The sequence below is a fragment of the Paracidovorax konjaci genome (genome assembly GCF_900112675.1).
Lineage (GTDB): Bacteria > Pseudomonadota > Gammaproteobacteria > Burkholderiales > Burkholderiaceae_C > Paracidovorax > Paracidovorax konjaci.
On sequence record NZ_FOMQ01000015.1, the window covers coordinates 1 to 57,367 of the forward strand.

A 57,367-nucleotide genomic window follows, 5' to 3' on the forward strand; every position below is an offset into this window, starting at 1 on the left:
TCGCCCACCTGCGTGGTGTTCGCCGTGCCGCCCAGGTCCGGCGTGCGCGGGCCGCTCCGGATCACCTCCTCGATGGCCGCCACGATCGCGTCGTGCGCCTGCCGCCCGGCCCCCTGGCCCTGCGTGAGGAAGTCCAGCATCAGCGCCCCCGACCACACCATCGCGATCGGGTTGGCGATGTTCTTGCCGTAGATGTCCGGCGCCGAGCCGTGCACCGGCTCGAACAGGCTCGGGAACGTGCGCTCCGGGTTCAGGTTCGCCGAAGGCGCCAGCCCGATGGTGCCCGTCGTCGCCGGGCCCAGGTCCGAGAGGATGTCTCCGAACAGGTTCGTCGCCGCCACCACGTCGAAGCGCCCGGGCTGCAGCACGAAGCGCGCCGTCAGGATGTCGATGTGCTGCTTGTCCAGCGTGATCTCCGGGTAGCCCTTCGCCACGTCTTCGGCGCGCTGGTCCCACCAGGGCATGCTGATCGCGATGCCGTTGCTCTTGGTGGCCAGCGTCACGTGCTTCTTCGGGCGGCTCTGCGCCAGGTCGAACGCGAACTTCAGCAGCCGCTCGGCGCCCTTGCGCGAGTAGACCGATTCCTGGATCACGATCTCGCGGTCCGTGCCCTCGTACATGATGCCGCCCAGCGAGGTGTACTCGCCCTCGGTGTTCTCGCGCACCACGTAGTAGTCGATGTCGCCGGGCTTCCTGCCCGCCAGCGGGCACGGCACGCCCTCGAAGAGGCGCACGGGGCGCAGGTTGATGTACTGGTCGAACTCGCGGCGGAACTTCAGCAGCGAGCCCCACAGCGAGACGTGGTCGGGCACGGTGGCCGGCCAGCCGACGGCGCCGAAGAAGAGCGCGTCCATGCCCTTGAGCTGCTCCTTCCAGCCGGCCGGCATCATCTGGCCGTGGGCCTGGTAGTAGTCGCAGCTCGCCCACTCGAAGGTGTGCAGCTCCAGCGCGAAGCCGAAGCGCTCGGCCGCCGCCTGGATGGCCCGCAGGCCCTCGGGCATGACTTCCTTGCCGATGCCGTCTCCCGGCAGCACGGCGATCTTGAAGGTGTTGGTGGTGGTGGCGTTGGGCATGGGCGTCTCCTGCGGAATGGAAGGGTCTGAACGGAACGAGCGCGCATCGGCGCTCGCGGATGGGGGGATTCTTCGGCAACACGCACCGCAATACAATCCGCCGCCCGTGGTTCCATTGTTCACACATCGTGCATAAAACGCCTGCCTCCGACGATCTGCGTGTTTTCGTGGCCGTGGTGCGCAAGGCCAGCTTCGCGGAGGCCGCCGTCGAGCTGGGCGCCTCGCCCGCCTACGTGAGCAAGCGCATCCGCCTGCTGGAGCAGGACCTGGCCGTGAAGCTGCTGCACCGCACGACCCGCCGCGTGGTGGTGACGGAGGAGGGCGAGCGCGTCTTCCATTGGGCGCAGCGCATCCTGGACGACTGGGACCAGCTCCTGCAGGAAGTGGCTGTCACGCGCCGGGAGCCGCGCGGCCTGCTGCGCGTGAGCTGCAGCTTCGGCTTCGGGCGGCAGATCGTGGCGCCGGCGCTGTCGCGGCTGGTGGAGCGGCACCCGGGTCTGCAGGTGCGGCTCGAGGTGTTCGACCGGCTCGTGGACGTGGCCGGCGAGGGATTCGACCTTGATGTGCGCGTGGGCGACGACATCGCCCCGCACCTGATCGCGCGGAGGCTGGCGGACAACCACCGCGTGCTGTGCGCCGCGCCCGCCTACCTGGCGCGCAAGGGCACGCCGCGCACGGTGGCCGATCTGGCGGGCCACGATTGCTTGGTGATCAAGGAGCGCGACCACCCGTTCGGCGTCTGGCGGCTGCGCAGCGGCGCGGTGGACGAGACGGTGAAGGTGCGCGGCCCGCTCTCGGCCAACAACGGGGAGATGGCGGTGCAGTGGGCGGCGGATGGGCGCGGCATCGTGCTGCGCTCTCTCTGGGACGTGGCGCCGGAGCTGGAGGCCGGCCGGCTGGTGCGGCTGCTGCCCGAATGGCAGCAGGAGGCCAACATCTGGGCCGTGTACCCCACGCGGCTGGACCGTTCCGCCAAGGTACGGGTGTGCGTGGAATTCCTGGAAGAGCATTTCCGCCAGGGCGGCGCGCGCCCGGGCGGAGCGGCGCCGGGATGAGCCCGGCGCCGGCCTGGATCAGCCGGCGAGTGCCGCCTTCACCGCGGCGGACACCTGGCCCATTTCGGCCTTGCCCGCCAGCTGGCTCTTCGCGGCGGCCATCACCTTGCCCATGTCGCCGGGGCCCGAAGCGCCCAGCTCGGCCACGATGGCCTTGACCGCCACGGCCACTTCTTCAGCGGACAGGCGCTGCGGCAGGTAGGCCTGCAGCACGGTGATCTCCGACTTTTCCTTGTCGGCCAGATCCTGGCGGCCCGCGCCTTCGAAGGCGGTGATCGAATCCTTGCGCTGCTTGATGAGCTTGTCGAGGATGGTCACGATGCCCGCGTCGTCGATATCGAGCGACTCGTCCGCCTTCTTCGTCGGGCGGTCGTCCACTTCCTTCTGTTTGATCGCGGCCTGCAGCAGACGGATGGTGCCCACGCGCTCGGCGTCCTTGGCGCGCATGGCGGCTTTCATGTCTGCGGTGATCTGGTCCTTGAGGCTCATGGTTTTTTCTCTCCGGGAGGAACGACAACAAAAAAGGGGGGTCGGGGGCAGGGCTCGGGGCTGGCGGCAGCCATCCGGCACCGCCGGGCAGCCGCGCCAGATCGCCGCCGAAAGCAAAAAACAAAAAAGCAAAAACCCGCGCTCGGCGTCCCTAGCGCGGGTTTTTTATGCAGTGACGCCGGCCTTGTCGGCCAGGCCGATCAGTACAGCTTCTTGGGCAGCTGCATGCTGCGAACGCGCTTGTAGTGGCGCTTGACGGCTGCTGCCTTCTTGCGCTTGCGTTCGGAGGTCGGCTTTTCGTAGAACTCACGGGCGCGCAGGTCGGTCAGCAGGCCCAGCTTTTCGATGGTGCGCTTGAAACGGCGCAGTGCCACGTCAAAGGGTTCGTTCTCTTTTACACGGATGGTGGTCATTCAGTGATGTTTCCAATATGTGCTGCCAGCGGGTTGCGAGGGAGATCGGGCCCTGCAGCCATTCGCAGCGGTTTTCCCCGTCTGTAACTAGTATTGGCCGACGGGGGTTTGCCAGCAAAGCCCGAGATTGTAGCGTCTTATCGCAGGATGTCGATCCCGTGGGTGCACGGAGGTGCCTGCCGCGCCTGTGCGCCGCGGTCCATGGCTTGGAAATTGCTATGAATCCGGGGCGAATCCGTTCGGGTTCCATCCGGCTTTTTCCTCACGCAGCAAGGGCAGCGGGCGCCCGTCCGCCGCAGCACACCATGGCATTCATGCACCGCATCTCGGGCCGGCTCGGCCGCTGGCTGGGACGGCTCAGCGTGGGCCGCAAGCTCATGCTCATCTATCTGCTGGACCTCACGGCCGTGATCTACGTCTCGGGGATCCTGATCCACGAGAAGTTCCTGGCCATCGACTTCGCGCGCAAGGAGATCGTGGGCACCGCCTACGCGGCCGTGGTGCGCGACGGGCTGATGGGCTCCTTCATGGCCGACGACCCGGTGGCGCGCGCCCGGCTGCTCGACCGGCTGGCCGCAGCGCGGTCCGCGCACGATGCCGCGCTGCGCACGGACGAGATGGCGGGGCGTTTCGCGTCGTTCCTGGAGGGCGGGCGCGAGGCACCTGCCAGCGCCCGCGCGGTGCCGCCCCAGAGTCCGGCCGAGCGCGGTGCGCTGCTGCGCGAGGGCCGGGAGCTGCTCACCACCGTGGCGAACCAGTCCAACCTGATCCTCGACCCCGACCTCGACAGCTACTACGTGATGTCGCTCACCATGCTGCGCTACCCGGAGCTGCTGCAGGTGGTGCACGACACGATGGGTTTCCTGGACGCCCGGCCGGTGCCCCGGCCGCAGGCGGTGCCCGGATCGCACCGGGCGACCGAGCTGATGACGCTGGTGGGGCGGCTGGATGCCGTGCTCGTGGGCATCGAATCGGATTTCACGCAGGCCTTCATCGCGGGGCAGCCGGCCCTGCGCGAGCGCCTGGACGGCACGCGCGGCGCGCTGCTGGCCTCGGGCCAGGCGCTGCAATCGCTGCTGCAGCAGGTGGCCCAGGGCGAGGCGGCGCCGGACACCGCCGCGTCCGAGCTGCGCGGGCGGCAACAGGCGCTGCTGGCGGCGCTGGGCGGCGCCTGGGTGGTCGGCACCGAGGCGATGGACGGCCTGCTGCAGGCGCGCGTGCACGATCTCTTTTCCCGCATGTGGCTGCACCTGGGCACGGCCGTGCTGCTGCTGGGCTGCATCCTGAGCCTGGTCACGCTGGTGGCGCGGCAGATCGCCAAGCCGCTGCAGCAGCTCGCGCGCGTGGCCGACGACGTGCGCCGCAGCGGCGACCACACGCTGCGCGCGCACTGGACCAGCGGCGACGAGATCGGCCGGCTGGTGACGGCCTTCAACGGCATGCTGGCGCAGCTCGACCGCGAGCGCGTGCTGCAGCAGGAACTGGCGGCGAGCGCACGCGCGGCCGAGGCCCAGCGCGAGCTGGTCGAGGCACTGCCGATCCCGATGGTGGTGACCTCGGTGCCCGAGCACGAGGTGCTGCACTCCAACGCGCCCGCGAGCCCCTGGCTGGGCGGCGTCACCCACGACCCGTGGCGCGCGGGGCTGGAGCCCGGCGTGCGTGCGCGCTTCTTCCAGCGGCTGGCCGACCACGGCGTGGTGGACGAATTCGAGGTGCGCTGGAAGGGCGGGGCCGAGCCGTCGTGGGCCGTGCTCTCGGCGCGGCGCCTGCGCTTCCAGGGGCGCGACGCGATGCTCACGGCCTTCGCGCCCATCAACGTGCTCAAGGTGATGGAGCAGCGGCTGGAGCTGTGGGCCAAGGTGTTCGAGGCGTCGTCCGAGGGCATCATCATCATGAATGCCGCGCAGCGCATCCTGAGCGTGAACCAGGCGTTCTGCCGCAGCACGCACTACGACTTCTACGAGGTGATCGGCGAGCAGTTGGGCCTGCTGCTCGATGCGCCCGACGAGCCCACGCCGGGTGCCGCCATCGCCCGCACGCTGGCCGAGAAGGAATCGTGGCAGGGCGAGGTGCGCTTTCGCCGGCGCTCGGGCGAGACCTACCCGGCCTGGCTCATGGTGTCGGCCGTGCGCGAGGGCGGCAAGGCCGGCGCGGTGACCAACCACATCGGCATCGCCATCGACATCACCGACCGCAAGCGCAACGAGGAACGCATCCGCTTCCTCGCGCACCACGACGTGCTCACCGAGCTGCCGAACCGCTCGCTGTGCGTGCAGCGCCTGCAGGCCGCGCTCGCGCAGGCGGCGCAGACCGGCGAGCGCGTGGCCGTGCTCTTCATCGACCTGGACCGCTTCAAGGCCATCAACGACACGCTGGGCCACCACATCGGCGACGGCCTGCTGCGCTCGGTGGCGGGCCGGCTGGTGCAGTCCGTGCGCCCGCAGGACACCGTGAGCCGCCTGGGCGGCGACGAGTTCGTGATCGTGATGCGCCACGTGGACGGCGCGCAGGAGGTGCTGCGCACGGTGGAGCAGCGGCTGATCCCGCTCATCCGCCAGAGCCACCCCGTGGAAGGCCACGAGCTGAACGTGTCGTGCAGCGTCGGCATCGCCGTGCACCCCGAGGACGGCGCCGACCTGGACGAGCTGATGCGCCGCGCCGATGCCGCCATGTACGAGGCCAAGACCGCCGGGCGCGACATGGCGCGCATCTATTCGCTGGAGACAGATCGGCGCGTGCAGGCGCGCCAGGCGCTGGAGCAGTCGCTGCGGCGCGCGCTGGAGCGCCAGGAGTTCACCTTGCACTACCAGCCGCGCGTGGCCGCGCGCAGCGGCCGGACCACGGGCGTGGAGGCGCTGCTGCGCTGGCGGCATCCCACGCTGGGCGAAGTGCTGCCGGGCGAGTTCATTCCCATCGCCGAAGAGGCGGGGCTGATCCGGCCGATCGGCGCCTGGGTGCTGGAGCAGGCCTGCGCGCAGTGGGCGCTCTGGCAGGCGGCCCCGCCGCTGCAAGGGCTGCCGGGGCTGCCGGTGTCGGTCAACCTCTCGGCCGCGCAGCTCGCCGATCCGGCGCTCGTGCCCGACATCCGCGCGCTGCTCGCGCGGCACGGCATGCCGGCCGGCAGCCTGGAGCTGGAGATCACCGAATCGCAGCTCATGGACAACGCCGGCGCCGCGCAGCGGCAGCTCGCGGCCCTGAAAGAGCTGGGCGTGCAGCTCTCCATCGACGATTTCGGCACCGGTTATTCGAGCCTGGCCTACCTCAAGCGCTTCGCGATCGACAAGCTCAAGGTGGACAAATCGTTCATCCGCGACATGCGCACGAGCCCGGCCGACATGGCGATCACGCGCGCCATCATCGCGCTGGGCCACACGCTGGGCCTGCAGGTGGTGGCCGAAGGCGTGGAAGACGCGGCCACGCTGCAGGTGCTGGACACCCTGGGCTGCGACGAGGTCCAGGGCTACCACTTCAGCCGTGCATTGCCGCCGCAGGCGCTGCAGCGCTGGGCGGTGGCGCGGGCGGGGCACGCCCCCCGGGAGGACGCCGCTCCGGCGCTGGAATGACGTGGCGTGGCGCGGCGTGGCGTGGCGTGGCGTGGCGGGCCGTCCGCCGCGGGTGCGTCAGGCCGCCGGGGGGCGGGTCGGCGCTTCGGCCCGGTCGTGCAGGCCGTAGTCGCGCAGCACCCGGGCCACGCGCAGCCGGTAGTCCGCGAACACGCCGCCGCGGCCGGCGTCCTGGGCGCTGCGGTGGCCTGGGTGGCGGCGCCACTGCGCCACGGCGTCCTCGTCGCGCCAGAACGAGAGCGACAGCAGCTTGCCGGGCGACGTGAGGCTCTCGAAGCGCTCTATGCCCAGGAAGCCGTCGATGTGCTGCAGCTCGGCGTGCAGCGCCGCCGCGCGCTCCAGGTATTCGGCGCGGCCGGCCGCTGAGGGCCGCGCCTCGAAGATCACGGCGATCATGGCGCGGCCTTTCCCTGCGCGGCCAGCGGCAGCGCAGGCTGCCCGAAGGTGCCGGGCACGGCGAGCGTGAAGCTTCGCTCCTCGCGCAGGATGAAGCGCTGGCGCTGCGCCCAGTCGAAATTGGCGCGGCCTTCCGCGTCGGCCCGCAGCCGCGCGCGGTAGGCCTCGTAGGCCGCGAGGCTGTCGAAGGCGATCAGGCCCCACGCCTCGTGGTTGCTGCCCTCGTGCGGCAGGAAGTAGCCCACGAGGTGGCCGCCGCAGCGCGGGATGATGCGGCCCCAGTTCTCGGCATAGGTGCGGAAGGCTTCGGCCTGGAAGGGGTCGATCTCGTAGCGGATGAAGCAGGTGACGGTGGCGGCCATGGTGTCCTCGGCGGGTGGGGAATGGAAGTGGATGCGATGGCTGCATTGGGCCGCGCCTGCGGGGCGCGATGCTTCGCCCGGGAGCGAAGCATCGGCGTGCCGGGCTCGTGCACACTCGCCGCCATGCACACCAACCAGGTCGCCCACGTCGCCGCGCTGATCGGCGAGCCCGCGCGCACCGGCATGCTGCTGGCGCTCATGGATGGCCGCGCGCTCACCGCGCGCGAACTGGCCGATGCCGCGCGCATCGCGCCGGCCACGGCCAGCCGGCACCTGGGCCTGCTGCTGGAAGCCGGCCTGCTCGCCATGGAGCGCCAGGGCCGCCACCGCTACCACCGGCTCGCGTCCCCCGACGTGGCGCGCCTGATCGAAGGCCTGATGCAGTTCGCCGTGGCGCAGCCCCGGGCCACGCCGGCCCGTTCCGTCGCCACCGGGCCGCGCGATGCGGCGCTGCGCTGGGCGCGCACCTGCTACGACCACCTGGCGGGCCGGCTCGCCGTGGAGATGGCCGATCACCTGCTGGCCGAGGGCGCCATCGTGTTCGAGGGCCTGGGCGCAGAAGGTGCCGGCCGCATCGAGCCCGCCCGCGCGGACGCCGTGCTCTCGCCCCTGGGCATCGATGCCGGCGCCGCACTGGCCGCGCCGCCCGGCCGCCGCGCGCTCTGCCGGCCGTGCCTCGATTGGAGCGAACGCCGGCCCCATGTCGGCGGGCGCCTCGGAGCGCTGCTGTGCGCGCATTGCCTGGAGCGCGGCTGGCTGCTGCGCGGCAGCGGCACGCGCGCCCTGGCGGTGACGCCCGCGGGCGCGCGGGCGCTGCGGGACTGGCTGGGCGTGGAGCGCTGGGCGCGGGTGGCCGGCGTCAGTGGAGGGTGACGGTGGGGGCAGGCTGCCGGCTCAGCCGCCCGCCGGCAGCGCCTGCGCGCAGGCATGCGCGCTGGCCCAGGCCCACTGGAAGTTGTAGCCGCCCAGCCAGCCCGTGATGTCCACCACCTCGCCGATGAAGTAGAGGCCGGGCCGGGCCTTGGCTTCCATGGTCTGCTGCGAGAGGGCGCGGGTGTCGATGCCGCCCAGGGTGACCTCGGCCTTTTTGTAGCCTTCGGTGCCGGTGGGCACCAGTTCCCAGCGCGAGAGCTGCTCGGCCAGGCGGGCCAGCGCCTTGTCGGGCGCTTCGTTGATGGGCCGCTGCAGTTCGGGCTGCCGCTCCACCCAGGCGTCCGCCAGCCGCGTGGGCACGAGCGTGGCGAGTTCGTTGGCCACGCGCTTCTTCGAGCGGGCCTTGGCCAGGGTGAAGGCCGCGGCCAGGTCAGTGCCGGGGGCCAGGTCGAGCGCGAGCGGCGTGCCCGGCGCCCAATAGCTGGAGATCTGCAGCACCGCCGGGCCCGAGAGGCCGCGGTGCGTGAAGAGCAGGTCCTCGTGGAAGGCCATGCGCGCTTTCTTTCTGCCGCTGGGCCGCCCCGATGCAGAAACGGCCCCCTCGGGGGGCCGCGACCCGCGTAGCGGCGGAGCGTGGGGGTGGTCGGGGACGCCGGTGGAGATTTCCACGGGCAGGGCGAGGCCCGCGAGCCCAGCATACGGCGCCCAGCCGTCGCCGTCGAAGGTGAGCGGCACGAGGCCCGGCCGGCGCTCCACGAGCGGAATGCCGAACTGCTGGGCCACGCGGTAGCCGAAGTCGGTGGCGCCGATCTTGGGGATCGAGAGCCCGCCCGTGGCGATCACGAGGCTGCGGCAGTGCACGGCCCCGCGATCGCTATTGATTTGATAGCAATCGAAGTCCATTTCACGGCGACATGGAGCAGGAAACGCCACGGACTGCACTTTGCAGGGCTGCCAGCGCTCCACGCGCCCGGCCTCGCACTCGGCGAGCAGCATGGCGATGAGGTCCTCGGCCGAGCGGTCGGCGAAGAGCTGGCCCTTGTGCTTTTCATGGAAGGCGATGCCGTGCTTCTGCACGAGGGCGATGAAGTCGGCAGGCGTGTAGCGCGAGAGCGCGGAGCGGCTGAACTGCGGGTTCTGGCCCACGAAGTGGCGGTGCGGTGCGGCGGGGTCGAGCTCGCGGTTGGTGAAGTTGCAGCGACCGCCGCCCGAGATGCGGATCTTCTCGGCCACCTTCCCGGCATGGTCGATGAGCAGCACGCGCAGCCCGCGCTGGCCCGCCTGCGCGGCGCAGAAGAGGCCGGCCGCGCCGGCGCCGATGACGACCGCGTCGTAGAACGGGGCGCTGTCCATCAGCCCTTCCAGGTGAACGGGAACTTCAGCTGCTTGATGAAGCCGCCCGGCACGTAGTCGCCCAGCACGCCGTATTTCTCGGGCCAGAGGCGGTCGCTCTTCACGGCGGTGCCGAACAGGTGGTCGAGGAAGGCGAAGTGCGCGGCATAGTTCCTGTCGAGCGCTTCCTGGTCCTGGCTGTGGTGCCAGTGGTGGAAGTTGGGCGTGACCAGCACGTAGCGCAGCGGCCCCAGGCGCACGCTCACGTTCGCATGGTTGAACACCGCCTGGAAGCCGACGATGACGATATAGGCATCGATCACTTCCTTCGAGAAACCCAGCACGTAGATGGGCGCCAGCACCAGCGTGCGGGTGATGAGCAGCTCCAGGATGTGCTGGCGCGAGCCGGCCATCCAGTCCATGCTCTTCACGCTGTGGTGCACGGCGTGCAGGCGCCAGAGCACCGGCACCTCGTGGTAGGCGCGGTGCGTCCAGTACTGCACGAGGTCGGCCACCAGGATGATGAGGAAGAGCGCCACCCAGAAGTTCAGGCCCTGCACCCAGCCGCGCACGCCGTCGCTCGCGGCCCAGCCGAAGAACTTGTGCACCATCAGGTTGGTGGCCAGCAGCACGAAGCCCACCACCATGTGGTTCACGATGAAGTGGTGGAAGTCGCACTGCCACTCGGCGCGGAAGATGGGCTGGTCGCGGCGCAGCGCGAAGAGCTTCTCGATGAAGATGAAGATCAGCGCGCTGCCCAGCAGGTCGAGGATGAACCAGTCCAGGCCGATGTAGGGCGTGTTGTCCGCGAAGTCGTTGACCGGCACCTTGTGCCCGCCCAGCAGCGCGGCCGAGGTCACCAGCAGGAACGCCGCGGAAGAAAGCCAGCGCGAGCGGTTGAAGAGGATGTTGACCAGCGAGAGCCCGCCGGCCACCAGCAGCGCCCCGAACATGACCATGCGGATCACGTCCACGTTGTAGGCCTTGCGCAGCTGCGGCGTGGTGAGGTACTGGGGGAAGTGGAAGGCCAGCACGCCCAGCAGGCACAGGATGCCGAGCGAGAGCGCGATGACGCCGGAGATGTGGCCGCGGCCCGGGCGCAGTTCGCCGTGGCTGGCCGTGAAGTCATTGAGTTTGTCGAGCATGGGGAGCGTCGCGCCGGGGCGGCCGGTGCGCGCCCGGGGGAGGCGGCGCACCGGCGGAGGGCGCGGTGTCTGTGGAGCGAGGCGCGAGTGTATCGAAGCCTGCCCGCCGGGCCAGCCCCCCCGCGGTGGGGAGGCGGGCCGGCCCTCCCGCTGCCCTCAGCGCGCCGCTGCCGCTGCCGCTGCCCGCGCGCGGGGGCGCAGCAGGGCCACGAGGCCCGACACGCCCACCGCGCCGGAGAGCCCCGAGTCGGGCGTGGCCCCCGGCATCGAGCGGCGCTCCACCTGCACGCCGCGTTCGCCGGCATGCGCGATGAAGTCCTCCAGCGTCTCGCGGATGTCGCGGTCCAGGAAGCGGCAGTCGCTGCCGTCGATCACCAGCGCATCGCCTTCCTGCACGCGGGCCAGGTAGCCGCGCAGCGTGGCGCGGCTGAAGAAGGAGACGTCCTTGTTGAGCCGCAGCAGGTGCACGGAACCCTCCGACACCATCGAGAGCGCGCCGCGCGTGTTCGACTCGATCACGAACAGCATGCTGCTGGCCAGCCCGATCAGGATGCCGATGAGCAGGTCGGTGGCCAGGATCGCCGCCACCGTCACCGCGAACGGGATGAACACGCCCCAGCCCTGCCGCCAGGTGTCTGCCACCAGCGACGGCTTGGCGAGCTTGTAGCCCGTGTGCAGCAGCACGGCGGCCAGCGCGGCGAGCGGGATCCATTCCAGGAACTGCGCGAGGAACAGCACGCTGGCGAGCAGCAGCAGGCCGTGCAGGATGGCCGAGAGGCGGGTGCGCGCCCCCGCCTGCACGTTGGCCGAGCTGCGCACGATCACCGCCGTGATCGGCAGCCCGCCCAGCAGGCCGGCCACCATGTTGCCCACGCCCTGCGCGCGCAGTTCTCGGTTGGGCGGGGCCACGCGCTTGAGCGGGTCGAGCCGGTCGGTCGCCTCCAGGCTCAGCAGCGTCTCCAGGCTGGCGACGAAGGCGAGCGTCACCGCGACGGTGTAGACCTCGGGGTTGGAGAGCGCCGACCAGTCGGGCGTGGCGAACTGCGACCACAGGCCGGCCAGGCTGTCCACCTGCGGCAGGGCCACGCGCTGCTCGTCGGCGAGCGCGGCCGAGGGTTCGGTGGCCAGCGCGGCGGCGTGGTAGGCCACGCCCCAGAGCACGGCGACCAGCGGCCCGGGCAGCCGGCCGATGACCGGCAGGCGCTTGACGAAGGCCGTGTCCCACGCGAAGAGGATCGCGAGCGCGCCGGCCGCCGTCACGGCCGCGCTCACGGTGACCGCGCCCGAGAGGTGGCGCACGGCGTCGAACCCGTCCGCCGCCGAGGGCAGCAGGCGCAGCGCGTGCTCGGTGGACTGGAAGCCGAAAGCCACGGGCAGCTGCTTGATGATCAGCAGCAGGCCGATGGCCGCCAGCATGCCCTTGATGACCGGCGTGGGAAAGCACGCACCGATGTTGCCCGCGCCCAGGCGGCCGAACAGCCACTGCAGCGCGCCGGCCATCACCACCGCCGCCAGGAAGGCCTCGTAGCCGCCCAGCGTGGCGATGGAGGTGACCACGATCACCACGAGGCCGGCGGCCGGGCCGCTCACGCTCAGGTGCGATCCCGAGAGCGCGCCCACCACCAGGCCGCCCACGATGCCCGACACGAGGCCGGCCAGGAGCGGCGCGCCGCTCGCGAGGGCGATGCCCAGGCACAGCGGCAGCGCGACGAGGAACACCACCAGGCTGGCCGGCAGGTCCTGCCGCAGGTGGCTGAAGAGCCCGCCGCGCGCGGGGCGCTGTGCGGGGGCGGCAGGGCCCGGGCCCGCAGGCGCGGGCGCGCCGTGCGGAGGATGCTGAGGAGCGGTCTTCATGGCTGGTCTCCTTCCGTTCAGGCCGCTTGGGCCCATTCGCGGCTGCCGGCGTCCAGCGACAGCACCTGCCGCAGGCGCCCGTCGCGCAGCGCATACACCCAGCCCAGCAACGCCAACGGCTGGCCGCGGTCCCAGGCCTGGCGCACGGTGGCCGTGGCGGCCAGGGTGTTCACCTGCTCGGCCACGTTGAGCGCCACGAAGCGGTCCACGCGCGCGTTGAGGTCCTGGTCGTCGTCGGGCAGGCGGTCGCCGGCCTCGATCTCCTGCACGCGGCGGCGGTAGAGCGCGCGCAGCGGACGGATGTGCTGCCCCAGGTAGTCGCCGTCCTCCGGATCGCCCACCCGCTCGCGGGACTGCAGCAGCGCCGCCCGCACGCCGCCGCAGGCCTCATGGCCGCAGACGATCACGGCCGGCACGCGCAGCACGTCGATGGCGTACTGCAGGGCGCTCATGATGTTGCTGTCGTCGGGCCGCACCAGGTTGGCGACGCTGCGGTGCACGAACAGCTCGCCCGGCAGGGCGTTGGTGATGCGCTCGGCCGGCACGCGGCTGTCGGCGCAGCCGATCCAGAAGGCGCGGGGCTGCTGGCCTCCGACGAGGTTCTCGAAGAATGCCGGGTTGCGCGACGTCATCTCGTCGGCCCAGGCGCGGTTCTGGAGCAGAAGCCGGGTACTCAGGTCCATGGGGGTCCTCCTTCTCTGTGTGTGTCTGAAAAATGCTGCGATGCAACATTTCTAGGCTACCGGCCTCGAAGATTCCTGTGTGCGGAATTTGAACCGTGTTACATGCCCGTCATGCATGCAGCACGGTTTGCAGGGGGTTACAAACCTGTCGTCGGTATTCCTGGGGAAGCTGTCGGTAAAACCTGCCCGCTGCAGGGTTTACCGATCGCCGTTACGCGGCGGCGGTTGCAGGGGCTGCGCGGCGTGGCGCGCACGGCCTGCGCGCGCCATGGAATCAGGCCCTAGAATGCCGCCGCATATGACGCCCCTCCCCGCGCACCAGCTCAGCATGACCGTGCTCATGTCCCCGGACATGGCCAACTTCTCCGGCAATGTGCACGGGGGCGCGATCCTCAAGCTGCTCGACCAGGTGGCGTATTCGTGCGCCGCCCGCTATTCGGGCAGCTACGTGGTCACGCTGAGCGTGGACCAGGTCACCTTCCTGCAGCCCATCCACGTGGGCGAGCTGGTCACCTTCCTTGCCAGCGTGAACCACACCGGCACTTCGTCGATGGAAGTCGGCATCAAGGTGGTGGCCGAGGAGATCCGCACGCAGATCGTGCGCCACGTGAACAGTTGCTTCTTCTCGATGGTGGCGGTGGACGAGGCCCGCAAGCCCACGCCCGTGCCGACGCTGTCTCCCTCCACGCCCGACGAGCGCCGCCGCTGGGAGGCCGCGCTGCTGCGCAAGAGCCTGCGCAAGGAGCAGGCCGAGCGCTTCGCGCAGATCCAGCGCGAGGCGGCGCTGGTGCACGGCTGACCCGGCGCCGCCGGGCTTCGGGTTTCGGCCCTGCGGGCACGTTGCTCTCGGCCTGCACGCGGAGCCGGAAGGGCTCGACCCCGGCAGCGGCAAATCCCGCCGCCTGGGCCCCCCGAGCCTGCTGGAGGGCGCGCTGAAGGATGCCGGGGCCGGCGCGTGGCCGGGCAAGGAAGCCCGCATTTCCGGCGAACTGGGCTGGGACGCCGCGATCGAGCGCGGTGAGCCGGCCTCGCCTGCACCGCGAATGGCTTTGGCGCCTCGCGGCAGCCGGCCGTCACCGATAATGCGCGGCGTGCTCCGGCCGTACGATGCGCCAGGCTTTCCGGCCGCGCCCGGCCGCACGCATCCCACCCCGTTCGCAAAGGCCCGCCCCGACGCCATGACTGCACGCTCCTCCCTCCAGCAGGCCATGGACCAAGCCATCGACTTCGCGGCGATCGCCACCGATCCGCACGGTACCGTCACCCGCTGGAATGCCGGGGCCGAAAGGCTCCTGGCCTGGCGCAGCGAAGAGATCGTGGGCGCCTCGGTCGAAAGCCTCTTCACGCCCGATGACCGTGCCGCGGGGCGCCCCCACGAGGACGTGCGCGCGGCGCTGGCCCACGGGAGCCTGCGCGGCGACCGCACATTGCTGCGCAGGGATGGCAGCCTGCTGCAGGCCTCGGTGGACCTGATGCCGCTGCGCGATGACGGCGGCGCGTACCTGGGTGACCTGCGGATCGTGCGCGAGCGGGCGCCCCAGGCGGAGGCCGGCCCGCGCTTTCGCGAAAGCCAGGACCGCTTCAAGACGCTGCTGGAAACCGTGGAGACAGCCTTTGCCATCGTCGAAGTGAAGTTCGACGCCGCCGACCGCCCGGTGGACTACCGTTTCATCGAGGCCAACCCGGCCTTCGAGCGCCAGGCCGGCGTGGACCTGCAGGGCAAGTGGGTGACCGAGTTCGCGCCGGACCTGGAGCAGTTCTGGTTCGACACCTACGGGCACGTGGCCTGGACCGGCGAGCCCGCCGTCTTCGAGAGCTATGCGAAGGCGTTCGAGCGCTGGTTCGACGTGCGCGCGATCCGTGTCGGCGAGCCGCACGAGCGGCAGATCGCCATCTTCTTCAACGACGTCACCGCGCGCCGCAACGCGCAGGAGCGCCTGCGCGCGAGCGAGGCGATCGCCCGCGAGAACGTGGAGCGCGTGCAACTGGCGCTGGCGGCCGGCGCGATCATCGGCACCTGGCACTGGCACCTGCCCACCGACCGGTTCACGGTGGATCAGGGTTTCGCCAACGCGTTCGGGCTCGACCCGGCGCTGGGCCGCGAGGGCCTGAGCCTGGAGCAGGTGATCGCGACGGTGCACCCGGACGACCGGGCCGGGCTGCTGGCCGCGATCAACGAGGTCGTCGGACGCGGTGGGCCCTATGCCCACCAGTACCGCGTGCGCCGTGCCGATGGCCGCTATTACTGGATCGAGGCCAACGGACGCGTGGACCATGCCGAGGACGGCACGCCCACGCGGTTCCCGGGGGTGCTGATCGACGTGGAGGAGCGGCGCGCCGTGGCCGAGGAACGCGACCGCAACGCTGCCGAACTGCGCGCCCTCAACGAGACGCTGGAGCTGCGCGTGGCCGAGCGCACGGCCGAGCTGATGCGCGCCGAGGAGCAATTGCGCCAGTCGCAGAAGATGGAAGCGGTGGGGCAGTTGACGGGCGGACTCGCGCACGACTTCAACAACCTGCTGGCCGGCATTTCCGGATCGCTGCAGCTCATGCAGGTCAAGATGAAGCGGGGCCAGTTCGGCGAGCTGGAGCGCTACATGGGCGTGGCCCAGGGCGCGACGCGGCGCGCCGCCGCGCTCACGCACCGCCTGCTGGCGTTCTCCCGCCGGCAGACGCTCACGCCACGGCCCACCGACGTGAACCGGCTGATCGTGGGCATGGAAGAGCTGATCCGGCGCTCCATCGGGCCGGCAATCGCGTTCGAGGTGGCCGGCTCCGACGGGCTCTGGCCGGCGCTGATCGATGCCAGCCAGCTGGAGAACGCGCTGCTGAACCTCTGCCTCAACGCGCGCGACGCCATGCCGGACGGAGGCCGCATCACCATCGCCACGTCCAACGAATGGCTGGACCGGCTGGCGGCCAGCGGCCTGGGCATTCCGCACGGCCCGTACCTCGCCCTGTGCGTGACCGATACCGGCACGGGCATGCCGCCCGACGTGATCGCGCGCGTGTTCGAGCCTTTCTTCACCACCAAGCCCATCGGGCAGGGCACGGGGCTGGGGCTGTCGATGATCCACGGCTTCGTGCAGCAGTCGGGCGGCCAGGTGCGCATCGAATCGGAAGTGGGCCGGGGCACCACTGTCTGGCTCTACCTGCCGCGCCACGATGGCGAGGCCGACCGCGATCTCGCTACCGCGGACTCCGCCGCGGCGCAGCGCGCCGCTCCGGGCGAGACGGTGCTGGTCGTGGACGACGAGCCCTCCGTGCGCATGCTGGTGGTCGAGGTGCTGGAAGACCTGGGCTACACCGCGATCGAGGCGGCGGACAGCATGGAGGGCCTGAAGGTTCTGCAGTCGGGCGTGCGCATCGACCTGCTCGTCACCGACGTGGGACTGCCCGGGGGCATGAACGGCCGGCAGATGGCGGATGCCGGCAGGCACCTGCGCCCGGGCCTGAAGGTGCTCTTCATCACGGGCTATGCCGAGGGCAGCGTGATGGGCGACGGCCACCTGGAGCCGGGCATGGAGGTGCTGACCAAGCCCTTCGCGATGGACATGCTGGCCGCCCGCATCCAGGGCCTGATCGGCGCCCGCTGAGCCTTCGCCGCGGCGGGCGCGGGGCTGCACCCCTGCATGCCCCGCCCGGCGGGCGCGCTCAGCGCACGCCGCAGAAGCCGAACTCCGCCGTGCCACCGGGCGCGAGCGTGCGGTTCCAGTCCACGCCGCTCGCCTGCAGCGTGCTGGCCGATTGTGTCCACACCGCATTCCAGAGGTTGTTGATGGTGCCTTCCACGGCCAGCGACACCGACCAGTTCCCGCTGCTGCCGCCGCCGTTGGTGACCTGCACGCGCTGGCAGTAGCCCGCGCCCCAGTCGCTGTCGGTGATGCGGTTCACGCTGAAGCTCGCGCCGGGCGTGGGCGTGGGCGTGGGCGTGGGAGTCGGAGTCGGAGTCGGAGTGGGGGTTGGCGTGGGAGTGGGTGTCGGCGTGGTGCCGCCGCTGCCCCACAGCTGGTTCAGCAACTGCACCTTGTCGGTGCGCACGGTGTTCCAGTCGTCTTCCAGGATGCCGCCGGTGTCGCCGCTGTTGGGGTTCCACGACCAGTAGAAGCCGCTGCGGATGCCCTTGCCGACGAGGTAGTTCACGAGCGCGTTCTGCCATTGCACGTCGCGTGCGTCGCCGCGGCCGTACTTGCCGCCGAATTCGCCCAGCAGCACAGCGTAGCCTTCCTGCACGAAGCGGCCGAAGTGCTGCTCCCAGATGGCCGGCATGTTGGCCGGGAAGTCGGCCGCGTTGAAGTACGACTGCACGAACACGTCGGGCCCGTAGGTGTGCGGGGCCAGCAGCAGGCGGTTGGCGGGGATGTTCAGCGGCGTGCAGGCCATCGGCTCCAGGTTGCTGCCCCAGAAGTGCCCGCCGCTGCTGGAGCAGCCCGGGTTCTCGCCGATGCCCTCCACCGCGACGATCCACTGCGGCGCGGCCTGCAGCACGGCGGCGGCGGCGCGCTCGGCCGCGCGGTTCCAGTCGGTGGCGTTGTTGCCGGTGCCCCAGGTGGCGGCGCCGTGGGGCTCGTTCTTGAGGTCGATGCCGATCACGCCGGGCACGCCCTTGTAACGGTCGGCCGCGAACACCAGATCGGCGATCCACTGCTGTTCGCTGTAGCTCTGCGTGTACCAGAGTTCGCTGATGCTCTGGCAGTCGGGCGTGTGGTGGTCCAGCAGCACGTACATGCCGCGGTCGCTGATCTCCTGCACCACCTTGTCGAGGATCTGCTGCGAGCCCAGGCCCTGCAGGTCGGGGTTGCGCCCGTAGTCGATGCTGTTCGGGGCGGTGCCGCGCAGGCTCTGCGGGCAGAAGGGCAGGCGCACGGCGTTGAAGCCCTGCTGCTGCATCTGGCCGATCATGTCCTTCCAGTTGCGGGCCCAGAGGCCGTGCACCACGTGGTTGCCGGTCTCGAAGCCGAACCAGTTCACGCCGCGCAGTTGCACCGGCTGGCCGGCGCCGTTCACCACCTGGCCGTTGTCGATGCCATAGCTCCAGGCCATGTTGCCGGATGCGAGCAGGCAGCCTGCGAGCGCGAGTTTTCTCCATACGGATCGGATGTTTGCCATGGTCCGTCTCCCTCCTTGGGTTCGCTGTGTCAATGCAATGACAAAGCATGGGTGGATACCGCGCAGGCACGGGCGCCCCCGCGGCGCGAGGCCGTGCCTTCCCTGCGCACGGCCGAGCGGATCATAGGTTTCCGAAGGTGGGGCGCGGTGTATCGATTCCGCGCGGTTGTAAACGCATGTTCGGAGGCCGAGGCCGGCAGGCGTGGCCCACCGGGCAACCGCTCCGCGGCGCGTGCATTCCTGCCGTGCCGCATCCGTACCGGGGCGGTTCTCCGCGTTTTTGCCTAGGCGGCCTGCCGCCCGCGCCCGGCGAGCGAGACGGCCTGCAGCGAGAGCCGGTCGATCTCGGTCGTGATGCCCGAGAGCACGTTCGCCACCACCGCGAATTCGCGGCCGTGCGCGGCGGCGCGCGCGGCCATGACCTGGGCGTTGAAGCTCACCACCTTGGCCTCGCGCGCGACCGTCTGGATGGATTCGACGATGCCCGACAGCTCGCGCATCATCGCGTCGGACTGCTGCCGATGGATCTGGTCGAAGACAGTGGTGGCGGCGTTGAGCGCCTCCAACACGCCATCGGTGGCGGCCACGAGCGGGACCAGCGCATCGGCGGCGCGGGCGCTGCCCTGGTCGGCCGCATCGAGCGCCGCGCGGGCCTGCCGCGCGAAGGCGTCGATGGTGGCGCCCACGCCGCGCGGGCCCTGGTAGACGGCCTGCACGGCGCGTGCCGGGCCCGCGTCGAGGTGCTGCGGCGTCTGCACCAGGCGCGCCTGGCTGGCCTCGAAGAGCTGCAGGGTCTTGCGCGCGGCCTGCGCCTGGCCGGCTTGGCCCTGCACGGCCAGCACCGTCTGCAGCACGATGCGCTGCGAGAGCATGCGCTGGCGTGCCGCGAGGTTCACGAGCGAGATGTCTTCGCCGCCGGCACCGGCGCCGCCGGTCCGGGGCGCGGTGCCCGGCAGCGGCGCGTGCCGTGCCGGCGCTGTGTGCGGCGAGGGGATCGGAAGGGCGGCCATGGGCACCTCGTGGGGCAGCGTGGAGAAAGCGTTGCGCGGGCCGCGGCCTCCCGGTCAGCCGGCGTGCCGCAGCGGCGGGGGCACGAGCGGCACGGGCTGGCCCAGGCCGTTGCCGGCCGCGGCTTCCACGCCGGCGGCCACGTCGCCCACGACGATGACCGAAGGGCTGCCGAGCTGCTCGCGCTCGATGGTGGCGTGCAGCTCGCCCAGCGTGGTGAGCGCATGGCGCTGGCAGGGCAGGCTCACGTGCTGGATCACCACCACGGGCGTGCAGGCGGGCAGGCCGGTGAGCAGCTCCTGCTGGATGTGCGCGGCGCTGCTCACGCCCATGTAGATCACCAGGGTGAGGCGCGCGGCGCGCGCCGTGGCGGCGAGCTGGCGCCAGTCCACGCCGCCGTCGCCGGGCTTGGCATGGCCGGTGACGAAGACCACGCCGTGCGCGTGCTCGCGGTGCGTGAGCGGCGTGCCCAGCAGCGTCATGCCGGCCAGGCCCGCGGTGATGCCGTTGACCACGGTGACGGCGATGCCAGCGGCGCGCAGGTGCTCGACCTCTTCGCCGCCACGCCCGAAGATGAACGGGTCGCCGCCCTTCAGGCGCACCACGTTCTCGCCCTCGTTCACGGCCATCACCATGAGCTTTTCGATGAAGGCCTGCGGCGTGCTCTTGCAGCCGCCGCGCTTGCCCACGTGAACCACGCGCGCGCCGGGCGCGGCCAGGGCCACGATCTCGTCGCTCACGAGGTCGTCCACCAGCAGCACCGTGGCCGACTGGATGGCCTTCAGCGCCTTGATGGTGAGCAGCTCCGGATCGCCGGGGCCGGCACCCACGAGCGTGCAGGTGCCGCGCGGCAGGGCGGGGGCATCGGTGGGCGGCGGGGTCGTGGGAATGCGGGTCATGGGGTTGTCTCCATTGGGATCTGGCCGGCGAGACGCAAGATGTGTTCCACCTGACGGGAGAGCGGCGCGGGCACGGGCAGCTCGCCCGCGAGCACGCGCTGCGTGTAGCGCGCGGTGGCCTCGATATCGATCTCGGCCGGCAGGCCGGGCACTTCGCTGGCGGTGCCGGGCTGCTGCTCGTCCCACACATGGTGCGCGCCCTGCACGAAGGCGTCGTAACGGGGCGTGCGGCGCGGGTCGGCGGCTACCTCGCCCTCAAGCCCGCGCGAGAGCAGCACGTCCATGCCGCGCGCGGCGAAGGTGGCGTGCAGCATCTCCACGTATTCGGGGTGGGTGTAGGCGGTGACCAGCAGCGAGGGGCCGCGCACCGGGTTCATGAGCTTGACCACGCTGTGGCCCGGGTTGCGCAGGCCCACCACCTCGCGCACGGCCAGCAGGCGGGCGAGGCCCGGGCACAGCAGGCCCGTGTGGATGTGCGCCACGCTGCCGGGCGCGATGGGGTCGGGGGAGAACGCGGGCGCGATGCCCAGCGCCTGCAGCACGTCGCTCGCCAGGACGCGGCGCGCCTCGGTGCGCATGCCGTGCAGCAGCACGGGCAGGCCCTCGCGCGCCAACAGCAGCGCGAGCAGCGGCGTGAGCACGGGCAGCTTGCGCGCGCCGTTGTAGCTGGGCAGCACGACCGTGGGGCGCGTGCCGGGCGCGATGGGCATCAGGCGCGCGTGGGTGGCGTCCAGGAAGCCGCACATCTCGTCGGCGGTCTCGCCCTTGATGCGCATGGCGATGCAGAAGGCGCCCACTTCGTAGTCGGTGACCTGGCCGTCGAGCACCTGGCCGAAGAGGTCGGCGGCCTGTTCGCGGCCGATGGCCCGCGCGCCGCGCGCGCCGCGGCCGAGGTCCTTGAGGTAATGGCTGATGCTGCCCATGGGAGCGGAGAAGAGGTCGGATCGTGGGGGAAAAAAGGGGGGCGTGCGCCCCGCGGGGACGCGCATTCTCCCGTACTTCAGAGAACTTTGGGTTATATGGCGGCCTCTGCGGGCACGGTAGCGCCAGGGGCGGTGGCGCGCACCATGCGGCGGAGTTCGGGCACGCACGATCCGCACTGCGTGCCGCAGCCCAGGGCCGCCTGGAGCTGCCCGAGCCGGTCGGCCTCGGCGCCATGGCAGCGCCCGAGCTGTGCGCGGATGGCGGCATCGGTCACGTTCATGCAGGTGCACACCGGCTTGCCGCGCGACTGCACGGCCAGCGCGCCGGACGGGGCCTGGGCGCCGGGCAGCAGCAGCAGGCGCCCGTAGCCCTGGGCGGACTGCTCTTCCTGCAGCAGGGTGCGCAGCCAGGCCTCGGCGCGGGTGTCGCCGCCCAGCAGCAGCGCGCCCAGGCGCAGGTCGCCCGCGGGGTGGGCGGCGGTGGCCGCCGTGCGCTCCAGCCGCAGCGCGCGGAGCTGGCCGCGGCGGCGGTCGGCATAGCGCAGCGTCTCGGCGCCGGCCAGGCCCAGCAGCGCCTCGATGCGCGCGAGCAGCGCGTCGGGCGGGGCTTCGTGGCCCGCGGCGCGCAGCAGCACGCCGTGGCGCTCGCGCCCGGGCTCAGAGAGCGGCGCGTTGTTGCTGAACGGCACGCAGGCCGCGAACGGGAATTCGCCCATCAGCGCGGCCAGCCCCTCGCGCGCGGCGAGCGCCTCGCCGGCCGGCAGCCACGCCATGCCCAGCAGGCGCCAGGGCAGCTCGGCCTTCAGGATCTTGACGGGCGTGTGCTTCAGCTCGGGCTGTTTCGATGTGGGGCAGAAGGCCGGCGTGGTGAGCGCGTTCACGCCCAGCGCCGCGCCGCCCGTGCTGCTGCGCCCGCCCAGCGTCTCGCTGCCCCAGTGCATGGCCATGAAGGCCTGGGCGAGGCCCACGTCGGCGCTGGCCTGCACCGGCACGATCACCGAGCCGCGCGGGCTGGTCACGTGCACGAGGTCGCCCTCGGCGAGCTGGCGGCGCTCCATGTCCTGCGGGTGCAACTGCACGCAGGGCTCCGGCGCGTGGGCGGACAGGCGCCCCAGCGTGCCCGTGCGGCTCATGCCGTGCCACTGGTCGCGCAGCCGGCCCGTGGTGAGGCTGAACGGGTAGCGCGCGCTGCGCGGCTCGGCCACCGGCCGCCAGGGCGCGGCGGTGAAGCGCGCGCGGCCGTCGGGCGTGGGGAAGACGCCGTCCTCGTACAGGCGCGCGCGCCCCTCGGCCGCGCCTTCGGGAAAGGGCCAGTGCTGCGGCCCCTGCGCGTCGATCAGCGCCCACGAGAGGCCGGTGATGTCCAGGTCGCGCCCGCGCGTGCTTTCGCGGTGCTCGTTCCAGAGCGCCTCGGCGCCGGCCTCGGGCCGGTCGGTGTCGTAGGGGAAGAGGGTGGGGCGGCCGGGGCGCAGCAGCGCTTCGAGCCGCCGGGCGAACTGCGTGGCGATGGCCCAGTCGTGCCGCGCCTCGCCGGGCGCGGGCACGGCCGGGCGCACGCGCGAGATGCGGCGTTCGCTGTTGGTGACGGTGCCGGTCTTCTCGCCCCAGGTGGTGGCGGGCAGCAGCAGGTCGGCATACGCGCAGGTGGCCGTGGTGGCGAAGGCCTCCTGCACCACGACGAACTCGGCACGCTCCAGCGCCCGGCGCACGGTGGCCTGGTCGGGCAGGCTCTGCGCGGGGTTGGTGCAGGCGATCCAGAGCGCGCGGATCTCGCCGTCGGCCGCGGCCTGAAACATCTCCACGGCCGTCTTGCCGGGGGTGGCCGGCACCTCGGGCACGCCCCAGAGCGCGGCCACCTCGGCGCGGTGCGCGGGGTTGGCGAGGTCGCGGTGCGCGGAGAGCAGGTTGGCCAGCCCGCCCACCTCGCGCCCGCCCATCGCGTTGGGCTGCCCGGTGAGCGAGAACGGCCCCGCGCCCGGCCGCCCGATCTGCCCGCAGGCCAGGTGCAGGTGGATGAGCGCGGCGTTCTTGTCGGTGCCGCTCGTGCTCTGGTTGAGGCCCTGGCAGTACAGGCTCAGCGTGGGGGCACGCCGCGCGGGCGTGCTGCCGCTGTCCCCGCCCAGTGCGAACCAGCGCGCGGCTGTGGCGAGCTGTGCCTCGGTGATGCCGCAGGTCTGCGCCACGCGCGCGGGCGTGCAGTCGCGCACCAGCGCCTTGAGCGCCTCGAAGCCCGTGGTGTGCGCGGCGATGTAGGCCGCATCCACCCAGCCCTCCCACAGCATCAGGTGGAGCATGCCGTGGCAGAGCATCACGTCGGTGCCCGGCAGGATCGGCATGTGCAGATCGGCCATCGCGGCCGTCTCGGTCCGGCGCGGGTCGGCCACGATGATCTTCAGGTGCGGGTTGGCCGCGCGCGCGTCCTCGATGCGGCGGAACAGGATCGGGTGCGCCCAGGCCGTGTTGCTGCCCGTGATGAACAGGCACTGCGCCAGCGCCAGGTCTTCGTAGCACGCGGGGGGCGCATCGGCGCCCAGCGTGGCCTTGTAGCCCGCCACCGCGCTGCTCATGCACAGGCGCGAGTTGGTGTCGATGTTGTTGGTGCCCAGCAGGCCCTTGGCGAGCTTGTTGAAGGCGTAGTAGTCCTCGGTGAGGAGCTGGCCGGAGACGTAGAAGCCGACGGCGTCGGGGCCGTGCTCCCGGACGATGGCGGCGAACTTCCGCGCGGCCGTGTCCAGCGCGGCGTCCCAGCCGATGGGCTGGGGGGCGGCCCCGCGCTCGGGGCGGTGCCGGGGAGCGAGGAGGCGGGTCTGCAGGGTGACGGGCTGGGCGGCCGTGAGGTGGAGGGTGGAGCCCTTGGTGCAGAGGCGGCCGAAGTTGGCGGGGTGGGTGGGGTCGCCGCGCACGCCGGTGATCTGGCCGGCGGTGGATTCGATGATGACGCCGCAGCCGGTGCCGCAGTAGGGGCAGGTGGATTTTGTTTCTTGGTGCATGGCGGGCGGGGTGGGGTGGTTTGGGGGGTTATGCCGGCGGATTCATTGGGTGGTTTGCTATTTTTTTTGTAGTTGATTGGTGGTTACGTTGGGCTCTGCGGCGCTGCGGCTCTGCGGCTCTGCGGCTCTGCGGCTCTGCGCTGTGGCGGAGTTTTGTTTTTTTGTTTGTTTCCCGGGGCCGGGTCTCGGCCCGGCGGCCGAGGCACTTTTCTTTGCTTCGCCAAAGAAAAGTACCCAAAAGAAAGGCGACCCTGCTGTCTGCGACCCCTTCGCTGCGCTGCGGGGCGACCTGGGGTGCTCGGTGGCGGGGTGCGCCGCGGAACTCGCTGCGCGCTGGCGCGCTCCGCTCAAACAGCCGCGGCGAGCCAGATGTTGAAGCGGGTGTGTCCTTCGGCACACCCGCCACCCCGCCCCCTGCGCGCCCCAGGCGCATCCAGAAGGGGCGTTCCGGGCCGTCGCTTCGCTCGGCCTGCGCAAGACCCTCGGGCCATCGCGTTGCTCGGCCTGGGAGGACCGTCGCTGCGCTCGGTCAAGGTGGAGCGTTACGTCCCTCTCAACGAATGGTGCGCGGTGCGCAGCACTCGCGCATCCCAGGTCGAGCGCAGCGATGGCCCGTGTGCGGCAGCTTCCCTTCTGGATGAGCCGAGGAGCACAGGGCGCGGGGCGCGCGGATGTGCCGAAGGACACATCCGCCACGTGGTCTGACTGGCTGCGATGTCCGAGCGCAGCGCGCCAGCGCGCAGCGAGTTTCGCAGCCGCGCCCCGTGACCGAGCACCACAGGTTGCCCCCTTCGCCCACCGGGCGAAGGGGGACGCAGCCAGCAGGGTCGCCTTTCTTTTGGGGCCTTTTCTTTGGCGAAGCAAAGAAAAGGTCCTCGGCCGCCGGGCCGAGACCCGGCCCCGGGAAGAAAAGCCAAAAACAGCATTCATGGCAGAGCAGAGCCCGTTGCCCGCTGGCAGATCACGCACCCACCTGCGCACACCGCCGCGCCGGCCCCGCCACCGGCCTCACCTCCTCCACCCCATGCCTCACCAACTCCAGGGCATCCAGAAACACCTCCCCTCCCTCCACCTTCACCGCGAACTTCGGCGTGCACCCCTCGTCCGGCGCCGCGGCCTGGCCATCGCACAACCCGATGCTCCAGTTGTGCAGCGGGCACGCCACGCTGCGCCCGAACACGATCCCCTGCGACAGCGGCCCCCCCTTGTGCGGGCAGCGGTCGAGCAGCGCGAACACCTCGTCCGCGCCGTTGCGGAAGACGGCCACGTCCAGGCCGCGCGGCCGGGCGACGCGGCGGGAGCCGAGCACGGGGATGTCGTCCACGCGGCAGATGGAAATCCATTGGTGGGTCATGGGGGCCTCTTGTCGATGGTGTGGTGTGTGGGGATGGGATGGCAGGGGATGCGGCGGCGGCGCGCTCACGCGGCGGGCACCGGCACGATGGGGATCACGGGCACGAACTGCCGCGTGTCCACCGCCGCCTTGTCGAACTCGAACCACGGGTCGGGTTCGCCGTCGAGCGCGAACTGCAGTTGCTCCCACAGCGCCCGGCGGCCCTCGTGGTCCTCGAGGATGCGCTGCTTCACGTGGTCCAGGCCCACGCGGTTCACGTAGTGCACGGTGCGCTCCAGGTACCAGCCTTCCTGGCGGTACAGCTCGCAGAAGGCGCCGGTGTATTCGAGCACCTCCGCGGCGGTTTTCAGCTTGGTGAAGAAGTGCGCCACTTCCGTCTTGATGCCGCCGTTGCCGGCGATGTACATCTCCCAGCCCGAGTCCACGCCGATGATGCCCACGTCCTTGATGCCGCTCTCGGCGCAGTTGCGCGGGCAGCCGCTCACGGCGAACTTGACCTTGTGCGGCGCGTACATGCGCCACATCGCGCGCTCCAGGTCCTTGCCCATCTGCGTGCTGTCCTGCGTGCCCATGCGGCACCACTCGCTGCCCACGCAGGTCTTCACCGTGCGCAGCGCCTTGGCGTAGGCGTGGCCGCTGGGCATGCCGATGTCCTTCCACACGGCCTGCAGGTCTTCCTTCTTCACGCCCAGCAGGTCGATGCGCTGGCCGCCCGTCACCTTCACCGTGGGGATCTGGTACTTGTCCACCACGTCGGCGATGCGGCGCAGCTCGGCCGCGGTGGTCTCGCCGCCCCACATGCGCGGGATCACGCTGTACGTGCCGTCCTTCTGGATGTTGGCGTGGCTGCGTTCGTTGATGGCGCGGCTCTGCGGGTCGTCCTTCGCCTCCTTGGGCCAGGTGCTGGTCACGTAGTAGTTCACGGCCGGGCGGCAGGTGGCGCAGCCGTTGGGCGTCTTCCATTCCATGAAGGCGAACACGTCGCCGATGGACAGCAGCTTGTTGGCGCGGATCGCGTCGCGCACGGCCTGGTGGCCGTGGTCGGTGCAGCCGCACACGGCCTTCGTTTTCGGCGTGGCGGAGTAGTCGCCGCCGGCCGTGAACATGATGATCTGCTCCACCAGGCCCGTGCACGAGCCGCAGCTCGCGCTGGCCTTGGTGTGCTTCTTCACGTCGTCGAGCGTGAACAGGCCCTTTTCCTTGATCGCCTTGCAGATGGCGCCCTTGGTCACGCCGTTGCAGCCGCAGACCTCGTCGGTGTCCGCCATGGCGGCGGCTTTGCTGTGGCCCTGGTGGCCCGCATCGCCGATGTTCGATTCGCCGAACATGAGCTTGTCGCGGATGTCGGCCACCGTGCGGCCGTCGCGCAGCAGCTTGAAGTACCAGCTGCCGTCCACCGTGTCGCCGTAGAGGCAGGCGCCCACGAGCTTGTCGTCCTGGATGACGAGCTTCTTGTACACGCCGCCGCCGGCCGCGTATGGGTCGCTCATCACGATCTCCTCCGTGCCTTCCCCGCCCTGGAAGTTGCCGGCCGAGAACAGATCGATGCCCGTCACCTTGAGCTTGGTGGAGGTGAGCGAGCCCTGGTAGCGGCCGATGCCGTGTTCGGCCAGGTGGTTGGCCAGCACCTTGCCCTGCTCGAAGAGCGGCGCCACCAGGCCGTAGGCGATGCCGCGGTGCGCCGCGCACTCGCCCACGGCGTAGATGCGCGGGTCGGTCACGGTCTGCAGCGTATCGCTCACCACGATGCCGCGGTTCACGTGCAAGCGCATGCTCTCGGCGAGCTGCGTGCTGGGGCGGATGCCCACGGCCATCACCACGAGCTGCGCGGGCACCTCGGTGCCGTCCTTGAAGCGCACGGCGGCCACGCGGCCGGTGGCGGCATCGCCCACCAGCTCCTGCGTCTGCGCCTTCATCAGAAAGCCCATGCCGCGCTCCACCAGCGATTTCTGCAGCATGCGGCCGGCCACGTCGTCGAGCTGGCGCTCCATGAGCCACTCGCTCGCGTGCACCACCGTGACGCGCATGCCGCGCTTCATGAGGCCGTTGGCGGCCTCCAGCCCGAGCAGGCCGCCGCCGATCACCACCGCGTCGCGGTAGGTGGCGGCCGCGTCGATCATGGCCTGCGTGTCGGCGATGTCGCGGTAGGCCAGCACGCCCTGCAGCTCCTTGCCGGGGATCGGCAGGATGAACGGGTTGGAGCCCGTGGCGATGATGAGCCGGTCGTAGGGCGCCTCCACCGTGCGGCCCTGGGCATCGGTGCCGCGCACGACGCGGCGCGTGCGGTCCACCTCGCGCACCGTGCAGCCCGCGTGCAGCGTGATGCCGTTCTCTTCGTACCACGCCCAGTCGTTGAGGACGATCTCCTCCAGCGTCTGCTCGCCGGCCAGCACGGGCGAGAGCAGGATGCGGTTGTAGTTGGGGTGCGGCTCGGCGCCGAAGACGGTGATCTCGTACAGATCGGGCGCGATCTTCAGCAGCTCCTCGAGCGTGCGCACACCGGCCATGCCGTTGCCCACCATCACCAATCTGGATTTTTTCATCGTGACCCCACAGGCGGTTCGGTTCGTTCGCGGACGAAGAACACAACAAACAAAAAAGGCGTCCACACCCCGCACCGGCCGCTTTCGCGGGCCCGCTGCATGGGTGGGGACGCCTTCGTCCTGGCCTCTTCAGCCCCGTTTCCGCCATTGGAAGAGGGCAGGCCGCGTGGCCAGCCTTGGCCACGCGGGGGCTATTGCAATGCCCGTGCCAAGTGCGTGGTGCCTGCCGGTTTCAAGAAAAAATGCCCTGATGCCGCCGGATCCATTGAATAGTTTGCTATTGATTTAATAGCATCTGGGCGGGCGAGGTGCTGTAGGGGCCGCGTGCCGGGCGGCAACGGCCATCGGTGGCGATGAACTGCTTTGGTGCGGCGGTCCGTGCTGGTGCATGCCGCGCGTGGAATGGGGCAAGGCCTGGTTGTGGGCTGGGCCCGGGGTTGCGGGCCGCCATCCATGCCTTTTTTGGCATCGAAACCCTCAGGGCGATGCTTCTTTGCTGTTCAGTTCTTCCTGCATCCATTCGGCATCCGATTTCGCGCCTTTTTTCACGTAATAACGCACGGATGCTTCGTCTGCACCCAGGACGCTGGAGACGATTCCCGCTCCGCCAATGCCAACTCTGTATTCTTTGCCGTTCTCGACGGTGCTGAAATAGCAGGAGCCGAAGGAGTAATCGTGGAATTCGAAGTCGAATATGGGTTTTGCGTTTCTCCAGTATTCCTTGAAATCTTCCGGAGTCATGGTGAATGCATTGCAGAACCTGATGGTGTCTTCATTCCTGGCTTCAGGGTCCATGGTCTTCTGGATGGCGGCCGCCTGGATGGCCACCGGCATCGACCACCATGTAAAGAAAATGGCAGTGCAAATCCCCAAGGTGGCCAGGACGAAAATCGCGATTCTCAATGGATTCTTCATGGAATTGCCTAGTACCGGATCAGCCTTGCTTCGCTTTCCTGTTTTCTAGGGTCGATCAGGCCATGGGGGTAGATTCGCTCGCGGGTGAGATTCAAGGTCAGCAGCAATTCTTCTGTCAACCATTTCGAAGAAGAATTCTGGGCATGCGTTGGCTCGCGATAGGATCGATTCACCGGGGCGCCGACAACCTCTATGGCGATGGAGTCGAAATTGGTGCCGCCGGTCACGATCAGCATTCGATTTTCCTTCCAGGTCTTTTCTGAATGCCGGGCAGTGCCTGCAGCGGCATTGTTGCGTTCATTTTGATGAAAGCTGGTATTGGAAATGTTCCGCTGAACATCGGCCGCCTTCGTTTTCTAATGCGGCGATTAAGTTCTGGTTATCGAAAGGGCTGCCGGCGCCGAGGGGCGGTCTTCACGCAATGCCGCAGGGCGGAACGGTTTTGGGGCCGGTATTTCGCGCCGTGGCATGCCGCTTCGGGGGCGAGGGTGCGATGGCGGCGGCTCGCGCCGAAGCTGGGTGCGTTCGACAAACACCGTGCGAGCCGCACGCATACCCAAACGGAGGATCTTTCCATGGCCATGACTGGTACCCAGAACGCTACTGCCCAGTGGGGCACGCTGCCCCGCAACCCGCCGCGCTTCGACACGGACCGCTTCATGGTCCTGCCGCTGCAGCCCGACAAGGCGCGCGACCTGCTGGGGGTGCTGCTGTGCGACGGCAAGCTGGCCGCCCAACTGCCCTGGATGCCCGACAAGTCCGCGGACGGTGCCCGTGCGGAGGCGTTCCTGGCCGAGATGCGCTGCGCTGCCGGCACGGACCTCGTCTGGGGCGTCGTGGAGCGGGCGCGGGGGGCGTACATCGGCGCGGTGATCGTGCGCGACAGCCTGGAGGGGCTGGATGTGGAGGTGCTGTGCGCGTCGCAGTTCTTCGGGCAGGGCGTGGCGGATGAGGTGGGGGAGCCGGTGATGGCTTGGTTGGAAGAGGTGGTGGAGGTGGAGTTGGTGTGATGGGGTTTTGTTCTGGGGTTTTTGGCCGCATGCCGCCGGATCCATTGGATAGTTTGCTATTGTTTTTGTAGTGAATTGTCGGGGGCTTCGCGGCTGGTGCGGCGGGCTTTTGATGGCGGTGGCAGGGTTTTGTTTTTGGGTTGCTTCCCGGGGCCGGGGTGTGCGCCCGGCGGCGCACCGACTTTCTTGTGCTTCGCCAAATGCCGCTGCGCTCGGCCTGGTGGGGCTGCGGCCTAACCCGGGCGGCAGCTGGCGCCGCCGTCCACCAGCAGGTTGGCGCCGTTGATGTACGAGGCCGCGTCGCTGACCAGGAAGGCGACGGCCTTGGCGATGTCGGCGGGGGTGCCCAGGCGGCGCAGGGGGTTGCTGTCGCGGACCTGGGCGAAGTGGGCGGGGTGGTGCTGTTCCATGCGGCCCCAGTGGCCGTAGGGGTCGTAGATGGCGCCCGGGGTCACGGTGTTCACGCGGATGCCGTGGGGGCCGCATTCGTGGGCGAGGCCCTTGGCGTGGGCCAGCAGGCCGGCCTTGGCGGCGTTGTAGGCGGTGGCCTGGGGGCCGATCTCCTGCCCGGAGAGCGAGTTGATGAACACCATGCTGGCGCGGCGGCTGGCTTTGAGGAAGGGCACGGCCGCGTCCGCGCCCGCCACGAGGCCGATCAGGCTCACGGCCAGTTCCTGCTGCCAGCCGGCGTCGTCGCGGCCCGCCAGCATGGCTGCGGCGTTGCCGATGAAGACGTCCAGCCCGCCCCATTGCCCGGCCGTGCGCGCCACCCAGGCGCGCACGGCGCGGGTGTCGGCGATGTCCAGCGACTCACCGGTCGCCTGCAGGCCGGGGCGCCGCAGCTGGCCGAGCGCCAGGGAGAGCTGCATCGCTTCGCGGCCGCACACCGCGAGGTGGCAGCAGCCCTCGTCGGCCAGGCGCTCCGCGATGGCCAGCCCGATGCCGCGGGTGCCGCCCGCGATGACGACGCGCAGGGAGGACAGGTCGATGTGCATTGGTGGAGAAAAAGAAAGAAGAAGGGAAGAGAGGGAAGGGACGCGGTCAGGGGCCCGGGTTCACCAGCCGGGCCTGGCCGGTCAGTTGCGCATCGGCCGGGTTGGTGCCCGTGGTGTCGTGCAGGCTGCCGTCCAGGAAGTTCCATTGGCCGATCAGCGCCGACGGCGTGGGCGGCAGGGCGGCGATGGCCTGGGGCACCTGGGCATCGGCCAGGGCGAGGTTCCAGACGCGCAGCAGCTGGAGCGTGCTCTGCTGCATGCCGGGCATCGAGGGCAGCGCGGGGTTGGCGCCCGCGAACAGGCCGCCGGTGGAGCTGATGTCGATGGGCGCCTGCCCCGAGGGGAAGCTGGACAGCTGGCTGCCGTCCACCCACACCGTGAGGTTGCCGATGCCGTTGGTGGTCTGGCGGCGCACCACCAGCGCGTGCGGCCCTCCGGAGAGCGAGACGGCGTTCAGGGCCTGGTAGTCCAGCGACTGGCCCTGGCCGCTCATGTTGCTGAGCCAGACGGTGCCTTGGCCGTCGATCTGCAGGTAGAAGCCCGGCCCGTTGGCCGTGTCGAGCCGCGACAGGATCAGGCCCGCGGCGGCCTGCAGTTGCAGCGCGAAGGTGAAGTCTCCCGTGCCGCCGAAGTTGTAGGCCGGGATGGACGGCACCCGCAGGGCGCTGGCGCCGTCGCTCCACTGGACGCTCCAGGGCGCCGGCTGGGGGAACTGCACGCGCACGCCCGCCGGGGCGCCGGTCAGGTGGGGCGCGGTGAGGTAGGCCGTGAGCGTGTAGCTGCTGCCGCTGTCCAGCCCCGGGTAGTCGATCACGGTCTGGTCGGTGCCGGGCGTGGCGGTGCCGGGCGGAATGGTGCGGCCCTGTGCATCCTGGAGCGTGAAGCCCGCGACCGCCTGGCCCGGGGCGGGCGCCTGCCAGCCGACGGTGAGCCGGCCCCCGGCGTACCGGGCGCTGAGCTGCTGCGGCGCGCCCAGGGGCACGATCTGCCACTGCACGGCGGGCGACCAGTCGCTGCGCAGCACACCGCTCGATGCGCGCACGCGCAGGCCATAGGTCTGGCCGGCCTGCACGCCGGCGGCGATCGCCCGGGCCGACAGGCCGTCGATGGCGAAAGCGGGCTGCGGCGACACGGGCTGCCCCTGGGCGTCCAGCCACTGGACCTCGTAGGCGAGCATGCCCGGGGCAGGGGCCGTCCAGGAAACGCTCAGCGCGTTGCTGCCTTCGTCGAACGCATATTGGGCGATGGCGGGTGCGGCCAGCGTGGCCCACTGGATGGCCGCGAGCGCGGGCGCGCCCACGTTGACGCCGCTGCCCGCCTGCACCCGGACGGACTGGTTCTGGTAGCTGGCCAGCGCGGGGCCGGTGAGGGTGGCCACCACCTGCTGCGCGGTGGCGGCGAAGGCGACCTGGGGCTGGTCCGGCAGGGGCCGGCCCTGCGCATCGACGACGAGCACCTGGTAGTCGGCCGCCGCGGGAACGGGCGCGAAGGACACGACGACCGCGTCGCTCTGCAGCGCCGCTTTCAGGGCCGTGGGGGCCGGCAGGTCGCGGGCCGTGAAGGTCAGCGCGGGGCTCCAGGCGCCCTGCGCCGTGCCCGCGGTGCCGCGCACCTGCACCTGGTAGGTGGTGCCGTCGGCCAGCGCGACCCCGTCGGCGCGGGCCTGCGTGCCGCTGACGGTGAAGGCGGGCTGCGGCGATACGGGCACCTGCCGCGCATCCAGCAGCTCGACGCCGTAGCCCGTGGCGTTGGGGGTGGCCTGCCAATCCACGACGAGGCGCTGCCCGAGCGTCTCGAAGCGCAGCGCCACGCCGCCCACCGGCGCGATGGGGTTCCAGGGGAGCGCGATGCCGGCCCACAGGCCCATCGCCTGCGCCCCCTGCGCGCCCTGTGCACGCACCCGCAGGCGGTAGGTGAGCGCGTTCTGCAGGGCGCTGCTGTCGATGGAGGCCGAGGCACCGCTCACGGTGATGGCCGGCTGCGGCTGCAGGGGCGCGCCCTGCGCGTCGTCGATCTCGACCGCATAGCCCGCGGCATCGGCCACCGCCTGCCATTGCGCGGCCAGGCGGGTGCCCGCCTGCGCGGCGGCCAGACCGGCCGGGGCCGGCAGCACCTGGAAGGGCGCGGCGGGGCCCCAGTCCGCAGGGATGTCCCCGCTGCGGCCGCCCAGCGTGAGCACCGCCACGCCGTACCGGCCCGCCTGGCCCGGCGCGGGAAGGCTGGCCTGCGTCGCGCCGGCCGCGGCGGAACCGGTGGCGACCACCGTGCCGCCCTCGGTGAGCTGGAGGCGGTAGCCGCCATTGCCGGCCACGGCCGTCCAGGTGGCGCCGATGGCATCGCCGAGCACCAGGGTGGGCGCACCGGCCGTGGCGGGCTTGTCGATGGCGAACAGCGGGGACCAGTCGCCCCGCACGCTCTGGTCGAACGGTTGCACGGCGCCGTGGTACCGGCCCGGCGCCAGATCAGCGGGAATGGGCACGGACCCGGTCAGGGCCGGCGCATCGACGGCGACGGTGCCGACGGCGGGCTGGCCCTGCTGGGTCAGCACCAGCATGTAGCGGGTGGCGTGGGTCGATGCGGTCCAGACCGCGGTGACCGTGCCCGCGGCGCAATCCAGCGAGGTGATCGTGGTCGGGCCGGGCTTGTCGGGCGGCGGCGGCGGGGGGGAGGGACTGGGGCTGGGCGAGGGGCTGGGCGTCGGAACCGGGACGGGAACGGGCGCCGGACCGGGGCCCGGGGAGGGGCTGGGGGAAGGACTGGGCGACGGGCTCGGGCTGGGGCTCGGCGAGGGGCTCGGGCCGCTGTTCCAGCCGTTGCACAGCAGCGTGGAGGCGAACTGCTGGAGCACCTGCTTGCCCACCACCACGGAAAAGAAGAGGGCCGACTTCTCCGGATCGTCCAGCACCGCCTTGATCATGTTCAGTGCGCCGTTGCCGACGGCGTCCACCAGGGTCTGCAGCAGGCCGCTGAAGCTGATGGTCTCCGGCTTGGCGATGGGAACGTCGAACGCGGGCATGTCCACGGACAGGAAATCGACCTGGCTGGCGATGCTCAGCGTGTAGCTGACCTGGACCTGGATGTTGAGCGCGCCGCCGCCGGATTTGCCCATCGACACCTTGACGCCGAATTTGGCGGTCAGCGCCTCCTTGAACACGAAGTTGACCAAACTGCCGCACACATTGGCGTTGTTGAGCGACTTGATGGTGTTCAGGAAGTCCAGCACGGGCCCGGGGAAGTCGTCGATGGGCCAGTTCTTGACCTGGAAGCCCTGGGACTTGCTCCAGGTGAATGCGAAGCTCGGATGGTCGATGCCCAGCACCGTGCCCGGATAGGTGAGCGTGCCGGCCATCTGGTAGCCGCTCTGGCCGGCGGCCTGCGCGATGCCGATGCTGCCCGCCGCGAAGGGCTCCTTCATGAACCTGAAGCCGGCCTCCAGCAGGAAGCTCGATTGCTGCGCACTGCGCTGGATCCGGACGCCGGGCCCCTGGCCGCTGAAATTCTGGTCGGCGATGGCCAGGATGCCCTCGATGTCGATCTCGGAGGGAATGCTGCCCCCGACGCTCAGGCGGCTGCCGCCCGCCCCCTGGCTGCCCTGGACCTGCAGGTACACATCGGCCGCGAAGCCCAGGATGTCGATGCGGCATTGGTCGAGGTTGAAGCCCGCCTGGAACGCCTCCTGGCCGGACTGCGTGGCGGTGGGGGCGTAGTACAGCCGCATGGGCTGGCTGGCGGACTGCGGCCCGAAGCTGATCGGCAGCAGCGTGCCCCAGTCGATGCCCGCGTCGATGTCGGTCAGCAGGTCGGCCACGGCGAAGGTGCTGGCCAGCGACACCCCGACCACGGAGAGCGTGCCGGCGTCGAAGCGCAGGTAGCCCTTCAGCTGCGTGAGGCCGCCGAAGCTTGCGGTGGTGTCGAAGGCGATGCGGGTCGGCGCGCCGGAACCGCTGGAAAAAGAGAGGGCGAAGGACTGGATGTCCACGCCCTGGAGGATCCCGAACGGGTTGTGCCAGGTCTGCGTGGACGCGGCGCTGAAGGCGATGCTCTGGCCTGGGACGACGGTGCAGGTGGCCGTGTCGAACCGCAGCAGCGGAAAGTCGCCCGGCACGTGGAGGGTGCCCGCGCCGAGCAGCTGGTTCACCATCTCCGTGAAATCCAGCGGCGCCCCCGGCAGCAACGCGCCCTGCAGGCTCAATCCCCCTTGGGGGCCGGGAAGTTGCGCAGACAGCTCAAAGCGCGCGGACGCCAGCTGCAACTGCGAACTCAACGAAGTCTTGAGGGCCATGGGCGGGGCTCGGGTTGAACCGTGGGGCGGTGGACGGAGAGGCGGGCCGGCGCGAGGAGGGCCGGCCGGCCGAGGGAAGGCGGGGCGCCCGGCGCAGCGAAGCGCCCCGGAAGGCCCCTCAGGGGGCGGGCGCGCCGTAGTCGAACTCGATCTTGACGTTGGCCAGGGACAGCTTGTCCAGCACGGCGATGCTGGCGAACGGCGTCCACGTCGGGTTCCACTTGCCGCCGGTGTCGGAGCCGAACAGCATGCCCAGCTCGAACTCTCCCTGGGTGTCGATCAACAGGTTGTTGACCGCCACGGACAGGGTGGTCAGGCTGGTCGGCAGGTCGGCCTTCGTGATGGGGCTGCCCAGGTTGGTGGCCGCCCAGTCGACCAGTTCGCCGACCGAGAGGAAGCTGGTCGGCGGCTGGTTGGCAGGCAGCTCGTAGGTGAACTTCAGTTGCCCCGGGGTGGCGGGCGGCAGGACTGTGTTGATAGGGATCGGGATGGATCCGATCTCGATCGTGCCGGAGATGGTGGTCGTCAGAGTGCTGGCCATGGTGATTGCCTTTCGCTGGGTTGGTGGTACGGGGAAACAGGGAAACGGAAGCGCTCAGGTCGCTTCGTGGTAGCTGTACTGGCCCAGCGCGGCGGGTGCGGGCCAGTACGTCGGGGTCACGCCGTGCCTGGATTCGGCGTATTCGGGGGTGCTGTGCAGCCAGCCGATCACCAGGCTGCGCGGCCACCGGCGGTTGCCCAGCACCCGGTGGAACGAGTGCGGGCAGCATTCGAAGACCAGCAGGCGGTTGGGGCGCGGCGCCACCGCCGTGTGGATCTGGATGCCGTCGTTGAAGGGGCTGTCGTAGCCCAGGCCCGTCTCGCCGCCGTCGCCTTCGCTCCAGCCCTCGCCGTCCAGGTAGTACAGGAAGGCGGCGGTGCGCACGCGCTTGAGGATGGGCGCGGGCGAGCCGCCGGCCAGCGGCGTGCCGGCCTGGTACTCGCAGCCGAAGTACCAGGGGCGCATGCCTTCGGCGGACAGGGGGTCCTCGCTGTGGAAGCAGTGGACGTAGTCGCTGTGCCAGGTGCCGTTGCGCGAGCCGACCGGGTGGTGGTTGATCTGCGCATTGACCTCGGGCGTGAACTCCAGGCCGAAGGCCTGCGACACGTCGTCGCTGAAGGCGCGCCGGTAGAAGTGCTGCAGCGCGTCCGGCGCGTCCGGCGGGATGACCCAGTGGAAGCAGTCGTAGCCGCCGATCTTGGCCAGGCGCTCGGGGTTCCGGTGCGCGCTCAGGCCCCCGGCGAGCAGCGCATCCAGCCGGTCACGGAAGGCCCGGTGTGCCGCCGGAGGCAGGTAGTCGTCGATGACGCGGTGCGGAAACGGCAGGGGCGCCACCGCGCCGCCGCGCAACGAAGCTGCTGCGTGCATGGACTGCGTCCCGTCCGGCCGTCAGGGCAACATCCACCACTGGCACGCCAGGCCGGAGTCGTTGTAGTCCTGGTCCGCGCCGTCCTCGGACACGACCATGCGCATGTTGTAGCCCAGCAGGCCGTACTTGCCGACGCCGCTCATGTTGGACATGACCCACGCGCCGCTGCCGTTGTTGGCGTGCTCCATGATCACGGCGGCATTGTTCTGCCCGGCGGGGCCGGGCGGCGTGTCGATGGTCTGGTGGGCCAGTTCGCGGTTGCCCTCTCCGGCGCCCACCCATTGCATCGACGGCCCGCCGCCGTTGACCGTGAGGGTCACGCGCTGGTTCCAGAGCGCGTTGGTCACGCCGGTGATGTAGACGCGGTGCGACGGGGGCAGATCGAAGAAGCGCGCATCGGTCCCGCCGCCGATCACGCCATGGAGCGTCTGGCCCTGGCCCGACAGGTTGAAGGTGCCGTCCGGGTTGAGCACCAGATCGCACGCCCCCTGGCCGTCGTACCACCAGCGGTTGTTGTAGCCACCCGTGGTCACGCTCACGCACCAATAATGCGGCCCGCCATTCTGGTGGCCGATATCCAGCAGGGTGATATACCCGAATCTCTGCACGAATATGACCGCCTGCGTGCCCTGCACATACAGCGTGGAATTGGCCGGGCTGATCACCGGGCCGCCGGTATTATTGATGACGTTCACTGACCAGGTCATGGTTTTTCATTCTCTGCGGGTGGATGAAAATTATTCGATGAATATCATTTTTCCAAAAACACCGAAGCGCCATTGGAGGTTGAAAATGGTTTTCATTGAATATCGATGGCTGGGCAAGATTAGCATTTAACAAAATGTATCAATATGAATAATTCCTGAAAAATCCTTAAATTGCGGGCAGGGTTCTGAAAATGCGAGGACATGGGGCCTGCTGGCCGGCTGCCGGCCGGCCGCCGTATCCACTCCGGCTTCGGCCGGCGAGCGGGAGAGAGCAGAACCCGGGGATGGACGGCGCCGCAGCCGGTTCTACGGCGGGAGCCGGTTTTTTCCTGAAGACAGGTGGGGCGTGGAGCCGGGGCCAGGCGACCGGCGCCGCTCCCGCAGCGGATCTGCGGTGCGTTCCCCAGGCGTACGGCCACCGGCGCACCGTGCGCCTGCCGTCGGCGATCAGCGGGCGGCCGGGAGCCCGGGCAGGGCGCGGCCGCCCGCCCCCGAGGGGGTGAATGCGAACATCCGCCGATAGGCGCCCGGCGTCACCGCCAGCTTCGCCTGGAAGTGGTGGCGCATCGACTGCACGCTGCCGAAGCCGGCCGCGTCCGCGACGCCTTCGATCGACAGCCGGCTCGATTCGAGCAGCCGCTGGGCTTCGGCCACCCGCTCGTCGATCAGCCACTGGCCCGGCGCCTGCGACGTGGCTTCGGTGAAGCGCCGCAGGAACGTCCGCGGACTCATCGCGGCAGCCCCTGCCATGCGCTCGACGTTCCACGGCGCGCGGAGATCGGCGCGCACGGCCTCGATGGCGGCCGCGATGTGGTGGCCGGTGTCGCGCGGCACGGGGCGTTCGATGAACTGCGCCTGCCCTCCGCCGCGGTGCGGTGGCATCACGAGGCGCCGGGCCACGCTGTTGGCGGCCCGGGAGCCGTAGTCCTGCCGCACGATGTGCAGCATCAGGTCGATTCCCGCCGCGCTGCCCGCCGAGGCGGATCGAGCCGGACCTGGGGCTGCGGCTCGAACCCGCTGCGGTGGAGGCGCTGGCCGATGTTTGCCTTGCCCGTGCGGGGCGGACCTGAGGCGCCGGGCCTGTCGCGGGGCCCGGCTGCCGGGCTCCCGTGGTTGCTATTAAAAAAATAGCAAACTATTCAATGGATCCGGCGGCATGGAGCCGAAAACTCCCTCACCCTCCGCCCAGCACCTTGTAGAGCGTCACCCCGTTGCTCTGCTCGGCCAGTTGCACTGCGATCAGACCCAGTTGCGCGCTGTACAGCGACCGCTGCGCGTCCAGCACGGCCAGATAGCTGTCGGCGCCCAGACGCCAGCGCGCCAGCGTGAGGTCCAGCGCGCGCTGGCTGGTGGAGACCAGCGACTGCTGCGCCTGCACGCGGTCCTGCAGCGTGGCGCGTTCGGCCAGCGCGTCGGCCACTTCGCGGAAGGCCGTCTGCACGGCTTTGTCGTACTGGGCCACGGCCGTGTCGCGCGCGACCTCGGCGATGCGCAGGTTGGCCTGGTTGCGGCCGGCGTCGAAGATCGGCAGGCGGATCTGCGGCGCGAAGCTCCAGGTGCCGTTGCCCGCGCCGAAGAGGCCCGAGAGTTCGTTGCTGGCGGTGCCCACGCTGGTGGTGAGCGTGATCGACGGGAAGAACGCCGCGCGCGCGGCGCCGATGCTGGCGAAGCTGCCCTGCAAGGAGCGCTCGGCGGCCTGCACGTCGGGGCGGCGCAGCAGCGTGCTGGAGGGCAGCGAGGCCGGCACCGCCAGCAGCGGGGCCACGCGGGCGGGCGCGCGCTGCCAGCGTGCCGGGTCGGGGCTGCCGGCGCGGTCGGCGCCGGAGGGCGAGGGGGCGCCGCCCTGGGCCGGTGCCTGTGCCTGCGAGGGCGCGGCGGGCGGGGGCGGCGGCGCCAGGGCCTCCAGCGCGACCGGCGGCAGCAGCGCGTCGGCCACGGGGCCGCCGGCCAGCAGGTGCAGGGCGTTGCGGTCCTTGGCGAGCTGGGCGGTGGTGGTGGCGATGTCGGCGCGCGCGGAATCGACGGTGGTCTGCGTCTGCGTGAGGGTCAGGCCCGAGGTGGCGCCCTGCTCGTAGCTGCGCTGCGCGAGCGACAGCGACTGCTCGCGCGTGCGCAGGGTCTCGCGCGCGAGCAGCAGGCGGCGCGCGTCGGCGTCCAGCGTGAGCCAGGCGCCGGCCACGTCGGCGATCAGGGACAGGCGCACGCTGCGCGCGTTCTCGCCCACGCGCAGGAATTCCTGCAGCGCGGCGTCGTTCAGGTTGCGCACGCGGCCGAAGAAGTCGATCTCGTAGCTCGCGAAGCCGATCTGCGCGCTGTACTGCGCGCTGGTGTTGCTGCGGCCCGCGGCGGTGAGGTCGTCGGCCGTGCGGCTGCGGGTGCCCGCGCCGGTGGCGTTCAGCGTGGGAAAGAGGTCGGCACGGCTCACGCCGTACTGGGCCCGCGCGCGCTCGATGGCGAGCGCGGCCACGCGCAGGTCGCGGTTGGCTTCCAGCGACTGCGCGACCACGCCGCGCAGCCGGGGATCGGTGATGAACGATTCCCACGGTACGTTGCCGATGTCGGAGGCCTGCGCGGGCGCCGTGGTGGCGCCGTCCAGCGTGGCGGGCACGGCCGGCGCGGGCGCCTGGTAGGGCGGCGCGAGGTTGGCGCAGCCCGCCGCGAGCAGGGCGGCGGCCAGGGCCATGGGCAGGGACGGGGCGGTGAAGCGCAAGGGCATCGGGGGGGCTGGACGCGTCATGCGGAGGCTCCGTGGGCGGGGCTGGCCGGGCCGGCGGGCGGCGGCGTGCCGCCTGCATCGCCGGGGGGCGTTGCCGCGTCGGCGCGGGCCGCGCGGTTGGCGAAGAAGCTGCGGATCAGCACGAAGAACACCGGCACGAAGAAGATGCCCAGCACGGTGGCGGAAACCATGCCGCCCAGCACCGCGGTGCCGATGGCCTGCCGCCCGCCGGCGCCCGCGCCGGTGCCGATGGCCAGCGGCAGCACGCCGAAGCCGAAGGCCAGCGAGGTCATCAGGATGGGCCGCAGCCGCAGGCGCACGGCCTGCAGCGTGGCGTCGATCACGCTCTTGCCCTGGGCCTGCAACTGGGTGGCGAACTCCACGATCAGGATCGCGTTCTTGGACGACAGCCCCACGGTGGTGAGCAGCCCCACCTGGAAGTACACGTCGTTCGACAGCCCGCGGATGCCGATGCCCAGCAGCGCGCCCACGATGCCCAGCGGCACCACCAGGATCACCGAGAACGGCACCGACCAGCTCTCGTACAGCGCCGCGAGGCAGAGGAACACGAACAGGATCGAGACCGCGTAGAGCACCGGCGCCTGCGAGCCCGAGAGCCGCTCCTGGAACGAGGCGCCCGTCCATTCGTAGCCGATGCCGGGGGGCATCTCCTTCATGATGTCGTCCACCGCCGCCATGGCCGCGCCGGAGCTGACGCCGGTGGCCGCGTCGCCCACGAACTCGTAGCTCGGGCTGCCGTTGTAGCGCTGCAGCTGCGGCGAGCCGTAGGTCCAGCTGGTGCTGGAGAACGACGAGAACGGCACCATCTGGCCCAGGCTGTTGCGCACCGTCCAGGGGCCGATGTCCTGCGGCAGCATGCGGTAGGGCGCGTCGCCCTGCATGTACACGCGCTTGACGCGGCCCTTGTTCAGGAAGTCGTTCACGTAGGTGCCGCCGATGGCGCTCGACAGCGTACTGTTGATGTCGGCCGTGGCCAGGCCCAGCGCGCCGGCCTTGGCGTCGTCGATGGCCACGCCCAGTTGCGAGGTGTCGTCGGGGTTGTTGCTGCGCACGTTCGACAGCTCGGCATGCTGGCCGGCCAGCTGCAGCACCTTGTCGCGCGCGGCCACGAGCGCGTCGTGGCCCAGGCCGTTCAGGTCCTTCAGGTGGAAGTTGAAGCCCGCGTTGGCGCCCAGGCCGCGCACGGCCGGAGGCAGGATCACGAAGATGCGCGCATCGCGGATCTTGCGCAGGTCGGCCGTGGCCTTGCGCGCGATGGCGTCGGCGCTCTGCGAGGCCAGCGGGCGCTCGCTCCAGTCCTTCAGCCGCACGAAGCCGCGCGCCGAACTCTGGTCGCCGTTGGAGCCGGTGATCGAGTTGAAGCTCACCACGTCGGGCTGCGCGGCGAAGTATTTCTGCACCTCGGCCATCACCGCCTGCAGCCGCGTGTTGGACGAGCCCGCGGGCAGCGTGATCTGCACCTGCACGGCGCCCTGGTCCTCGTTGGGCAGGAAGGCCGTGGGCAGGCGCATGAACAGCACCGCCATGCCGCCCACGATCAGCGCGTAGATGAGCATCATGCGGCCGCCGCGGCGCACGGTGCGGCCCACGCCGCGCTGGTAGCCGTCGGCCGTGCGGTCGAAGCGGTGGTTGAAGCCCGTGAAGAAGCGGTCCACCCAGCCCAGCGGCCCGCGCCGCGGCGTGCCGCCGTGCGGGCTGTGCTGGCCCTTGGGGATGGGTTTGAGCAGCGTGGCGCAGAGCGCCGGCGTGAGCGTGAGCGCCACCAGCACCGACAGCACCATGGCCGAGACGATGGTGATCGAGAACTGCCGGTAGATCACCCCCGTGGAGCCGCCGAAGAACGCCATGGGGATGAACACCGCCGAGAGCGTGAGCGCGATGCCCACCAGCGCGGGCGTGATCTCGGCCATCGACTTGCGCGTGGCCTCCTTCGGGGGCAGTCCTTCCTCGCTCATCACGCGCTCGACGTTCTCCACCACCACGATGGCGTCGTCCACCAGCAGGCCGATGGCCAGCACCATGGCGAACATGGTGAGCGTGTTGATCGAGTAGCCCGCGGCCGAGAGCACGCCGAAGGTGCCCAGCAGCACCACGGGCACGGCGATCGCGGGGATCAGCGTGGCGCGGAAGTTCTGCAGGAACAGGTACATCACCAGCACCACGAGCAGCATGGCCTCGGCCAGCGCCTTGACCACCTCGTCGATGGAGGCGTCCACGAAGGGCGTGGTGTCGTAGCTCGTGAAGGGCTTGAGCTGGTAGGGGAAGAACGGCCGCAGCTCAGCGATCTTGGCGTTCACCGCCTCGGCCACCGCCATGGCGTTGGCGCCGTCGGCCAGCACCACGCCCATGCCCGCGCCGGGCTGGCCGTTGAGGCGCGAGGTGATGGTGAGGTTCTCGGCGCCCAGCTCGATGCGCGCCACGTCCTTCAGGCGCACGACCGAGCCGTCGGTGGCCACCTTGAGCACGATGTTCTCGAACTCCTCGCGGCTTTGCAGCTTGCTGCGCGCGGTGATGGTGGCGTTGAGCTGCTGCTCGCCCACGGCGGGCAGGGCGCCCAGTTGCCCGGCCGAGACCTGCGCGTTCTGCGCGTTGATGGCGTTGCCCACGTCGGAGGGCATGAGCGCGAATTTCTCGAGCTTGGCCGGGTCCATCCACACGCGCATGGCGTAGGGCGTGCCGAGCGTGGCCACGTCGCCCACGCCGTCGATGCGGCTGATCACGTCCACCAGGTTGCTGGAGATGTAGTCGCCGATGTCCACCTGCGTCACCGACGGGTCGGGCGAGGTGAAGGTGATGATCATCAGGTAGTCGTTGCCGCCCTTGGTCACCGTCACGCCGCGGCTCTGCACGGCCGGCGGCAGGCGCGACATGGCCTGCTGCAGCTTGTTCTGCACCTGCACCTGGGCCACGTCGATGTTGGTGCCCGCGTTGAAGGTGAGCGTGGTGCGCGAGCCGCCCGAGGCGTCGCTGGTGGAGCCCATGTAGATGAGGTTGTCCAGCCCCTTGAGCTGCTGCTCGATCACCTGCGTGACCGACTCCTCCACCGTCTTGGCCGAGGCGCCCGTGTAGGTGGCGCTGATGGACACGCGCGGCGGCGCGATGTCGGGGTACTGCTCCAGCGGCAGCGAGCGGATCGACATCGCGCCCGCGAGCATGATGACGATGGCGATGACCCACGCGAAGATGGGTCGGTTGATGAAGAACTGGGCCATGGCGGGGCGTCCTCAGCGCGAGGCCGCCGGGGCCGGGGCAGGTGCCGACGCAGACGCGGGCACGGAGGCCGGCGCTGCCGCGGCCGCAGAAGAAGCGGCCGGCGTTCCTGGCGCGGCGGCGCCGCCGCTGCTGCCACTGCCGCCCTGCGGCTTGATCTGCACCTCCACGGGCTTGACCGTGTCGCCCACCTTGATGCGCTGCAGCCCGTCCACCACGATGCGGTCGCCCGCGGCCAGGCCCGCCGTTGCCGCCCAGCGGTTGCCCACGGCCGCGCCCACCTGGATGCCGCGGCGCTCCACCTTGTCCTGCGCGCCCACCACCAGCACGCTCGCGTTGCCGGCGGTGTCGCGCGTCACGCCCTGCTGGGGCACGAGCAGCGCCTGCTCGTTCACGCCCGTCTCCAGCACCGCGCGCACGTACATGCCGGGCATCAGCAGCCCGTCGGGGTTGGGCACCACGCCGCGCAGCGTGATCGCGCCCGTGGTCGGGTTCACGGTCACGCCGCTGAACTGCAGCCGGCCCGGCTGCGCGTAGGTGCTGCCGTCCTCCAGCTTGAGGCGGATACGCGCCTGGCCCTCGCCGGCGCGCTGCAGGCGGCCCTGGGCGAGGTCGTTCTTCCAGCGCAGCACTTCGGTGCTGGACTGCGTGACGTCGACATAGAGCGTGTCCACCTGCGAGACGGTGGTGAGCGCGGTCGTCTGGCTGGCCGTGACCAGCGCCCCCGGCGTCACCGTGGAGATGGCGGTGCGGCCCGAGATGGGCGCCTTGATGCGGGTGTAGCCCAGGTTGATGCGTGCCGTCTCCACGGCCGCGCGCGCCACGGCCACGTCCGAGCGCGCCTGCTGGGCCGTGGCCTGGCTGTCGTCGGCCACCTGGCGGCTCACGGCCTCGATCTTCGCCAGCTCGGCATTGCGCCGCGCGTTCGATTCCGCCGAGCCGGCCGTGGCCTGCGCGCGGCCCAGCGAGGCCTCGGCGCTTGCCAGGGCGGCCTCGAAGGGCGCGGGGTCGAGCTGGTAGAGCACCTGGCCGGCCTTCACGTCGGCCCCCTCGGTGAAGAGGCGCTTCTGCACGATGCCCCCCACCTGCGGGCGGATCTCGGCCACCAGGTAGGCGCTGGTGCGGCCGGGCAGCTCGGTCGTCACCGACTGGCGCTCGGGCTGCAGCGTGACCACGCCCACTTCCACCGGGCCGCGCGGCGCGGGCTTGGCCGCCTTGTCCGAACAGCCGGACAGCAGCAGCGCCCCGGCGGCGAATGCCGTGGCCAGCGCCCAAGCGCCGCGGCGCCGCGCGGCGGGGGCGGCGGCAGGGCGGGACGGATCGGGGGCGGCGCAGCGGGGAAGGGCAGGGAAGGCAGGGCGGAGGAATTCGGGGCGTGGGTGCGTGGGATTCATGGCGAGCGCTGCAGGGTGTGGGCGGATTCTGCCGGGCGAATGAAAACGGCTTGTGAAGCTGGACGGCGGCCGTAAGGGTGTCCCATGCCGCCATGCCGGCGGCCGGGGGCTGCCTCGGTGCGGCACGGCCGGCCCTGCGCAGCCCCCGCGGGGGGGGGCCGGAGCCCCACGGCACGGGGCCGTTTGCAAGATGGACGCTATGTGACACATTTTCCCGATGAATGTATCCAATTGCATCAATCCCAGGAAGCGGCCATAACAGCGTGCCGCCCCGGTTCCGCACCGCGGCATTTCCGCACGACCCTCTCCCAAGGAAGGCTTTGCTCCATGCGCGTCAACCACCCCGTCACGTCCCGCGAGTACCCGTTCCCCCACGGGGAAACCCTGGTCTCCACCACCGACCTGCAGGGGCGCATCCTCTACTGCAACCCCATGTTCGTGGAGGTGAGCGGCTACGAGCATGCCGAGCTGCTCGGCCAGCCGCACAACATGATCCGCCACCCCGACATGCCGCCCGAGGCCTTCCGCGACATGTGGGAGACCATCGCCGCCGGGCTGCCCTGGTCGGCCGCCGTGAAGAACCGCCGCAAGGACGGCGACCACTACTGGGTGATGGCCAACGTCACGCCGCTGATGGAAGACGGCCGCCCGGTGGGCTACATGTCGGTGCGCACCGAGGCCACGCGCGAGCAGATCGAAGGGGCCGACGCGCTCTACGGCCGCATGCGTGCCGAGCAGCAGGCCGGGCGGCCCGTGCACGTGCTGCGGCGCGGCCGGCTGGTGCGCCGCAACTGGGCCGGGCGCCTGGCCGGTGCGCTGGACTTCGGCCTGGGCGGCAAGGTGGCCATGGCCTTCGCGGCGGCGTGGGCCGCCGCCTTCCTGGCGGGGCTGGTGGACGGCGAGCAGGGCGCGTTCTCGGCCCTGGCCTGGCTGGCGGCGGCCGCGGTGGCGGCGGTGGCCTTCGCCTACGTGCGGCGCGCGGCCGTGCTGCCGCTGGCGGCCCTGGTGACCGCGGCCAACCGCATGGCGGCCGGCGACCTCACGCAGAGCCTGCGCGTCACGCGCTCCGACCTCATGGGCGAGCTGCAGCAGGCGCTGGCGCAGCTCAACGTGAACCTGCTGTCCATCGTGCGCGACGCCCGCCAGGAGAGCGACAAGATGCGCCTGTCGAGCCGCGAGATCGCGCAGGGCAACCAGCACCTGTCCTCGCGCACCGAGAACCAGGCCAGCAACCTGCAGCAGACCGCCGCGTCGATGGAGGAGATCACCGGCACCGTCAAGCAGACCGCCGAATCGGCGCGCCAGGCGAGCGACCTCGCGCAGCAGGCCACCGGCGTGGCCGAGCGCACGAGCGGCGCCGTGGACGACGTGGCCGCCACCATGCGCGAGATCCAGGCGTCGTCCGGCCGCATCGGCGAGATCACCCGGCTCATCGACTCCATCGCCTTCCAGACCAACATCCTCGCGCTGAACGCGGCCGTGGAGGCCGCGCGCGCGGGCGAGCACGGCCGGGGCTTCGCCGTGGTGGCGGCCGAGGTGCGCAGCCTCTCGCAGCGCACCCTGGAGGCCGCCAAGGAGATCCGCGGGCTGATCGACGAATCGGCCGCGCGCGTGGGCGAGGGCAACCAGCGCACCGACAGCGCGCGCAAGACCATGCAGGAGTCGCTGGGCCTCGTGCGCCGCGTGGGCGCGCTCATCGGCGAGATCCACGGCGCCTCCAGCGAGCAGCTCTCGGGCATCTCGCAGGTGAACGCCGCCGTGGCGCAACTGGACACCATCACCCAGCAGAACGCCGCGCTGGTCGAGGAAAGCGCCGCCCTGGCGATGGAGCTGGAGCGGCAGGCGCAGACCGTCTCCGATGCGGTGCAGGTGTTCCGGCTCGAAGGCGGCACGGGCGGCCGGGCCCCCGCGCCCGACGCGGTGGCGCTGCGCCGCGCGGCCAAGGCCGCGGCCGCGCAGGCCCGGCCCGCCACGCCCGCGCTGGCCGCGCCGCGCTGACCGGGCAGGCGGGCAAGCGGGCAGGGGCCGGGCACGCCGGACCCGCTGCCGGCCCGGCGGGGCCGTTTTTTGAAACCCTGTGTATCCACCCCGGCCGTGGCGGCGCCCGGCACGTTGCGGGCGGCGCGGCTTGGGCCGACACTGGCGCGGTGCGGCGGCGGCGCCCCCGCCGGCCCGCACCGCACCGGAACGCATCGCAACGCACCACCAGCACGGGAGGCCCCATGACCGCAGTCGCAGACATCCTCAGATCCAAGGCCCACCAGGAGGTCTTCACCATCGCGCCGTCGGACTCGATGCTCGACGCCCTGCGCCTCATGGCCGACAAGGGCATCGGCGCGCTGCTCGTGATGGACGGCGGCGCCATCGCCGGCATCGTCACCGAGCGCGACTACGCCCGCAAGGTGGCGCTGCTGGGCCGCACCTCGGGCGACACCCGCGTGGCCGACGTGATGACGCGCGCCGTGCGCTTCGTGCGGCCCACGCAGGCGAGCGGCCAGTGCCTCGCCCTCATGAGCGAGAACCGCCTGCGCCACCTGCCCGTGGTCGAGGAGGACGGCACCCTGGCGGGCCTGATCTCCATCGGCGACCTCGTGAAGGACGTGATCTCCGAGCAGCAGTTCCTCATCGAGCAGATGGAGCAGTACATCACCGGGCAGCAGCGCGGGTGATGCCGCCGGGGGATGGGTTCCTGTGGTTTTGGCTCCATGCCGCCGGATCCATTGCATTGTTTGCTATGTTCTAGATAGCAATCTGGAAGGTGCCCGCGGCAAGGCGGCGGGCACCGTGCGCGGGGCGCCGTCCGACGAAGCGCCGGCAGGTTTGTCGCATCGGGCGCGGTGCGGGGCTGGTGTCCAATGGGGCCATCTGCTCGGCCGTGAGGCGCCGGGCGCGCCCCGCCGCCTTCCACCGTGAACGAACCCTTGCGCATGTCTGCCCAGCCCCAGCCCCCGTCCCAGCCTTCGCCAGAGACCCGCCCGCTGCACCTGCCCGAGCCCCCGGCGCCCATCGAGGGCGTGGGCCCCATCGACGCCACGCCCTCGGCGCGCACCGCTGCGGCGATGCGCATGCCGCAGCCGGACACGCGCTCGCCGGCCGACCGCTACGAGGAGCTGTTCGTCGAAGTGCAGCGCCAGCGCGTGTTCGGCGATTCCAAGACCTTCGTCGATTGCGCGCCCAAGGCCACGCCCGAATCCATCCTCGCGGCCTACCGCGCGGAGCGCGGCGACGCCGGCTTCGACCTGCGCGCCTTCGTGCACCGGCATTTCGTGCCGCAGGCGCCGGGCTGCGACCACTCCACCGCGCCGCCGGGCCTGCCGCTCGCCGCGCACATCGACGCGCTCTGGGACGAACTCGCCCGCCACCCCGCGCACCATCCCGCGCGCGGCTCCCTGCTGGAGCTGCCGCACGCCTACGTCGTGCCGGGCGGCCGCTTCGTGGAGATGTACTACTGGGATTCGTACTTCACGATGCTGGGCCTCTCGCGCAGCGGCCGGCCGCGGCTGCTGCACGCGATGACCGACAACTTCGCCTACCTGATCGACACCTACGGCCACGTGCCCAACGGCACGCGCACCTACTACCTGAGCCGCTCGCAGCCCCCCGTGTTCGCGCTCATGGCCGCGCTCTGCGAATCCTGCGACGGCCAGGGCGAGCAGCGCTACCTGCCGCAGATGCTGCGCGAATACGCCTTCTGGATGGACGGCGCCCAGGGCCTGTCCGCGGGCACGGCGCACCGGCGCGTGGTGGCGCTGCCGGACGGCAGCGTGCTCAACCGCTACTGGGACGACCGCGACTCCCCGCGCGAGGAAGCCTGGCGCGAGGACCGCGAAACCGCCGCCGCCTGCAGCCGCCCAGCCGCCGAGGTGTACCGCGACCTGCGCGCGGCCGCCGAATCGGGGTGGGACTTCAGCTCGCGCTGGCTGGACGACGGCCACGGCGCGGCCACGCGCACCGCGGGCCTGGCCAGCATCTGCACCACGCGCATCCTGCCGGTGGACCTGAACGCGCTGCTGCACGCGAGCGAGGCCGCCATCGCGCGCCTCTCGCGCAGCGCGGGCGACGAAGCCACCGCGCGCGACTTCGACGCCCGCGCCGCGCGCCGCGCCGACGCCATGGCGCGCGTGCTGTGGAACGACGAGGCCGGCGCCTTCCTCGACTACGACTGGCAGAACGCCCGCCCGCGCCCCGCGCTCACCGCCGCCACCGTGGTGCCGCTTTTCACGGGCACCGCCACGCCCGCCCAGGCCCGCGCCCTGGCCGCCACCGTGCGCCGCCGCCTGCTGGTGCGCGGCGGCCTCGCCACCACCGAGACCGCCAGCGGCGAGCAGTGGGACCGGCCCAACGGCTGGGCCCCGCTGCAGTGGATGGGCGCCGAAGGCTTCCAGCGCTATGCCGCCCAAGACCCGGCCTGCGGCGAGCTGGCCCGGGACATCCGCGAGCGCTGGCTCACCACCGTGCGCGATGTCTATGCCCGCGAGGGCAAGCTCGTGGAGAAATACTCGCTGTGCGAACGCAACCAGGACACCTCGGTCGGCGGCGATGGCGGCGAATACCCGCTGCAGGACGGGTTCGGGTGGACGAACGGGGTGGTGCGGGGCTGGCTGGACGATCCGGTGTGGCGACGGCCAGTGGCGCCCGCGGCCCCGCAGGGCGCCGCTGCCGCAGGCCGCTGAAGCGCGCGCCGGTCAGCGGTCCAGCGCCACCACCGTGTCTTCTTCGGCCGCCGCGCAGCCGGCAGGGGTGACCAGCTCCGGCCGGTCCGGCGTCCAGCCCCGGTGCACCACGGCCCGCCGCGTGTCGTGGCAGAGGCCGATGCGCTGCGCGCCGGGCACCTGGCGCCGCGCGAATTCCTCGATGTCGCGCGGCAGGCTCGTGCGCCATCGCAGCGCCTGGATGTCCTGCAGAGGGTGGTCGTCCACATGCACGAGCGGTGCGAAATGCGCCGCGAACATCAGCGCGTGCGAGCCTGCCGGTAGCGGCTGCGGTGCATAGCCCTGTGCGCGCAGCCAGCGCTGGGCCTGCGCCCGGGGAGTGAGCGGTGGGTCCGCGCTCTCCCCGCTGCCCCACGGAGCCCACGCGCGGGCCAGCATCTCCGCAACCCACTGGTTGCAGTTCTGGTAGCGCGTGCTGAACGCATAGGCGTTGGCGCTGTAGTCCTGCGCCAGCAGCGAGAGCGCCGTGTCCCGGTCGCGCGCAACGCGCTCCAGGGCGGCGCCGGCCGGCCCCGGCAGCAGCACCACGGCCACGTGGCCCGCGCGCACGCCGTCAGCGCCCAGCACGAATCCCGGCAGCCCCTGGTCGTAGATGCGCGGGCGGGCGACATCGCATGCGTAATAGAGTTGGCGCACGGACCAGCGGCCGGTCTCTGGCGACCGCAGTGCGATGCCGGCGTGCGAATACAGCACGCCGAATCGGCCCAGGTCCATGCCGGAACGGGCAATCAGCGCCACCGTCTGGCCCGAGTCGTCCAGCGCCTGCTGCACCGCGGCGGCGAAGCGCAGGCGCCGGTCCTGCTCGGCCACCCCCGCCTCCTGCGGGCGTTCACACAGGCCCCAGGTGCCCGCGTAGGCAGGGCGCGAGCCGGCAGTGCCCAGGACGGCGCCCGCCGCCAGCGCCGATAAGGCTGCCCGGCGAAGCAACGGCCGCAGGCACCTCGCGCCGGCCATCAGAGCGGCACGGCGGTGTCCAGGCCGCTCGCCCACGCATCGTCCAGCACGAGGAAGAACGCCTCACGCGTCTCCGCGCGGGCGAACTCCACGCCGTACGGCCGGGAACTCGCCCGCACCCTGTCGCCCACGGCCAGCGCCCGCCCGCCCTGGGCCGCGCGCGGCAGGGTGAGCAGGAATTCGTCGTCCGCGGCACGCAGTGTGAGGCGCGCCTTGTCCGGCTGGCCGGCCACCTCGGCGACCTGCACGACGCGGTACTCGCCCTCGGACAGCTTCCGGCCGCGGTCCGGGCCGCCGCTGGAGCGGCCGATGGAATCCGACGCGCTGGAGGCGGAGGAGCCCGCGCTGGACGCGAGCGAAGTGAACAGTTCCGCATGCCCGGACAACGGCAGCAGGCAGGCGGCCAGCAGCGCGGCGGCGGTGGCGCGCGGGCACAGGGAAAGGTGTTTCATGGAAGGCCTCGGTGGTGGTGGCCCCGGGCGCCGGCACGGCGCGTGGGAACGGTGGAATCGGGAAAAAGAAGAACAGGAAGCACGGGAGCGGCCTTGGGGGCCTGCCCGCCCTTCAGCGGAATTGCGCGAGCAGTTCGTCGGCGCCTTTTTCGATGCCGGCCTGCGCCGCGTCCATCGTGCCCAGCGTCGCGGCGATGTTCAGCGCGTTCGGGTATTGCCGTGTCACGAAGGCATCGAGCAGCGCGCCGCTCGGCGCATCGAAGATCTCCACCGCATAGCTCACCGAGCCCGTGAACGTGCCTTCCTTGCCGCGCAGCCCCTGCACCAGGTTGTAGGGTCCGCCCGCGAGGTCGAAGCGCGTCACGGTGCTGAGGCCCCGCGTGGTGGATTTCGCGCCGGTCAGCGTCAGGCGCAGCCGCAGGGTGCCGGGCGTGGGGCGGTCCACGATCCGGAAGCGCGTGGCGAGCCGGGCGGTGAACTGGTTGCGCAGGTAGTCGGCCAGCGCATAGCGGGCCGTCTCCGGCACGTCCTCGAACTGCTGGTCAGGCCCGCGGTACACCGTCACCGGGTCGATGATCAGCCGGGAATAGCCGCGCCAGTCCGGCGCCGGCGCGCCCGACACCGCGCGGTACGGGATGCGGCCCGTGGTGTCCTGCGGGTTGGGGCGCAGCCATTGCGAGGACTGCAGCTCGGTGTAGGGCACGGGCTGCGTGGCGGTGGCGCAGCCCGCGAGCAAAGCGCAGGTGAGCCAGGGCACGGCGCGCGCGAAGGGGGTGGAAAGAACGGGGAGCGGCATGCGGATCGGTCTCCAGGACAAGGGACGGGAGCCGCCCGGGCACGGGTGCGCCGGCGGGCGGGAGGCAGCCTGTACCATGCCCCGAGGCGCCCGCCCCTGGAACGGAAGGGCGCACAGACAACGGCATGGCTTAAAACTGAACAGGTCTGTACGGTTTAGTATTGCCCGTGCCGCCGTGCCCTGTCAAGAAAACAGTACAGGGTTGTTCAGTTTTGGCGACAGGAGAACGGATGCGGGTGAGAACCCAGGCGAAGCGCGATGCGATCGTGGAGGCGGCGGTGGCGCTGTTCGAAGAAGCCGGCTACGAGGCCGCATCGATGAACGAACTCGCCAAGCGGGTAGGGGGCTCCAAGGCCACGCTGTACGGCTACTTTCCCTCCAAGGAGCAACTGCTGGTGGCGGTGGTCGAGCAGGTGGCCACGGGGCATCTGGCGCTTGCCGCCCGGCGGCTCGAAGAGGCCATGGCCGCCGGCGCGGAGTTGCGCGGTGCGCTCACCGGCTTCGGCGACGCGGCGCTGCAGGTGCTGGCCAACGACCGCCACGCCATCGCCGTCTACCGCATGGTGCTGGCCGAGGCGGGCCGCTCCGACATCGGGCGCCTGTTCCACGAGGCCGGGCCGCGGCAGGGCATCGACACCCTCGCGCGGCTCATGCGATCCGAAATGGAGGCGGGACGCGTACGGCCTGCCGATCCCCGCCTGCGCGCGACCCAGTTCCTGTCGCTGCTCACTGCGGAGATCGATGCCCGCATCTACGAACGTGACCCCGTGCCCATGTCTCCGGCGCAGATCCACGGCACTGTGGAGCGGGCGGTGGAATTCTTCATGGCTGGGGCCGTACCCCATGGGGATGCATAGCCTTTGGGGCTACATGCCGCCGGATTCATTGAATAGTTTGCTATTGTTTTCGTAGTGATTTGAGCTTGGGCCGCAGCGGCGCCCTGCAGGGTGCCGGGGCCGCTCGTCGGCATGGTGTTCTTCCGCCGGGGACAGGCAAATCGCCGACCGCACAGCGGCCGGCAGGGCCGCGTCGCCCGCGCGGGCTTGCGGCCCAGGACATCCGCGATGCTCCGCGCCTCATCTGAACGGGTCGCGTCCCGATGAAGCCAATTTATATTCCCGGTAGCGCTGGGGCGCGGAAAAATCCACGAAATCCAGCGGCGAGGCCCGCAGGTGAACCGACGCCTGCGTGGATGGCAAGGGAGTGAACAGATCGGAACGCAGCACCCTGGCCCTGATTTTCTTCGCCAATTTCGGTCTGATGTCCGGTGAAATGAACCCCACGTAAAGGAAGAGCCCGCCGAAGCCCACGCTCTCGATCAACAGGTTTTTCGCGTCGCCAGGAGGGAGCACCGAGCGGGTCAGCCGGATGAAGAACGGATTGGCCAGGCCTTCGCTGTTGCTGCAGCCGAACGCTGGGGAATCCGGCGACGTGACGACGTGGGGGGAGAGCAGGCAGCCGAACAGAAACACATGCTCTTCCGCCGGCGGGTTGCGCCCATGGAGCATGTAGTCCCTGTAATGCATGGCCGGATGCGAAGCCTCCTGAGAAGCCCTGGCGGAATTGAACAGGATCTTCATGAGCCACCGGCGCAGCAGGTGGTAGCTGTATGTCAGCGTGAATGAATCGGCCAATAGGGGAGAGGTGAGATCGTTGGAGAGGACGAACTCCTTTCCGTGCCCATCGAGCGCTCCCAAAAGAACATTGTTGCAGTGGGAGCAGACGTCCTTGACCTTGATATCGGTCGGAATGCGCGCTTTCTTGGACTCCAACCATCCGTTTTTCCCTCCGACGAAATTCTTGTCCACCAGGTCGTAAAGAAACGAGGGCACGACATGTTCCCTGGTCAGGGTGCCGTCGCCATCACAGTAAGCGCAAGTTGCCATGGAGTCCTCAAAAGCGGAAGTCCGTGCAGGCCGCGTCGGGCTGGCGCCTGCGCGGTGTTTCGTTGAAAGCCGGACCTTATCGCAGGACGCGCCATGCGCGGCCAACTCCGCTGTTGCGTCCGCCCGTCTGCCGTGCCCGTGCCCGTGCCCGTGCCCGTGCCCGTGCCCGTGCCCGTGCGGCATCGTGGGCGATGGATCGGGCCCGTTCGATCGGTGGAGGACCATGCGGATGCCGCGGTCCTGGCCTGCGCGGGAAGAACGGTTTGGGCCCCATGCCGCCGTATCCATTCGATAGTTTGCTATTGTTTTCATAGTGAAATTGCTGGCGTGCCGGCGGCACGACGGGGTGCCCGCCTACCGGCGGCGGGCCGCCGCCGCGTAGGCTCGGGGTTTCGGCGGGCCGCCCGGCGCCCGCGTGTCCTTTCCCTCCCCAGGCCCACCCATGAAAATCGCCACCTTCAACGTCAACAGCGTCCGGGCGCGGCTGCCGGCCCTGCTGCAGTGGCTGCAGGAGTCGCAGCCCGATGTCGCCTGCCTGCAGGAGCTGAAATGCACCGACGACGCCTTCCCGGCCGAGGCGATCCGCGCGGCGGGCTACGGCGCGCTGTGGCACGGGCAGAAGGCCTGGAACGGCGTGGCCATCCTCGCGCGCGGCGCCGAGCCCATCGAAGTGCAGCGCGGGCTGCCCGGCGATGCGGCCGACAGCCAGAGCCGCTACCTGGAGGCGGCCGTGGGCGGCGTGCTGGTGGCCTGCCTCTACCTGCCCAACGGCAACCCCGCGCCGGGCCCGAAGTTCGACTACAAGCTCGCCTGGATCGAGCGGCTCGCCGCGCGCGCGGCGGTGTTGCATGGCCGCGAGGAGCCGGTGGTGCTGGCGGGCGACTTCAACATCATCCCCACCGAACTCGACGTCTACCGACCCGCCGCCTGGGTGGACGACGCGCTGTTCCGCCCCGAGGTGCGCGAAGCCTTCCGCACGCTGGTCGGCAGCGGGTGGACCGACGCGCTGCGCGCCACGCACCCGGGCCAAGCGGTCTACACGTTCTGGGACTACCTGCGCCAGCGCTGGCCGCGCGATGCCGGCCTGCGCATCGACCACCTGCTGCTCAACCCGGCCGCCGCGCGCCGGCTGCAGGAGGCCGGCGTGGACCGCGAGGTGCGCGGCCGGCCACAGCCGAGCGACCATGCGCCGGCATGGGTGGTGCTGGGGCCGGCCAGGGGTTGAACCGGAGGCCGCAGTCCGCCGCGCGCGACCGGCGCCTCGCTCCGTGCCTTCTGCCGGCCGATGCGGATGCGGGCCACCGGCAGCCAGCCGCACCGGACGTGTCAGCCGCGCGAGGGCGCCACCGCCGCCACCTTTTTCTTCGCCTTGCGCGTGTCCGGCAGGAAGGCGGTCGCCAGCCCCAGCAGCGGCAGGAACGATGTCACGCCATACACCCAGACGATGCCGTGCACGTCCGCGAGGTCGCCCAGCGCGGCCGCGCCGATGCCGCCGATGCCGAACATCAACCCGAACATCAGGCCCGACACCAGCCCGACGCGGCCCGGCACGGCCTCTTGCGCATACACCACGAGCGCGGCGAACGCCGAAGACATCACCAGCCCGATCACGACGGCCAGCACGGCCGTGCCCGCCAGGCCCACGTACGGCAGCGCCAGCGCGAACGGCGCCACCCCGAGGAACGAGATCCAGATCACCGCCTTGCGCCCGATACGGTCGCCCACGGGTCCGCCCGCGAACGTGCCGGCGGCCACCGCCGCGAGGAACATGAAGAGAAAGAGCTGGCTGGTCTGCACGCCCAGGTGGAAGCGCTCGATCAGGTAGAACGTGAAGTAGTTGGTGAACGAGGCGATGTAGACGAACTTGGCGAACATCAGCACGCAGATGACGGCCACGGCCCGCACCACGCCCGCGCGGTCCAGCCCCTCGCCGCGGCCCTTGGCCAGCACGCGGGCCTGCGCCGCGCCGTGCTGGCGCACCCACCCGGTGAGCCGGAACAGCACGAAGATGGCCACCAGCGCCACCACCATGAACCACGCCACCGCCGTCTGGCCGTGCGGGACCACGATGGCCGCAGTGAGCAGCGGGCCGATGGCCGTGCCCGTGTTGCCGCCCACCTGGAAGGTGGACTGCGCCGTGCCGAACCGCCCGCCCGAGGCCAGCCGCGCGATCCGCGAGGCCTCGGGGTGGAACGTGGCCGACCCCACGCCGACCACCGCCGCCGCGAGCAGCAGCATCGGATAGCTGTGCGCCGTGGCCAGCAGCGCGATGCCCAGCAGCGTCATCCCCATGCCCGAAGGCAGCAGGTAGGGCTTGGGATGCTTGTCGGTGTAGAGCCCGATCCACGGCTGCAGCAGCGAGGCCGTCACCTGGTAGACCAGCGCGATGATCCCGATCTGCCCGAAACTCAGGGCGAAGCCCGCCTTCAGCATCGGGAAGATCGACGGCAGCATCGCCTGGATCATGTCGTTGAGCAGGTGCGCGAACGCCGCGCCGCCGACGATGGGCAGCAGGAAGCCCTGCGGTGCGGCGGCCTGCGGCAAGGGCGGGTCATCGAGCGTGGGCGGGGCGAGGGTCGCGGTATCGGCGGTCATGGTGGGGCGGAGAAAGCTTCGGGAAAAGAGGGGAGGGAGCGGGTTGCCAATCTCGGGGCGCAGGGCAACCGATCCGAGAGCGTACGCCCTGGCCCCGTGGCCGATTCGCGCGCATCTGCCAAGATTTGTCGTGGTTCTGCCATCCCGCCGGATGGCCGGCCATGCAGCACGCCCGTTGGCAAAGGCCGCGGCTCGCCCACACCCCCCGCATACGCCCCTCCGCCGCCCGGGCCGCCACCGTGCGCCGGCTGCAGGCGCGGCCTCCCGACCCTGCCCCTCTGCCCCTGCCCGCGTTTACTGCGCTGCCGCGGTGGGGTAGAGGGCCTTCACCCCGGCCCGGGCCGCGGGTTGGCCCAGGCCCGCGAAAGTGCAGCCCACCTCGTAGGTCTGCCCTGCGAGCACGCTCACCGCGACACGAGGCTGGGCCACCCCCCGGGGCGTGCTGCAGTGCACGCGCAGCGTATAGCGCCCCGGCCGCAGGCGAAGCTCCCGCGCGTGGTAGGCCTGGGTGAGCGCGACCAGCGCATCGCCTTCCCCGTAATCGACGAAGGCGACCAGGAACTCCTGGGAACCGGTGTAGGCCTTGACGATTGCGACCTCGCTCACGGGTGCGGTGAGGCTGGCATTGCCCGCCACGTCGCCACGGCTGGCGCAACCGGCGGACAGTGCCACCGCAAGGGATAGAAGAAGACCACGGGGAGTGAAACGCATGGGGAATCGGACGGGCGAGCAGCGCGCGAGAGAAAGCAGGATTCTGCAGCCGGCGGGTGCGTGCGCCGGAAGAAAAACAGCGGCGGCGTCACCGAGCACAAGGCCCGGACCCCGCAGCGCGGCTCCCTCGTATTGACAAGTAAACCTGACATCCATAAAGTCATGTAAACCTTACATGGAGTTGCCGATGTCCGTTTCCGCCGCGTCCCGTTCAGCCCAGTCTTCGCCTGCTTCCTCGCCCAGCCGGCGCTACGCCTTGCGCACCGCGCTTTTCATGGCCGCTTATTCGCTCTTCCACATCGCTGCCATCTTCGGCGCCTTCGACGCCTGGATCGGCACGCCCGCCGGCTGGCTGCTGGCGCTGGCCGTGGCCTTGCCCATCGCCGGGCAGGTCTGGGCCCTCATGCGGCTCATCGCCGACAGCGACGAATACCTGCGCGTCCTCTGGGCCAAACGCGTGATCCTGAGCGCAGGCATCGTGCTGGTGGTGTGCACGGCCTGGGGCTTCGGCGAGACGTATGCCAATGCGCCGGGCCTG

The 57,367-nt window shown here is 70.7% G+C and carries 45 protein-coding genes (1 of these 45 cut by a window edge); 12 read left to right on the forward strand and 33 right to left on the reverse strand.

Annotation, left to right across the window (positions count from 1 at the left end; genetic code table 11):
• On the reverse strand, positions 1-1,073 hold a 1,073-nt coding region (locus BM144_RS18630; protein WP_092955828.1), incomplete at its 3' end, for a tartrate dehydrogenase.
• 128 nt (positions 1,074-1,201) lie between these two features.
• On the opposite strand from BM144_RS18630, the gene BM144_RS18635 reads away from it, so the two are divergent.
• Positions 1,202-2,128: a LysR substrate-binding domain-containing protein gene (locus tag BM144_RS18635; RefSeq protein WP_175526072.1), complete on the forward strand. Its 927-nt coding sequence runs from the start codon at positions 1,202-1,204 to the stop codon at positions 2,126-2,128.
• Between the two features lie 18 nt (positions 2,129-2,146).
• On the opposite strand, the gene BM144_RS18640 is transcribed toward BM144_RS18635, so the two are convergent.
• Positions 2,147-2,617, reverse strand: a complete 471-nt coding sequence (locus BM144_RS18640) for a GatB/YqeY domain-containing protein (protein WP_092955834.1) — start codon at positions 2,615-2,617, stop codon at positions 2,147-2,149.
• A 200-nt stretch (positions 2,618-2,817) separates the two neighbouring features.
• Positions 2,818-3,030, reverse strand: coding sequence for a 30S ribosomal protein S21 (gene rpsU, locus BM144_RS18645; protein WP_069103317.1), 213 nt, complete (start codon positions 3,028-3,030; stop codon positions 2,818-2,820).
• Between the two features lie 305 nt (positions 3,031-3,335).
• On the opposite strand from rpsU, the gene BM144_RS18650 reads away from it, so the two are divergent.
• On the forward strand, positions 3,336-6,593 hold the full coding sequence (locus tag BM144_RS18650; protein ID WP_092955837.1) for an EAL domain-containing protein: 3,258 nt from the start codon (positions 3,336-3,338) through the stop codon (positions 6,591-6,593).
• Positions 6,594-6,650: 57 nt separating this feature from the next.
• Here BM144_RS18650 and BM144_RS18655 read toward each other — a convergent pair whose 3' ends face one another.
• Together BM144_RS18655 and BM144_RS18660 are read right to left on the reverse strand one after the other, a co-directional pair.
• Positions 6,651-6,989, reverse strand: a complete 339-nt coding sequence (locus tag BM144_RS18655) for an antibiotic biosynthesis monooxygenase family protein (RefSeq protein WP_092955839.1) — start codon at positions 6,987-6,989, stop codon at positions 6,651-6,653.
• On the reverse strand, positions 6,986-7,351 hold the full coding sequence (locus tag BM144_RS18660; RefSeq protein ID WP_092955842.1) for an NIPSNAP family protein: 366 nt from the start codon (positions 7,349-7,351) through the stop codon (positions 6,986-6,988). The genes BM144_RS18655 and BM144_RS18660 overlap by 4 nt, the downstream gene beginning before the upstream one ends.
• A gap of 123 nt (positions 7,352-7,474) precedes the next feature.
• On the opposite strand from BM144_RS18660, the gene BM144_RS18665 reads away from it, so the two are divergent.
• Positions 7,475-8,224: an ArsR/SmtB family transcription factor gene (locus BM144_RS18665; protein ID WP_092956104.1), complete on the forward strand. Its 750-nt coding sequence runs from the start codon at positions 7,475-7,477 to the stop codon at positions 8,222-8,224.
• A gap of 21 nt (positions 8,225-8,245) precedes the next feature.
• Here BM144_RS18665 and BM144_RS18670 read toward each other — a convergent pair whose 3' ends face one another.
• The 4 genes from BM144_RS18670 to BM144_RS18685 all read right to left on the reverse strand — a co-directional run bounded on the left by BM144_RS18670 (position 8,246) and on the right by BM144_RS18685 (position 13,238).
• Positions 8,246-9,577: a BaiN/RdsA family NAD(P)/FAD-dependent oxidoreductase gene (locus BM144_RS18670; RefSeq protein ID WP_092955845.1), complete on the reverse strand. Its 1,332-nt coding sequence runs from the start codon at positions 9,575-9,577 to the stop codon at positions 8,246-8,248.
• A complete protein-coding gene (locus tag BM144_RS18675; RefSeq protein ID WP_092955848.1) occupies positions 9,577-10,701 on the reverse strand; it encodes a sterol desaturase family protein in 1,125 nt (374 codons plus the stop codon). Before BM144_RS18675 ends, BM144_RS18670 begins: the two co-directional genes overlap by 1 nt.
• Before the next feature lie 156 nt (positions 10,702-10,857).
• Positions 10,858-12,555, reverse strand: a complete 1,698-nt coding sequence (locus BM144_RS18680) for a SulP family inorganic anion transporter (protein WP_092955851.1) — start codon at positions 12,553-12,555, stop codon at positions 10,858-10,860.
• A 17-nt stretch (positions 12,556-12,572) separates the two neighbouring features.
• A complete protein-coding gene (locus BM144_RS18685; protein WP_092955854.1) occupies positions 12,573-13,238 on the reverse strand; it encodes a carbonic anhydrase in 666 nt (221 codons plus the stop codon).
• Positions 13,239-13,536: 298 nt separating this feature from the next.
• Here BM144_RS18685 and BM144_RS18690 point away from each other — a divergent pair, with 298 nt between their 5' ends.
• Together BM144_RS18690 and BM144_RS18695 are read left to right on the forward strand one after the other, a co-directional pair.
• The gene (locus tag BM144_RS18690) at positions 13,537-14,037 is read left to right on the forward strand and encodes an acyl-CoA thioesterase (protein WP_092955857.1); all 501 of its coding nucleotides are present in this window, start codon (positions 13,537-13,539) and stop codon (positions 14,035-14,037) included.
• Positions 14,038-14,416: 379 nt separating this feature from the next.
• Positions 14,417-16,834, forward strand: a complete 2,418-nt coding sequence (locus BM144_RS18695) for an ATP-binding protein (RefSeq protein WP_092956107.1) — start codon at positions 14,417-14,419, stop codon at positions 16,832-16,834.
• A gap of 58 nt (positions 16,835-16,892) precedes the next feature.
• On the opposite strand, the gene BM144_RS18700 is transcribed toward BM144_RS18695, so the two are convergent.
• The 9 genes from BM144_RS18700 to BM144_RS18740 all read right to left on the reverse strand — a co-directional run bounded on the left by BM144_RS18700 (position 16,893) and on the right by BM144_RS18740 (position 29,305).
• Positions 16,893-18,347 carry a cellulase family glycosylhydrolase gene (locus BM144_RS18700; RefSeq protein WP_092955860.1) on the reverse strand — a complete coding sequence of 485 codons (1,455 nt, stop codon included), beginning with the start codon at positions 18,345-18,347 and terminating at the stop codon, positions 16,893-16,895.
• Between the two features lie 284 nt (positions 18,348-18,631).
• A complete protein-coding gene (locus BM144_RS18705) occupies positions 18,632-19,357 on the reverse strand; it encodes a type IV pili methyl-accepting chemotaxis transducer N-terminal domain-containing protein (RefSeq protein ID WP_092955863.1) in 726 nt (241 codons plus the stop codon).
• A gap of 54 nt (positions 19,358-19,411) precedes the next feature.
• Complete coding sequence (cobA, locus tag BM144_RS18710; RefSeq protein ID WP_092955866.1) at positions 19,412-20,254, reverse strand: uroporphyrinogen-III C-methyltransferase; 843 nt, start codon at positions 20,252-20,254, stop codon at positions 19,412-19,414.
• Complete coding sequence (ybiB, locus tag BM144_RS18715) at positions 20,251-21,177, reverse strand: DNA-binding protein YbiB (protein WP_092955869.1); 927 nt, start codon at positions 21,175-21,177, stop codon at positions 20,251-20,253. The genes cobA and ybiB overlap by 4 nt, the downstream gene beginning before the upstream one ends.
• Before the next feature lie 92 nt (positions 21,178-21,269).
• A complete protein-coding gene (locus BM144_RS18720; RefSeq protein ID WP_092955872.1) occupies positions 21,270-24,167 on the reverse strand; it encodes a nitrate reductase in 2,898 nt (965 codons plus the stop codon).
• Between the two features lie 961 nt (positions 24,168-25,128).
• Positions 25,129-25,521 (reverse strand): nitrite reductase small subunit NirD, encoded by a 393-nt coding sequence (nirD, locus tag BM144_RS18725; protein WP_092955875.1) that lies wholly within the window; start codon positions 25,519-25,521, stop codon positions 25,129-25,131.
• 65 nt (positions 25,522-25,586) lie between these two features.
• The gene (nirB, locus tag BM144_RS18730; protein ID WP_092955878.1) at positions 25,587-28,064 is read right to left on the reverse strand and encodes a nitrite reductase large subunit NirB; all 2,478 of its coding nucleotides are present in this window, start codon (positions 28,062-28,064) and stop codon (positions 25,587-25,589) included.
• A gap of 477 nt (positions 28,065-28,541) precedes the next feature.
• Complete coding sequence (locus tag BM144_RS18735; protein ID WP_139225775.1) at positions 28,542-28,979, reverse strand: hypothetical protein; 438 nt, start codon at positions 28,977-28,979, stop codon at positions 28,542-28,544.
• Between the two features lie 8 nt (positions 28,980-28,987).
• Positions 28,988-29,305: an N-acetylmuramoyl-L-alanine amidase gene (locus tag BM144_RS18740; protein WP_281246099.1), complete on the reverse strand. Its 318-nt coding sequence runs from the start codon at positions 29,303-29,305 to the stop codon at positions 28,988-28,990.
• 249 nt (positions 29,306-29,554) lie between these two features.
• Here BM144_RS18740 and BM144_RS23650 point away from each other — a divergent pair, with 249 nt between their 5' ends.
• Positions 29,555-29,989: a GNAT family N-acetyltransferase gene (locus BM144_RS23650; RefSeq protein WP_281246098.1), complete on the forward strand. Its 435-nt coding sequence runs from the start codon at positions 29,555-29,557 to the stop codon at positions 29,987-29,989.
• Between the two features lie 233 nt (positions 29,990-30,222).
• Here the strand turns inward: BM144_RS23650 and BM144_RS18750 are convergent, their stop codons facing one another.
• The 9 genes from BM144_RS18750 to BM144_RS18790 all read right to left on the reverse strand — a co-directional run bounded on the left by BM144_RS18750 (position 30,223) and on the right by BM144_RS18790 (position 44,723).
• Complete coding sequence (locus BM144_RS18750; RefSeq protein ID WP_092955887.1) at positions 30,223-30,984, reverse strand: SDR family NAD(P)-dependent oxidoreductase; 762 nt, start codon at positions 30,982-30,984, stop codon at positions 30,223-30,225.
• Between the two features lie 46 nt (positions 30,985-31,030).
• On the reverse strand, positions 31,031-35,266 hold the full coding sequence (locus BM144_RS23215; protein ID WP_175526073.1) for a hypothetical protein: 4,236 nt from the start codon (positions 35,264-35,266) through the stop codon (positions 31,031-31,033).
• A gap of 118 nt (positions 35,267-35,384) precedes the next feature.
• A complete protein-coding gene (locus BM144_RS18760; protein ID WP_092955892.1) occupies positions 35,385-35,807 on the reverse strand; it encodes a hypothetical protein in 423 nt (140 codons plus the stop codon).
• A gap of 54 nt (positions 35,808-35,861) precedes the next feature.
• Positions 35,862-36,674: a 2OG-Fe(II) oxygenase gene (locus tag BM144_RS18765; RefSeq protein ID WP_092955895.1), complete on the reverse strand. Its 813-nt coding sequence runs from the start codon at positions 36,672-36,674 to the stop codon at positions 35,862-35,864.
• A gap of 21 nt (positions 36,675-36,695) precedes the next feature.
• Positions 36,696-37,382: a fucose-binding lectin II gene (locus BM144_RS18770; RefSeq protein ID WP_092955898.1), complete on the reverse strand. Its 687-nt coding sequence runs from the start codon at positions 37,380-37,382 to the stop codon at positions 36,696-36,698.
• Between the two features lie 447 nt (positions 37,383-37,829).
• Positions 37,830-38,330, reverse strand: coding sequence for a helix-turn-helix domain-containing protein (locus BM144_RS18775; protein ID WP_092955901.1), 501 nt, complete (start codon positions 38,328-38,330; stop codon positions 37,830-37,832).
• 226 nt (positions 38,331-38,556) lie between these two features.
• Positions 38,557-40,119 (reverse strand): efflux transporter outer membrane subunit, encoded by a 1,563-nt coding sequence (locus tag BM144_RS18780; protein ID WP_092955904.1) that lies wholly within the window; start codon positions 40,117-40,119, stop codon positions 38,557-38,559.
• Positions 40,116-43,331, reverse strand: coding sequence for an efflux RND transporter permease subunit (locus tag BM144_RS18785; protein ID WP_092955907.1), 3,216 nt, complete (start codon positions 43,329-43,331; stop codon positions 40,116-40,118). The genes BM144_RS18780 and BM144_RS18785 overlap by 4 nt, the downstream gene beginning before the upstream one ends.
• A gap of 12 nt (positions 43,332-43,343) precedes the next feature.
• On the reverse strand, positions 43,344-44,723 hold the full coding sequence (locus BM144_RS18790; RefSeq protein WP_092955910.1) for an efflux RND transporter periplasmic adaptor subunit: 1,380 nt from the start codon (positions 44,721-44,723) through the stop codon (positions 43,344-43,346).
• Positions 44,724-45,050: 327 nt separating this feature from the next.
• On the opposite strand from BM144_RS18790, the gene BM144_RS18795 reads away from it, so the two are divergent.
• The 3 genes from BM144_RS18795 to treF all read left to right on the forward strand — a co-directional run bounded on the left by BM144_RS18795 (position 45,051) and on the right by treF (position 49,396).
• Positions 45,051-46,721, forward strand: a complete 1,671-nt coding sequence (locus BM144_RS18795; protein WP_092955913.1) for a methyl-accepting chemotaxis protein — start codon at positions 45,051-45,053, stop codon at positions 46,719-46,721.
• 224 nt (positions 46,722-46,945) lie between these two features.
• Positions 46,946-47,392 (forward strand): CBS domain-containing protein, encoded by a 447-nt coding sequence (locus tag BM144_RS18800; RefSeq protein WP_092955916.1) that lies wholly within the window; start codon positions 46,946-46,948, stop codon positions 47,390-47,392.
• Between the two features lie 240 nt (positions 47,393-47,632).
• Positions 47,633-49,396, forward strand: a complete 1,764-nt coding sequence (gene treF, locus BM144_RS18805; RefSeq protein WP_245783728.1) for an alpha,alpha-trehalase TreF — start codon at positions 47,633-47,635, stop codon at positions 49,394-49,396.
• A 12-nt stretch (positions 49,397-49,408) separates the two neighbouring features.
• Here treF and BM144_RS18810 read toward each other — a convergent pair whose 3' ends face one another.
• The 3 genes from BM144_RS18810 to BM144_RS18820 all read right to left on the reverse strand — a co-directional run bounded on the left by BM144_RS18810 (position 49,409) and on the right by BM144_RS18820 (position 51,637).
• Positions 49,409-50,389 (reverse strand): DUF2145 domain-containing protein, encoded by a 981-nt coding sequence (locus BM144_RS18810; protein WP_092955922.1) that lies wholly within the window; start codon positions 50,387-50,389, stop codon positions 49,409-49,411.
• The gene (locus BM144_RS18815; protein ID WP_245783729.1) at positions 50,389-50,841 is read right to left on the reverse strand and encodes a hypothetical protein; all 453 of its coding nucleotides are present in this window, start codon (positions 50,839-50,841) and stop codon (positions 50,389-50,391) included. Before BM144_RS18815 ends, BM144_RS18810 begins: the two co-directional genes overlap by 1 nt.
• Before the next feature lie 112 nt (positions 50,842-50,953).
• Complete coding sequence (locus BM144_RS18820; RefSeq protein WP_092955925.1) at positions 50,954-51,637, reverse strand: DUF3313 domain-containing protein; 684 nt, start codon at positions 51,635-51,637, stop codon at positions 50,954-50,956.
• Between the two features lie 230 nt (positions 51,638-51,867).
• Here BM144_RS18820 and BM144_RS18825 point away from each other — a divergent pair, with 230 nt between their 5' ends.
• On the forward strand, positions 51,868-52,494 hold the full coding sequence (locus BM144_RS18825) for a TetR/AcrR family transcriptional regulator (protein WP_092955928.1): 627 nt from the start codon (positions 51,868-51,870) through the stop codon (positions 52,492-52,494).
• A gap of 219 nt (positions 52,495-52,713) precedes the next feature.
• Here the strand turns inward: BM144_RS18825 and BM144_RS18830 are convergent, their stop codons facing one another.
• On the reverse strand, positions 52,714-53,523 hold the full coding sequence (locus BM144_RS18830; protein ID WP_092955931.1) for a hypothetical protein: 810 nt from the start codon (positions 53,521-53,523) through the stop codon (positions 52,714-52,716).
• Between the two features lie 442 nt (positions 53,524-53,965).
• Between BM144_RS18830 and xth the strand changes: the two genes are divergently transcribed.
• Complete coding sequence (xth, locus tag BM144_RS18835; RefSeq protein ID WP_092955934.1) at positions 53,966-54,748, forward strand: exodeoxyribonuclease III; 783 nt, start codon at positions 53,966-53,968, stop codon at positions 54,746-54,748.
• A gap of 101 nt (positions 54,749-54,849) precedes the next feature.
• Here xth and BM144_RS18840 read toward each other — a convergent pair whose 3' ends face one another.
• Positions 54,850-56,118, reverse strand: a complete 1,269-nt coding sequence (locus BM144_RS18840; protein WP_092955937.1) for an MFS transporter — start codon at positions 56,116-56,118, stop codon at positions 54,850-54,852.
• 294 nt (positions 56,119-56,412) lie between these two features.
• Positions 56,413-56,790, reverse strand: coding sequence for a hypothetical protein (locus BM144_RS18845; protein WP_092955940.1), 378 nt, complete (start codon positions 56,788-56,790; stop codon positions 56,413-56,415).
• 226 nt (positions 56,791-57,016) lie between these two features.
• Between BM144_RS18845 and BM144_RS18850 the strand changes: the two genes are divergently transcribed.
• Positions 57,017-57,367, forward strand: the 5' portion of a protein-coding gene (locus BM144_RS18850; RefSeq protein WP_092955943.1) for a hypothetical protein. 75 nt of this gene lie beyond the right edge of the window; the window shows 351 of its 426 coding nt (coding positions 1-351); the start codon lies at positions 57,017-57,019; its stop codon lies beyond the right edge, outside the window.

Coding starts and splice junctions, on each gene's coding strand:
- nirD (WP_092955875.1), bottom strand. CDS start 25,521: ATGACCCACCAATGGATTTCCATCTGCCGCGTGGACGACATCCCCGTG.
- ybiB (WP_092955869.1), bottom strand. CDS start 21,177: ATGGGCAGCATCAGCCATTACCTCAAGGACCTCGGCCGCGGCGCGCGC.
- xth (WP_092955934.1), top strand. CDS start 53,966: ATGAAAATCGCCACCTTCAACGTCAACAGCGTCCGGGCGCGGCTGCCG.
- BM144_RS18770 (WP_092955898.1), bottom strand. CDS start 37,382: ATGACCTGGTCAGTGAACGTCATCAATAATACCGGCGGCCCGGTGATC.
- nirB (WP_092955878.1), bottom strand. CDS start 28,064: ATGAAAAAATCCAGATTGGTGATGGTGGGCAACGGCATGGCCGGTGTG.
- BM144_RS18720 (WP_092955872.1), bottom strand. CDS start 24,167: ATGCACCAAGAAACAAAATCCACCTGCCCCTACTGCGGCACCGGCTGC.
- BM144_RS18830 (WP_092955931.1), bottom strand. CDS start 53,523: ATGGCAACTTGCGCTTACTGTGATGGCGACGGCACCCTGACCAGGGAA.
- BM144_RS18640 (WP_092955834.1), bottom strand. CDS start 2,617: ATGAGCCTCAAGGACCAGATCACCGCAGACATGAAAGCCGCCATGCGC.
- BM144_RS18800 (WP_092955916.1), top strand. CDS start 46,946: ATGACCGCAGTCGCAGACATCCTCAGATCCAAGGCCCACCAGGAGGTC.
- BM144_RS18760 (WP_092955892.1), bottom strand. CDS start 35,807: ATGGCCAGCACTCTGACGACCACCATCTCCGGCACGATCGAGATCGGA.
- BM144_RS18650 (WP_092955837.1), top strand. CDS start 3,336: ATGGCATTCATGCACCGCATCTCGGGCCGGCTCGGCCGCTGGCTGGGA.
- BM144_RS18785 (WP_092955907.1), bottom strand. CDS start 43,331: ATGGCCCAGTTCTTCATCAACCGACCCATCTTCGCGTGGGTCATCGCC.
- cobA (WP_092955866.1), bottom strand. CDS start 20,254: ATGACCCGCATTCCCACGACCCCGCCGCCCACCGATGCCCCCGCCCTG.
- BM144_RS23215 (WP_175526073.1), bottom strand. CDS start 35,266: ATGGCCCTCAAGACTTCGTTGAGTTCGCAGTTGCAGCTGGCGTCCGCG.
- BM144_RS18695 (WP_092956107.1), top strand. CDS start 14,417: ATGACTGCACGCTCCTCCCTCCAGCAGGCCATGGACCAAGCCATCGAC.
- BM144_RS18685 (WP_092955854.1), bottom strand. CDS start 13,238: ATGGACCTGAGTACCCGGCTTCTGCTCCAGAACCGCGCCTGGGCCGAC.
- BM144_RS18765 (WP_092955895.1), bottom strand. CDS start 36,674: ATGCACGCAGCAGCTTCGTTGCGCGGCGGCGCGGTGGCGCCCCTGCCG.
- BM144_RS18700 (WP_092955860.1), bottom strand. CDS start 18,347: ATGGCAAACATCCGATCCGTATGGAGAAAACTCGCGCTCGCAGGCTGC.
- BM144_RS18660 (WP_092955842.1), bottom strand. CDS start 7,351: ATGGCCGCCACCGTCACCTGCTTCATCCGCTACGAGATCGACCCCTTC.
- rpsU (WP_069103317.1), bottom strand. CDS start 3,030: ATGACCACCATCCGTGTAAAAGAGAACGAACCCTTTGACGTGGCACTG.
- BM144_RS18820 (WP_092955925.1), bottom strand. CDS start 51,637: ATGCCGCTCCCCGTTCTTTCCACCCCCTTCGCGCGCGCCGTGCCCTGG.
- BM144_RS18665 (WP_092956104.1), top strand. CDS start 7,475: ATGCACACCAACCAGGTCGCCCACGTCGCCGCGCTGATCGGCGAGCCC.
- BM144_RS18705 (WP_092955863.1), bottom strand. CDS start 19,357: ATGGCCGCCCTTCCGATCCCCTCGCCGCACACAGCGCCGGCACGGCAC.
- BM144_RS18680 (WP_092955851.1), bottom strand. CDS start 12,555: ATGAAGACCGCTCCTCAGCATCCTCCGCACGGCGCGCCCGCGCCTGCG.
- BM144_RS18655 (WP_092955839.1), bottom strand. CDS start 6,989: ATGATCGCCGTGATCTTCGAGGCGCGGCCCTCAGCGGCCGGCCGCGCC.
- BM144_RS18840 (WP_092955937.1), bottom strand. CDS start 56,118: ATGACCGCCGATACCGCGACCCTCGCCCCGCCCACGCTCGATGACCCG.
- BM144_RS18750 (WP_092955887.1), bottom strand. CDS start 30,984: ATGCACATCGACCTGTCCTCCCTGCGCGTCGTCATCGCGGGCGGCACC.
- BM144_RS18690 (WP_092955857.1), top strand. CDS start 13,537: ATGACGCCCCTCCCCGCGCACCAGCTCAGCATGACCGTGCTCATGTCC.
- BM144_RS18790 (WP_092955910.1), bottom strand. CDS start 44,723: ATGAATCCCACGCACCCACGCCCCGAATTCCTCCGCCCTGCCTTCCCT.
- BM144_RS18815 (WP_245783729.1), bottom strand. CDS start 50,841: ATGAAACACCTTTCCCTGTGCCCGCGCGCCACCGCCGCCGCGCTGCTG.
- BM144_RS23650 (WP_281246098.1), top strand. CDS start 29,555: ATGGCCATGACTGGTACCCAGAACGCTACTGCCCAGTGGGGCACGCTG.
- BM144_RS18675 (WP_092955848.1), bottom strand. CDS start 10,701: ATGCTCGACAAACTCAATGACTTCACGGCCAGCCACGGCGAACTGCGC.
- BM144_RS18810 (WP_092955922.1), bottom strand. CDS start 50,389: ATGGCCGGCGCGAGGTGCCTGCGGCCGTTGCTTCGCCGGGCAGCCTTA.
- BM144_RS18775 (WP_092955901.1), bottom strand. CDS start 38,330: ATGCTGCACATCGTGCGGCAGGACTACGGCTCCCGGGCCGCCAACAGC.
- BM144_RS18780 (WP_092955904.1), bottom strand. CDS start 40,119: ATGACGCGTCCAGCCCCCCCGATGCCCTTGCGCTTCACCGCCCCGTCC.
- BM144_RS18670 (WP_092955845.1), bottom strand. CDS start 9,577: ATGGACAGCGCCCCGTTCTACGACGCGGTCGTCATCGGCGCCGGCGCG.
- BM144_RS18735 (WP_139225775.1), bottom strand. CDS start 28,979: ATGAAGAATCCATTGAGAATCGCGATTTTCGTCCTGGCCACCTTGGGG.
- BM144_RS18825 (WP_092955928.1), top strand. CDS start 51,868: ATGCGGGTGAGAACCCAGGCGAAGCGCGATGCGATCGTGGAGGCGGCG.
- BM144_RS18795 (WP_092955913.1), top strand. CDS start 45,051: ATGCGCGTCAACCACCCCGTCACGTCCCGCGAGTACCCGTTCCCCCAC.